This window comes from Candidatus Omnitrophota bacterium, from assembly GCA_028707125.1.
Lineage (GTDB): Bacteria > Omnitrophota > Gorgyraeia > Gygaellales > JAQTUX01 > JAQTUX01.
In genome coordinates, this window is sequence record JAQTUX010000001.1 from 484,149 (window position 1) to 541,125 (window position 56,977).

Below are 56,977 nucleotides of genomic sequence, written 5' to 3' on the forward strand. Positions count from 1 at the left end.
CTTATAGCACAGGTGTTTCAGAAGGCACAATCTCCTTTAATCTATCCAGAGATGCCAATGTTACGATAAATATTTATGATTCTGAAGGTAATCTGGCGCGCAATCTGCTGAATAATCAGCCCTGCGCGCAGGGCAGCAATTCTTTTATCTGGAACGGCAGAAATAACGAAGGTAATTTTGCGTCTGAAGGGTTTTATCGGGTAGCAATTCAGGCGGAAAAAGACGGCAATTATTCGGAAGGTTATACCTTGCATACGGAGATTTTCTATTGATATGGGGTGGACGGGATGAAAAAAACGAGTATGTATATTCTGTTTTTCATAGCCGCATTCTCTTTTAATCTTTTAGCAAAAGAGGCGTATCAAAACCAGTTGATTTTGGAATTAAACTTTCCAAAAGAAAGCACTGCTAAAATGGAGGCGCCGCGACCAAAGGCAGAGGCCCTGTCCATTTCCGGCGAAATCCTTGTTAACATCAGCCCTGTTCCTGAGAAAATAGAACAGGACAGGTATTTGGTGGAGTATTTCTTAGATGAGCAGTTAATATATCGAACCACCGGTTTTGACAGGCGCACTTTTGCCTGTATTCTGGATACTGCCCAATATGAAAACGGCACGCATAAGCTGATCATTAATTTCTGGGATAAATCCGGCCCTTCAGCCATCGGCATAAGAGAGCTTATCATTAACAACGAGGAAACAAATGAATAACCGCCTCCTGAAGATCCTCTCGGTATTCACGCTTTTCTTCTTTGTTTCCAATATCTTCATACCCCCTGTAGCCCTTGCCGAGCTTCCCTGCTGGAACGATGCCTCGCTTGCTTCCGGAGAGGGCGGGGTAGATGATGCAGCCACCGCAGGCGGCAAGCCCGCTGGCATAAACCAGAAGAACAGGACAGAGGCAGCAGATCCTGTTGATGTCTCAAACGGCAATTTCTTCTACCAGAACCAGGATTTATCCATCCCTTCACGAGGACTCTCCTTAGAGATAAAGCGCTTCTACAACAGTTTAGACACCTACGAAGGCCCCTTTGGCATAGGCACAAGCCACAGCTATAATATATTCTTGTTGGAGATTTCAGAAGCAAGCCAGACATACGTTCTAAGGCGTAACGCCAACGGCTCAAAGGACAGATTCCTGCGGAATGCCGACGGTTCCCATACACCTTCAGCTGGCTGCTATGACACCTTAACCAAAGACACAACCGGCTACCTGATACAGGACAAGTATGGCTTCATCTATCGCTTTGGTTTAGATGGTCGCCTTAACTCAATCACTGACCGAAACAACAACACAATCTCCTTAGAGTATGACTCACAATCATCTGTATTAAGCAGAGTCAGCGACAGCTTAAGCCGCTTTATTGAATTCGCTTATAACCCCCAGCGCAAGATAAGCCAGGTAAGCGACTCTACCGGCCGCCTGATCTCATATGAATACGATTCAGACGGCAATCTAATCTATGTAACCACTCCTGCCACAGGGGATTATCCTTCAGGACTGACTACCACATACGCCTACGACGATAAGCACAGGTTAACCTCCATAACAAACGCCAGGGATAGGCGATATATATCCCTGGAGTATGATGAAAATAGCCGCGTAAAGGATCTTACCTATGGAGCAGGCGTATATCGCTTTAGCTATAAGAGCGCTCTTACAACCCTTATTGACCCCAGGGGCTTTACGACAGAATACGAGCTTAATACAGATGGCACAGTCCAGAGCCAGAAGCAATACGCCGGCAGCTCATCTTATCAAACCAGATACGAATACAACCAGAACCGCGAGCGCACCAGGATAACCTATCCTGAGGGCAACTGGGTTAAATACACCTATGATAATAAGGGCAGCATTCTGGAAATCAGGCGCAAGAAAGCCAACGCCTCTGACAGTGATGACCCTGCAAATGACATAGTAGCTGCCTTTAGCTATGAGCCGCAGTTTAACTTCGTCAAGACCGCAACAGACCCTAAGGGCAACGTTACTACCTATGATTATGACTCAAAAGGAAATCTCATCAAAATAATCTATCCGGCTGTTAACGGCGTAAAACCCGAAGTTAAATTCGCCTATAGTGCTTACGGCCCGCCAACCAGCGTAACAGACCCTAACGGTAATGTAACTACCTATGATTACGACCCTGATACTGGATACTTAGTCAAAACAACCGCTGCTCAAGGCGTTCTTAACCTTATCACCCGGTTTACCTACGACACAACCGGTAACATCAAAACCGTAACCGACCCCAAAGGCAGCACCACGACATTTGAATACGACAGCCACAACAACCTGATTAAGACCACATCCGCTTCACCATTTAACTATGAGACCCTCTATAAATACGATGAGAACGATAACCTGATTGAGCTCCACAGACAGACCGGCGACCCTGATAATCCCTGGCAGACAACCTCCTACACCTATGATATCCTTGACCGGCTGGACTCTGTCAAAGACGCCATAGGCAATACCTCTAACTTTATCTATGACTTAAACGGCAACCGCCGCTCGCTTGCAGATGCGGAAGGTAATACTACTACTTATGAATACGATGAACGCAATCTACTCTGGAGGGTAACCGACGCAGAGAATAATGTTACAGAATACTCCTACGATACAAACGGCAACCTCAAGCAAATCACTGACGCAAAAGGCAATGCTACCGTCTACACCTACGACAGCTTTGATCGGCTCATCTCTACCACCTACGCTGACGACTCAATAGAGGAATACACCTATGACGCCAATTCCAACCTCATCACCAAAAAAGACCCCAAAGGCCAGGTCATCACCTACGCCTATGACTCCATTAACCAGCTGGACTTAAAGACCTATCCTGATAAATCAAGCGTTGACTATGTTTATGACATCGGCTCCCGGCTTGTTGATGTCATTGACAAAATCGGCACCATACACTATGACTATGATGCGGCCAGCCGAATTACCAGCGTAACCTATCCCGGCAATAAATCCGTCTCTTACGAATACGACGCCAATTCCAACCGCAGCAAGCTAACCTACCCCGATAATACCTATCTTACCTATATATATGATGAACTCAACCGCCTGACCAATGTAGTTGCCCCATTGATGGGGCAAGGCAGTGCCGTCGCCTCCTACACCTATGACGCCCTCTCCAGACGCACCCGGCTTGACTACCTCAACAATACCTACTCGCTCTATGACTATGACCCAGCCAGCCGCCTGACAACGCTTACCAATGTCTCTAACTCTATACCTAACCCCTACTCCTACACCTATGATAACGCGGGCAACAGGACGTCATTGCGAGGAGCCGAAGGCGACGAAGCAACCTACACCTATGACAAGACCTACCAGCTCACAGCCGTCAACTACCCTGACGGCTTTGCCTTCTTTGACACTGCCTACGACTATGATGAGATAGGCAACCGCACGACAAACTACACCTCAAACTCCCTCAACCAATATACCAAGGCAGGTACAACCAACCTCGCCTACGACAGCAACGGCAACCTCACCAATGACGGCAGCTTCACCTACGCCTATGACTACGAGAACCGGCTGGTGAGCGCCTCGTCATTGCGAGGGAGCGAAGCGACCGAAGCAATCTACGCCTACGACCCCTTCGGCAGGCGCACCTCAAAGTCATTGCGAGGAGCCGAAGGCGACGAAGCAATCTCCTACATCTACGATGGCGACCAGATCATCGCGGAATACGACGCAAGCAACAATCTCATCGCTAAATATATCTATGGTACGGGTATAGATGAACCCATTCTTATGCAAAGGGGGGAGAATGCTTATTACTACCACTTTGACGGCCTGGGAAGCGTAGTAAACCTCACCGACTCTTCCGGCTCAAAGGTTGAAAGCTACACCTACGATGCCTACGGTAATCCCATTATCCACGATCCATCATCCAATATCCTTCTTCAATCCTCCGTTGGTAATCGCTACATGTTCACAGGAAGAGAATATGATGATGAGACGGGGCTGTATTACTACAGGGCGAGGCATTATTCGCCGATGATTGGGAGATTCTTGCAGAGGGACTCTTGGCCAGGAATACCAGAAGATCCCGGTTCACTCGTTAATAAATATACCTACTGCTCCAACAATCCCATAAATTGGATAGATCCTTATGGGTGGGATAAACAGAAGAAGGATCAACCATGGTGGATTGTAGTTGGAGGTATTACAGTAGCTACACCTATTCAAGGGGATGAAGCAATCTTTTGGACAGGAGTAGGTATAGTTGCAATAGGTAGTTATGCTGTTCATCAGTTTAGTAAATATCACGCAAAAGGTCCGTTATGGAATGCTCCAGGTATGCCAGGGTGGAATTTAAGGCAATATGAAGAACGACAACCAGGAGCTTTCAAGCCACCGCCAAATTTTAAGAATTGGAAAGATAGAATTATATGGGCAGCTGGTTTACTCGCTAAATTATTTAATAATTTCAGAGGAGGCAGATGATAAAAAATAAATTACTTTTTCATATGATACCAATAGAAGATAGAACTAATAAAGGTTATAAGAATTTAGTTGAAAATATTTTAAAACATGCTTTCTATTTTATTCCAGCAGAAGATTTGGAGGGAATAGAAAAAATAATACTTTTAGATGAATGCCAAGATCGAGAGTTTAAATGGGCGGGTGGATTTTATTATGCCTATGAAGAAAAGGATGCTATTATAGAACTGTATCCTCCAAAAATAATAGATGCAAAACCATTTTTTGTTCCAACATCAAAATTCTTTAATAGTTACTCAATCACTAAGATGTTTTTGCATGAATTGGGACACCATAAATTCGGAAATGTGCAGGAACGAGAATTCAAAGCTCAAGAATACATGGTGTTATATATTAAGAAAATATATGGCAATTGGATTTATTTTTTTGATTTTTTAGCTAGACTAGATAATTTTTTACGTAAGTTTCTCAAAACCTTCAACAAAAAAGCAATGTAGTATAACGAAAAAACGCCAACGAAGCTTTACATAACTAGCAATACATAATGGGCATAACGGGGACGGTTCTCTTTATCATAACCTTAACTATCATAATCACTTACAACACCTACTTTATAAATTTTAAGATTTCTTGCAAGTAAACGCCTCATTTTTGCGTCTATTATAGTAGAAGGGCAGAAAGGGGGCGTTTTTATGCCACGAGACAGAAGGCACATACCAGAGGCAGGTTTCCTGCACGTTATATCCAGAGGCAACAACAGAAGGAAGATATTTCGGTATGAGAGAGATTTAGAGGCGTATTATTCAATTCTTCTTCAAAGCAAAGCAGAAGACAGAATCAACATCTCTCATTATTGCCTGATGAGCAATCATATACACTTGATACTGGAGGTAAACGAAGCAAGCAACCTTTCCAGGTTCATGAAGCGGGTAAACCTGAGGTACGTCTACTATTACAGAAGAAAGTATGCCTACTGCGGCCATCTCTGGCAGGACAGGTTCAAGGCAAAGACTATAGACAATGAGGAATACCTTATTCAATGCGGCAAATACATAGAGCTGAATCCTGTTAGAGCGGGCATAGTCAAGAGACCTGAAGAATATCGGTTTTCCAGTTACCTCCACTATGCTTATGGAGCTGAGGATGTATTGATACAAGATAATCCTTTCTACTCTGAATTGGGAGAGAGCCAAGAGCGAAGGCAAACAATTTACAGAGATATGATTATAGAAGAGATGATAGAGAAGGGCCTAAGACAGGAAAAAATAATTGAGCACTCAGAACTTATTGCGGTATAATAGATAACAGCAAGGAGAACCGTCCCCCCCCGCCTCACGCGCACCATCCCTTATGAAGTCGTCTGCCAGGTAGGCAGGCGCGTCCCGCGCGTATACAAATAATATTTACAGAGTATCCTGGAATTTGAACAGGGCGATATAAAGGAAGATGATGTTTGTCGTCCACGCGGCAAGAAGGGGGGGCAGCAGGCCGGATTTTCCCAGGGCGATGCTTACCGCGTCCATCACGTAATACAGGAAGGCGATGATCATGCATATGCCGATAGAGGACAGCGCCGCGCCGCGTTTCTTGATCTCCAGGGAAAACGGTATGCCCAGCAGGATTATTACTAGGCTGGTAAAGGGAAAGGAGGTCTTGTAAAATAAATCCACCTGAAGGTTCCTTATGACCGTCTTTGCCCCGCTTTTTGAGATCTTTCGTATGTAATTATTCAAACGGGCCATATTCATATGCTCCGGCCGCTGCCTTTGTTCTATAAAATCCTTGGGCGTCTCGTCAAGATACATCGCGATCTCCGCGTGGAATTCGGGGTTGCCCTTTACGATGCCGCGGCTGTCAAAATAGAATATGGTGCATTTGTAGAGGTTCCAGTATTTATCCTTCCATACGCCTTTATCCGCCAGGATCTTTGAAGTGATATTCTGGTTTTTATCCTGCTCAAGTATGGTCACGTTTTCAATGGTATTTGACTGCGTATCAAAGGACTTGATAAAAAACAGCCGGTTGCGCAGGCCGTAGATCGAAAGGTTATTTATCTCCGGCCGCGACCGCTTTTTATTCCTGTCCGCGCTTGAATACTCCATCTGCCTTTTTATCTGCTCGGTCGTTTCCCTGGCATTGGGCACGAGGCGTTCATTGGCCATGAACACAAAGGCGCTTATGACGCATCCGAAGAACACCGTTGAGCGGCAGATCTGCCAGAGGCTCAGGCCTGAGGCGCGCATAGCCACTATCTCGTGGCTGCGGTTGAGGCGGCCGAAGGTGTAGAGCACGGCAAGCAGGCAGGCGATGGGCGAGGTCTGGATAAATATCACCGGCAGGTATGAGGCGTAGTATTGCAGCAGGAGGGGCGGGTTCATGCCCTGTTTCAGTATCTCGTCCAGATGGCTGAGTATATCAATGGCTATATACAGGAGGAAGAACAGCGACTGTGTCCCTATAAACAGTGAGGCCGTTGATTTGAGGATGTAACGGTCTAATATACGCATGACTTATAGGTAAGCACGCCGCCTATGGCGCCCAGCAGCACATTAGGCGCCCACATAGCGATATTGGGGTTGAAATTGCTCTGCAGGCAGAGCGCCTCCGCTCCGATCACGAGAAGGTAGTAGGCGCCCACGATGAGGAAGGCGATGCCGAAATTCACGGACTTTTCCCGCCGCCTTGTGATTATCGCCAGCGGAGCGCCGATAAGCACAAAGACAAGGCAGGAGAACGCCATTGATAATTTTTTATTTATCTCCGTGATCAGGGGAAGGGGGTTGATGCCTTTTGTTTTCAACCTGCCGATCTCCTGCATCAGTTCTTTTATCGTCATATGCTTGGGCTTCTTCTCTACTTCCCCCGTGGCAGAGGCAAGGTTAAGCGTCATAAAATAGGTCTTGAAATTCAATTTGTAGAAGCTGTTGGGTTCGTTGGGGTCGGGTTCGTCGGATGTGCCGTCCAGCAGTTTAAGTTTGACTATATTCTTGTCGGGGATGGCTATGAATTCCCCTTCTTTGGCGACGATCGTCCTGGTGGGCTTGCCTTCCTGCGGCTCATAGATCCTTATGTTGGAGAACCTGTTGCCTTCTATCTGGTAGATGAACAGGACGTATTTTTCAAAAGAGTCAATGAATACCCCCGGCTCAAGCGCGGCAGTGGGGTTGCTTACCCCCACCCGCATCACCGCCTTTTTTGAGGCAAGCTGGGCGCGGGGGATGACCTTATCGTTGAATACGACGAGCACGAGGCTCATGATCAGGCCCAGCACAAGGATGGGCACTATCAGGCGGAATATGTTTATTCCGCTTGAGCGTATGGCTATTATTTCGTTGTCGGAAGACAGCCGGCCGAAGCACAGGAGCACGGCCGCGAGCGTGGCAATAGGCAGGGTATAGCTGAAGAGGTATGGGGTCAGGAGCAAGAACAGCTTGCTTACGCTGACGATGTCAACCCCTTTGTTGATCACCAGGTCGGCCATCTTTACCATGTTCCCCAGAAGCATCACGAACGTCAACACCAGAATGGACGCTATCAGGGGGGCGGCAAATTCTTTCAATATGTAATTTCTCAGGATCTTCATTTTAGTTCGCGAGGGTATACACGTAGATCTTTGCGCAGCCGGCCTTCTTCAATACCTCGGCCGCTTCCTGAACTGTGGCTTGAGTGGTCATGATATCGTCAAACAGCATTATGGATTTTCCTTTGACAGCTTCAGGATCGTCTAAGGCAAAGCAGCCCTTGACGTTGCCGGCCTTATGTTCCGGCTCAAGCTCTGATTGAGGCCGGGTATATTTTACGCGCCGCAATCCCTTAAATATCTCTAATCCGAATTCCTCCGCCAGTTCTTCGCAGAGGAGCATCGCCTGATCGAATTCCCTTTCTCTGAGTTTTCTGCCGTGCAGCGGTATGGGCACGATAAGGTCCACGTTCGTAAGCGGCAAATAATTTTCCCGGATATACTCGATCAACAACTTACCCAGCAGCTCCTTCAGTTTCAGCCGGCTGGAGTATTTAAACAGATGTATCAGTTTTCTGGCGCACCCTTTATATTTCAGGCAGGCATACGCCTTTTCAAAGGCGGCCCCTTTGCCGCCGGGCGCGTAGCACACGTTGTTTTTCTCTATTTTCTCCCAACATTCAAAGCAGAGCAGCCCATCTATGTTGACCTCCTTGAGCCTCCTGCCGCATACGAGGCAGACCTTGGGGTAGAGGATGTTTATCAGGCCCTCCACGGCGCCGCATAGCATAGCCAATATAATAACAACTAATATGGTTGAATTCAAGGAGAAAAAGTTGTAGAATATATTTGCAATACTCGGGTCCGGGATTGGCTGTTATTTCCGGAGGTTAAATAGTTGATGGCCGGGCCGCCATCTGATGAAACGTCAGGTGGCGGTTTTCTTTGGGGGAACGCGAACAATGGATAAATATCTTATCTTTTCAACGCGGGAAGTGGTCGGGATATTATTACCTTTGGCTGTTTTCATAGTCACTTTAATATCGGGTTTTATCATCAGGAAGGTTATCTTTTCCCGCCTGGCGCGCTGGTCTGAAAAGACCAGGACCGAGATCGACGACGTCATTATTACTTCCGCCAAAGGCCCTTTTATGATCTGGTTTTTAATGCTGGGGCTTTATTTCGCGCTTGAATCCTCAAGTATCCCCGAAGGTTCAAGTCATTTTATTAACAAACTCTTGTTGGTTCTTGGTATTCTGTCCGTCACCTTTGTCCTGTCAAATGTGACAGCGAAGTTGATCAGGATATATTCGCGTAAAGTGGAAACCGCCTTGCCCGTTACTTCGCTTACCGGGAATATCAGCCGCATAGTGATATTCGGTGTGGGGATTTTAATAATCCTGAATAGCCTGGGCATCTCCATAACGCCTATTTTAGCCACCTTAGGTGTCGGCGGCCTGGCCGTTGCCCTGGCCTTACAGGATACCCTTTCCAATCTTTTCGCAGGTTTTCATATTATCGTTACTAGGCAGATCAGGGTGGGAGATTACATAAAGTTAGACACCGGAGAAGAGGGTTACGTCATTGATATTACCTGGAGGACGACCCAGGTCAAGATGCTGCCCAATAACGTGGTATTGGTCCCCAATGAAAAGCTTACCAAGGCCATCGTAACCAACTATTATCTTCCCGATAAAGAAATGGCCGTCCTGGTTAATTTAGGGGTCCACTACAAAAGCGATCTGAAGAAGGTTGAGAAGATAACCTGTGAAGCGGCGGCGGAGGTCATGAAATCGGTAACCGGAGGCGTCCCGGAATTCCAGCCCTTTATCCGCTACGGAGGTTTCGGCGATTCCGCCATAAATCTCACCGTGATCTTGAGGGCGAAGGAATTCGTGGACCAATACCTGATCAAGCATGAGTTCATAAAGCTGCTCCATGAGCGTTTTTCCAAAGAAGGCATCGTGATCCCCTATCCCATAAGAGCGGTAAATTACGAACAGGAAAAAGAGAAATGAAGAGAGTCCTTTTATTTATCCTGCCGATCCTGATCCTTATCTCCGTCGCCTTCACTATATTCGGGATACTCCAGGTCCGCTATGAAGAAGAGAAGCTTATGGATGACCTGAAAAGAAAGGCGAGGACGGTAGCGGAAAGCGTGGAATTGTCCGCCAGGCACGCGCTTATTAACGGCGACCTGAAGTCGGCCAAGCGGTTAGTGGAAAGTTTCCAGAAAAGAGAAAGGATGCAGGGCTGCGTAATCTATGATAAGAACGGGCAGGTCCTGGTCATTACTGAACGCATCTCTGACTGGGCGCGGAAAGATAAACCTTACCTTAGAGACGTTCTGGACGGCAAGAGCGCCGTCGGGGCGATGGAAAAATTCGGCGATTATTCCGTATACGTCCATGCCCTGCCGGTCCTGGACGATGAAAATAATATATTGGGCGCGGTAGAGGTCGTTTACGATACCTCTTATCTATTCATCACTCTGGCAGACCTGTGGAGGCGGATAAGCATAACCCTGATAACCTTGATCGTGCTTATAGCCATAGCCGCTTTATTGATCCAGAGGCAGATCTTTATCCTGCCTGTGCGCCGGCTCACTCAATGGTTCACTCATTTTCAAAAAGGAGAAACGGAAAAGTTGAAGCCGTTCGAAGAAAAGGGCGAGTTTGGGCGGCTGGTAAGCGAAGTAGAGCAGGTCGCCCTGGGCCTGAGGGTGGCGCGTAAGGTGGTCAGCGAAGAAGCGCATGTCCGCCTCGCCAAAGAGGACCTGTGGACGGAGCATAAATTAAAAGACCTTATCCACGCTAAGTTGGGAGACAACGCCTTTTTTGTGGTCTCCAACCGCGAGCCGTATATGCACGTCATAGATGAGGTGACCGGCGCGCCTAAATGCATCCGGCCGGCAAGCGGCGTTGTCACCGCCATAGACCCGATACTGCGCGCCTGCGGCGGGACGTGGATCGCGCACGGAAGCGCGGAGGCGGACAGGAGGTTTGTCAACTCCAGGGATAAACTGGGGGTGCCGCCGCAAGACAACCGTTATATCCTGAAGAGGGTATGGCTTACCAAGGAAGAGGAGGAGGGCTATTATTACGGTTTTGCCAACGAGGGCTTATGGCCGCTTTGCCATGTTACTCATACCCGCCCCATATTCAGGGAGACCGACTGGCAGATGTATAAGAAGGTAAACCAGAAATTTGCCGACAGCGTTTTAGAGGAACTGCCGGCAAAGAACCCGTTTGTCTTTATCCAGGATTATCATTTCACCATGCTTGCCAGGATGATCAAGGAAAAAAGGCCCGACGCTACGATAGCGCTGTTCTGGCATATCCCCTGGCCTAACCCGGAGGTCTTCGCGATCTGCCCCTACCAGCGGGAGATCCTCAATGGGATGCTCGCCTGCGATCTGATCGGCTTCCACGTGCAGGTCCATTGCAACAACTTTCTTGACACGGCCAACCGCCTGATCGAATGCCGCGTTGACACGGAAAAATTCAGCATAGTCAGGGCCAGTAAGGAGACGTTTGTCAGGGCCTTTCCCATCAGCGTTGACGTACACATGGGCGCTAAGGCGTCTAAAGCCGAATCCAGCCAGATAGACGCGATACGCCAGGAATTTCAATTGCAGGATAAGCTGGTCGCCGTGGGCGTGGACAGGATAGATTATACTAAAGGCATAATTGAAAGGGTGCTCGCCGTTGACAGGTTTCTGGAAAAATATCCGGAATATAAAAATAAGTTCGTATTCATCCAATTGGCCGCTCCCAGCAGGACCCATATTAAGCGCTATCATGAGCTTATCGGGGAGATAGATGAATTGGTCGAAAAAAAGAACTGGAAATACTCGGAAGGGGACTGGAAGCCGATAATCTATCTAAAGAAGTATTTTTCGCAGGAAGAGGTAAGGCCGTATTATCTGCTCGCGGACCTGTGTATCGTGAGCTCTTTGCATGACGGGATGAATTTAGTCGCGAAAGAATATGTGGCGTCAAAGGCCGATCTAAGCGGCGCTTTGATCCTGAGCCGTTTTACCGGCGCCGCCCGGGAGCTCACCGATGCCGTGCAGATAAACCCCTATTCCATAGAAGAATTCGCGGACGCGATAAAGCTTTCTCTTGAGATGCCCGCGGAGGAAAAGAGGAAGCGCATGGAGAACATGCAGAGGATCATCAGCGAGAACAATGTCTATCGCTGGGCAGGCAGCATAGTTACGGAGCTGACCGCGTTGAATAAGGCATGAGTATGCCATGAAAGATATTTTGCTCTCCTGGGGGGGCGTCAAGAAGGAGATAGCCGGTAAACATCTTCTGCTGTTTTTGGATTATGACGGGACGCTTGCCCCGATCGCGCGGACGCCCGGAGAGGCGGTTCTTTCTAAAGAGGTAAAAGGATTATTACGGGGCCTGTCCACGAGCCCTTATTGCTCGCTGGGCATCATCAGCGGCAGGGCCCTGGGAAGCATAAAGAAGGCCGTGGGGATAAAAGGCATTATTTATGCCGGCAACCACGGCCTGGAGATAGAAGGGCCCGAGTTCAAATTTACAGTGCCTCTTTCGCCGCGCTTTAGGTCGGCCCTGCGCGATATCTCCGGAAAATTGCGCAAGCGGCTTTCCGGCATAAAAGGCGTTCTCATGGAGGATAAGGGCCTGACGCTGAGCATCCATTATCGTTTAGCCGGCAGAAAAGATATCCCCGCGTTTGAGAGGGCCGTTTCCGAGGTTACCCGTCCTTACGCCGCGCGCGGCAGTGTAGGGATCGATCATGGGAAGAAAGTTTATGAGATAAAACCCCCTATACAATGGGATAAAGGCAAAGCCGTCTTATGGCTTATGGCAAGGCGGCAATTTGCCTCAGGAGGCAAAGGCGTTCTTCCCGTTTATATCGGAGACGACGTAACCGATGAAGATGCCTTTAAGGCATTAAAAAGAAGGGGGCTGACGGTATTCGTGGGGGAGAGGCGCGCTTCCAGGGCCGATTACCGCCTGAAGAACACGGGAGAGGTGGCGAAGTTCCTGCGTTTAATATCAGCGTTAAAGCGTGAATAGATCATGCCCGAGTCAATAAAAGCAAAAGAGCCGTTCAGGTTTTTCACGAGATTGCACCTGTCGGAGCTGACCGGATTAAGAGCCGTCACCTTAGGCCAATTGCTGGGCTTTATCAAGGAGGTGTCTGGTTCCTGCATTTATCACCACACCCATAGATATCTGCAGCAGCACCAGTATCTTTCTCCCGAGCCGCCTAATGATTTCGCGTATTGGGTAAGCGAGGTCCTTGGCGAAGATGAGCTCGCGGAGATGCTGGTCAGCATTGATACGGTGCAATACCCGACCATCCGGCAATTGAGGGAAAAGATCGCGGCCACGATCGAGGCGTACTTAAAAGAGAGCCCTTCCGCTAAGCTGAAATTCGCGCGTTCAGGAGAAGAGTTCCATTTCATCAAGTCGGTAAGTTTTATTTTACCGACAAACTATATCGTTTATGATCTGAGCGAATTCGCGCGGGTCCTGAGGAAGATCACCATTGACTCTATCTATTTTCATATCTTTGAGGCGCGCCTGCGGCTGGAAAAGGCGGCAAACGACTTTTCATACTGGATAGAGAATTCTTTGGGCGACAAGGAATTGGCTGATAACATTTCCGGCTTTGACCCCTATACCCGCACCCTGGAAGACCTGAGGAAAACAATCGTCCGGATAATCGAAAGAAGGATACGGGATTAGATGGCAAAGATAGAAGAATATATACCTATTGTGGGGCAGTCCATCATCGACGACCTGAGGCTGCTCGGCGAACGCCTGAAAGGCAAGGTCATCCAGCATATAAACTCTACTCCTGTAGGAGGCGGGGTCGCCGAGTTGTTAAACCGCATGGTCCCGTTGTTAAAAGAGCTGGCGGTAGACGCGAGGTGGGACGTAATAAAGGGCGGCGAGCAATTCTTTAACGTGACCAAGAGGTTCCATAACGCGCTGCACGGCAGGGCCGAGGATATAACACAAAGGGATTTTGAAGTATTCCTGGAGACCAGCAGGGAAAACATCGCGAATGTCAATACCTACGGGGATATTGTCTTTGTCCACGACCCGCAGCCGATAGCCCTGATAAAAAAGAGGTCCGAGAACAAATGGCTTTGGCGCTGCCATATTGATGTGTCTAATCCCGACAAAAAGGTCTGGGAGTTTCTAATGGATTTTATTATTCAGTATGACTCGGCGGTATTTTCCGCCCCGGCCTTCTCGCAAAAACTGCCGATAAGGCAATTCTTGATCTCTCCGTCCATCGACCCTTTAAGCGATAAGAACAAAGAGCTGCCGCGGGAGGTGATAGACGGCGTTTTACAAAAATATAATATCAGTAAAAATAAGCCGATAATCACCCAGATATCCCGCTTTGACCGCCTGAAAGACCCTGTAGGTGTGATCGACGCGTATAAGCAGGTAAGAAGATATATCAATTGCCAGCTGGTTTTGGCCGGCGGCGCCGCGGAAGACGACCCGGAGGGCCTGAAGGTCCTTGAGGAAGTTAAAGAGAAGGCCAGGAATGATCCGGATATCCATATATTGCTTTTGCCTCAAAATGATATAGAGGTGAACGCGCTGCAAAGGGCCTCAGACGTCATTATCCAGAAGTCCCTGAGGGAAGGGTTCGGTTTAACGGTCGCCGAGGCCTTGTGGAAGGCAAAGCCGGTTGTGGCCTCCAATGTCGGCGGTATCCCTCTGCAAATAAAACATAAATACTCAGGGCTGCTTTGCCATTCTATTGAGGGGGCCAGTTTTGCCATAAAACAGCTCTTAAGCAGCCCTGAATACGCCGGAAAATTGGGAGAGAACGGGCGCGAACATATAAAAAACAATTTTTTAGTTACGAGGCACTTAAGAGATTATATGCTGCTGTTCCTTTCATTGTATTACCAGGAAGATGTCATTAACCTGTGTTGATTTCGGCGGTTTTGACTTTGATTGACAGAGATATATAGTAAAGGTAGAATAAGGGCTAAAGAAATACAGGCAGAGGTGATAAATATGAATAATATAGACGCCTTAAAGGCCAGGTTACTGGTTGTCTTGAAAGAAAAAAGTTTTCACAAGCAGAAGGTGAAGTTGGCCTCGGGGCTTGAGAGCGATTATTATATTGACGCCCGGGTCACTACTTTAAGCGCCGAAGGCGCCTACCTGGCGGCGAAGATAATGATAGAGATGGCTAAAGGAGAAAAGATAAAGGCGATAGGCGGCCCTACCCTCGGCGCGGACCCCCTTGCCGGCGCTATCGCCGCCGTGAGTTTTCAGGAAGGCGCTCCCATAGACACATTTATCGTAAGGAAGGCGGTTAAGGCGCACGGCAGGCAGAAACGCGTAGAAGGCGCCGCGTTAGAAAAGGGAGACGAGGTTATTTTGATAGACGATGTGGCGACCACGGGCGGCTCCCTCGTTGATGCCATAGGGGCGTTAAAAGAAATGGGCGTCAAGGTCAACAAGGTATTTTGCGTGGTTGACCGGCTGCAGGGAGCGGCAGAAAACCTGCGCAAGTCCGGCTGTGAACTTATTCCCATATTTACCTCAAAGGATTTCGGAGTATAAATGTTAAGGGGCATTTTCGCGTCAGTCCTCGCGTTTTCCCTATGCGGCTGTATCACGGAGTACAACATCGCCACGCGGCAGGAGGAGTTGATATATTACAGCACGGAGAAAGAGGGGCGGTTAGGCGCCTCAGTGGCGGCGGCGATCGAGAAGGAATACAAATTAGCGGAAGACCCTCTGGTGCAGGAACGCGTGCGGCGGATAGGAGAGCGTATCGCGGCCGTTTCCGACCGCAAAGACATAAAGTATCATTTTAAGGTCATAGATGAGGACGAAGTTAACGCCGTGTCATTGCCCGGCGGATATGTCTATTGTTTCAGCGGGCTGATCGAGAAGATAGAGACCGACGACCAGCTGGCCGCGGTGCTGGCGCATGAAGTGGCGCACATTGCCGCCAAGCACAGCATAAAGAAACTCCAGGCGGCGATGGGATATTCGCTTCTGCGCGTCGCGCTCGCGCAGGCAGGGGATGCCAATGCCGCGGCAGGCATTGACGCCGCGGTAAATCAGGCATTCCTGGGTTATTCCCGTGAGGATGAACTTCAGGCCGATACGTTAGGCGTTAAATACACCCGGCTCGCGGGATATGACCCCGACGCGGCGCTGGGGGTCCTTGAGATACTGGAGAAAGAAGGCAGGAAAAGGCCCGCCGGAAGCAAGTCCTACTTTCGCACCCATCCCTATATCCCCGACCGCATAAGAGTGGTCAGGCAGGGGCTGGGCGAAGACATGAGTTTTACGGACTATATCAACATCGAGCAGGAAGTGAAATGAAAAACAATAAGGCGTTCACTCTCGCGGAATTGATATTAGCCGCCGCGATAACGGCGTTTGCCTTCAGCGCCATACTTCTGGGCATATTGACTTATTCGCTGATAGGCAAGAAGGCGCGGCAGATCACTATCGCCACCGGCCATGCCGAATACGTCCTGGAGGAGATAAAGGATTCCACGATCTCTGCTATACAATCAACCGACTGGGCGCAGTGGGCCCGGGATGAAGGGCTGGATGATTTAGATAGAGGGGATGATCTTGAGGCAATAACCGTATCCACGTCAGGGACGAATCCCCTCCTTGTTCAGGTTACTGTCAGTTGGGATGAAGACGGGGCATCCAGAAGCATAGATTTTTACACAAAGGTCGCGGAATGAGAGTGGGGAATAAAAAAAACGGTTTTACGCTGGTAGAGGCCATGATAGTGGTCTTGATATTTTCTTTTATTGTCGCCGCCATATCCGGCGTCCTGCTGGCAGGTAATCAATCGCTGAAGGCAAATTACGCCTCATTCATAGTCCAGCAGCAGGGGCGCGGCTCCCTGTTGAAGATCGCGAGGGAATTGAGGAAGGCCTCAGGGGTGTCGCTTGTTTCTCAAGGGGCGGATTCTATCACCTATCAGGCAAAGGATGCGTTGGGCGCTTCCTATGAAGCCGCTATCTATCTTAACGAGGAAAGCGGCAAGATCATGAAGAGCGTAGGCGGTGTTGATACCGCGACCATAGCGGGGGAAATATCAGGCCTGGCTTTTTATACGCAAGGCAACACCGTGAAAATAGAGGTTACGTCCCAAAAGACAGTCCTGGGCAGGACGCATACCTTTACTCTCGCGGGCAGGGCGCGGGTGAGGAACCTATGAGAATAGTCGGCGATAAAAAAGGCGCCGTGCTTATATTCTGCTATTTTGTAATAGCCATGCTGGCTATAGCGGGCGCCGGGATCTTCGGCTTTGGCATCGTCGAGTTAAGGTCCGCTTCCGTATACCGCGATTCTACCAAGGCATTCTGGCTGGCAGAGGGGGGCCTGCAAGAGGCATTTTATCAGTTAAGACAGGATATCAACTGGGCGCCTGAACCGGTATCCTTCGGCGGCTTCACGGATGGTTCGGCATCGGTAACGGTTGAAAACCTGGGCAGTAAACTCAACATTGTTTCGGTGGGCAATTATGCTTCGCCTCAGGCCACGTTCAATCGCGCGGTCTCGGCTGACGCCTATTTGATCCCTTCTCCCGCCGAGAACACCATTTCTTCCGGAGGCGACCTTGGCCTGTGGGGCGTATTTTCCGATTTAAGGGTGCACGACAAGACGAGGATAAGCGGAGAATTTGAAGAAAGCGGCCCCGGGGCGCAGAGCTGGTTTGAAGACAAGCAGGAGGGCGTAAACTCCGATCACACCACGCTTAAGATACCGGATATGAACGATAACGGAACCGCCGATGAATTTGACGATTTCGTGCTTTTTGCCAGGGACGCGGTCGCGTCAGAGGACCCGGACGATGTGGTGTATATCCAGTCAAATAACGCGGTGCTTGTCTTCCCCGACGAGGACCTTGTCGGCAAGAAGATCGTATATGTGGAGGGTTCAACTCCGGGGAGCGGAGATATAAGTATAATATTTGACGGCACCTGGCAGGACGGCGAGGACCTGACATTTATTTCAACCGGGGACATAACCTATCTGGAGCCGCTGCAGTTCCAGTCAGAGGCGCGCCTGAGCACCATGTCCTGGGAGGATTATTCAGAGACGGCGATATTTATCAGCGCGCATGAAAGCGTGAACTACTCGCACGGGCAGAGCAATTTTGTCGATATATTTGAATGGGGCTCAACCACGGGCAACGTTATCTCCAACGGCGGCATCTCATTCACTGAGGTGTTGACTTACAAGGAGTTTTATTTCAGCGACAGGTTTATGAACGGAGATTTCCCTCCGGGTTTTTACGGCCTGATCGCGGCCGGACAGCTGGGAGACGGCCTGTCTGACTGGAGGGAAGAGTAGATGATGAAGGCCGGGAAATCCCATATCGTATTTTTGATCGCCGCGGCCGGGCTGGCGCTCATCATTTTCTATTTTATATCGTCCATTACGGAGAAAGCACAACTTGAGAATATAGAACCCGTTCCGTCGGAGGCGCGGAAGATAGAGGCGCCGAGGCGAACGCTTATTCCTTCGCGGCCGGAGGACTATGGAATGATAGCGCTTTCTCCCGTTAACAGCCCGCGGGACCAGGGGCAGTGGGATGGGCTGATGATGAGCAAGGTGTCGGAGCTTAGAAGCGGATTGAAAGAGGGCCAGGTTGGAGCGATAAAGAAAGCTGTCGCCGAAGACCCCAGGAGGTCGCGGGAGAAGTTAAAGCTGGTTGATTCAAAGATCGAAGAGATGAAAGTGGTCTTATCATCGGACCCGAATAACGAGCAGGCGGCAGAGCGCCTGCGGAACCTGATGGCTTTAAAAAGTATCCACAAGGCAATGAAGGAAAACTTCGGCGCGGAAAAGGAGAGGTGAAGATGGCGAAATTGTTAACGGTAGCGGCGGTGTTGTTCGGTTTGTTGGGCTGCGCTTCAGTCAGGAAGGAAACCAGGGACGCGCAGATCCAGCAGCTTCAAACGCAGGTCAGCGATCTAAGCGGTGAGCTTCAGAAAAAGGACGAAGAGATCGGTTATTTAGAGCGGCAGCTGGCAGCGGCCCAGACCCAAAGGGAAGAGATTACCTCCGCGCGGGAACGCGCGCCAAAAAAATCGCTGGACAGCAAAAAGAGGACCCGTAAGAACATTCAGCTCGCCCTGAAGAAGGCCGGCTATTATAAGGGCGAGATTGACGGCAAACTGGGGAAGGCGACAAAAAAGGCTGTCAGGGATTTTCAAAAGGCCAATGGTTTGAGCGCGGATGGGATAGTAGGAAAGGCGACCTGGGCCAAGTTAAGCGGGCATTTGTAATAAACAGCGGCTTGGAGGAAAACAGACATGTTGAAGACAATGAGATCCCCGAGGTTTCTGGCGTGTTCCCTGATGATGATCGTATTCTTCTGCGCGAGCAATGCTTTTACCTATGCTAAAGATAGAGAGGGAAAGCGCGAAAAAGAATCAAAGGAACTGCAAAAACGTTTTGAATGGTGGCCTACCGACGCCAAACCCGCTCCCGTAAAAGACCCCGCGATGGGAGGATACTGGTGGATGCCGACAGAGCCGGGGACTGCCCGCCCCTGGGGCAACCGTGGCTACATTTATGTCTATAAAATAATCTTTGACTATAAGGAGGAAGAGCTCCCGCCGCCCAAGCCGCAGGAGCCGAGGGCGGCCCTGCTTATAAAGAAGATCATCAAGAACGTAAAGATCTATTTTGATTACGATAAGTCCGAATTGCGCGACGACGCGGTGGATATACTGGAAAACGCCGTCAGGGTATTGGGAAGGAACCCCGATGCCAGCGTCCTCATAACCGGCAACTGCGATCTCCGCGGCTCGGAGGCATACAATGAAAAACTGGGGCGAAGGCGGGGGGAGGCGGTAAGAAGATTTATGCTGGATAATGGTATCCCCGAAGAGAGGATACGCATAGTCAGCCGCGGCAAGCTGGACGCGATAGCGCACGTAGACGACCTCGTGGGCATGCAGAAAGACAGGAACGCGCAGTTCACCATCGCCGAGGTGAAAGAGGTGATGATCCCCTATGGCGGCGAGGGAGAACAGGCCGCCGCGGAAGCGGAAGATATCTCGCAGGCGCAGGAGATAGAAGACGGCAAATACCTTATTGAAAAAGAGCAGGAAGTGACGTCTGAGGTGAGGATCTCCACAAAGGAATACAGGGTCAAGAAAGGCGATACGCTTTCAAGCATAGCCAAGGAGCAGCTGGGCAAGGCGCACCGCTGGAAATATCTTTACGAATTGAATAAAGACAGGATCAAAGACCCCAATAAGCTCAAGGCAGGGCAGGAGATTGTCATTCCAGTAGAATAAATAGTGCGGAAGGAGAGATTTACCCGACCATCGTGCCACATAGGTCGGGATCCCGCCGAGAATTAGACAAGTAGCGGGAGAACTCTCACAGAGCTATGGTGTCCTTCATCTGAGGAATGCCCAAAAGGCCGTTTGTCAATTAACCTACTCGATTCAATCCTACTACAACCATACAAATCAATCAAGAGAATAGTCCCCGCGGGCTAGGCCGCTCGCTTCTTGCTAATGCAATGCGTGTTCGGCTCGGCTTGGGGCTGGCGGCGGGCGGCGGCGCCAGCCCCAAGCGTCCTAGCTTTCAATCCTTTTAAAACCTACCTATGCTCGGCCACTATGCCGCATTCACCAAATAAAAAACTCGGCGGTGCGGCATGCCGAGCTTCTTGGTGGAAAACTTAGTATTCTCCTTACCAGAACTAATACTAACTATACTTGCGTCTTGAGATTAAAAGAGTTACAATGAAAACATGGAAAATTATGTAAAGGAAATGTATTTGGATATTGTTAAGTCAAAAATTGCTGCCTATAAAATCCTTAATTTTGGTGATAAGTTTTCTTTAAAAGCACCTTCTAAAATTAACTGTAAAGATTTTAAAGAGCTTATTGCAAAGCTTGAAAATGAGACTTTACAAGATGGTGCAATAGTCACTTTAGATGGTTATTTTTCAAATTATGCCCAAATGTATTTCCCATTGACATATATGCCTTCAATCCCGTCTGTGGCTAAAATAGAGGAAATTGAAGAAGCACATCAAATCACGGAGGATATTATTATTCCTCGAGTAAAAGGAAACTTGCAGTTTTCGTTCAAGAGTTTTCAATTACCAATAGAAAATATTCCGGTTTTAAATATTGAAAATAGACAGTGGAAAATTGGATTCTTGTATCCTAAGGAATTTTCGGGTTTTAATTTTGAAGAAGATAAAACACCTGAGAAGAATAAATTAAGAGAGCTACGCTTAAAAATCCCCTCTTCCGCAACACCGGTTTTGGTTCTTTATGACAATTCTGTTTATTCTCAATTTACGGAAAGCGACGTAATAATTACCGCACAAGTTGCCGTCTTGGACAAAGCGCTTGTTGATGAATTCGGATGTTGTTTAGGGGACTTACAGTATTTATTACAAAGGAATTCATTTTTTAGAAAAAAGGAAGATACTAATGCCTTATGTTTAATCCTTAACAAATTCACTGGCGGGATAAAAAATAGTGTAAAACGAGAAGTCGAGGGGACTTTGTTATTGGAAGCATATTTTAGAAAGGAGATGCATGTAACTGAACAAGGTTTATCAAAAGCCTTACCCAATGCTCCTGGTGGCTTGCGTATAGCTAATTACCCGCCTTATGCACAAGCAGGATATGGGGCAAGTATACCTACCAATAAAGTTAATTTTGTTTTACGCCAACCGTTAACCTTCTCAATCTTAACTAATTCGTCAGTTAATAAAGAAGTTTTGTTAAAAGACATTGAGTTAATGCGCATACATTTTATGCTATTTATTCGTAATATATGCGCAATAAAAGCGAGCGAGCGTAAAATTAGTCTTTCTCCTCCCGATATATTTTTCTTATCTTCAATATATGAAAAGAGTTTATTCGGAATAGATAATTTCTTGAAAGCTGCAGGCGGAATTGAAGGAGTTAAAGGATTGGCAGGCTTTAATGAAACTAGAAACTGGCTTTGGGACTTCTGTTCTTAAGAGAGACAAAAGAATAAGTGATATATTTTTAGTTTTGTTCTCCATTTAGTTACGTGCAGGGAACTAAAGGTTTTTCCCGGTGTACCAACATCTATTTCTATGATTTCCAGACTATCTTTTTCAAAATCGTCAAAATCCGTCACGCACTTTTGAGCTCTATTGATTGTACCTACAAAGTCCTGATCTTTGAAAAAGGTTACCAAAAAAGCAAATTTCTGCTTGTCTGTCAAATTACCCAACAATTGTTTTTCTTTTGATTTGTAGTATTCTTCGCCTTTCCAGACTAAACACTCACTAATAGCCTTTTCCTTATCAATCGCAATATGAATATCTGTTTTTCCTTCTCCGTGCTTGCTTTCTCGAGTTGCAGCTTCGCCAATTTGGGGAATATTTTGTAATTGCACTAACATAATATCTCTTAAATGTTCTTCACCCTGACTTCTGCAAGTGCCTCTTATTTCTTCAAGACGATTGCCCACGTTAAGCAAAGACTTAAAAACAAGTGTTTCGAAATCTTCTATTGGCGCTTCTTCATCTACATTATTCTTATCTAAGGGTGATCTTTGCGCTAGTAGCTGATTCTGATAATCAAGACGTAGTTCCTTAATCTCTTGATTACTCTTCAATTTTCTATAATCTTCTTGAAGCAATTTTTCTGCGATTTGCATCTCTTTTTGAAGACTTGACAATTTTGGTAATTCTTTAACTGCTTGTCTAAAAACTTCTACTGATAGATCAAATTGACCCCTGTCTCTCAATAACCAACCTTTTCCTCTATAAGCCATTTCTTTTGTATTTGCATTTCCCTTAGCTATAATGTCATCAAATATAGATAAGGCCCTTTGATCTAATTCTTGTTTTTTTGCAGCATTTTCTGGCAGATCTCCTAATAATTTATAATATTCCGCTTCAAAAAGATTATTAAGTAATTTCGCATCAAAGGGGAGAAACTCTAGACACATTCTTGCTTGAGACTTCTTAGCTTCAATTTTTATATACGCGGCTAAATGAAGTAGAGATTTTCTTCGATAAATATCTTTCTTAGATTCATCGGATTCATTTTCGATAAGAATTTGATACAATTTGTGACACGCAAGATCATAAACTTCAATATGGCTTGTAAGCAATAAATTATTTGCTGCTATTCCTATAGCTTCGATATTTTTTGGAAAGGACAAGTGGGATGAAATAGCCAAGAAAGCTAAACCTGAGTATAAGTTGCCTTCTAAGAAATACCCGCCGGCTTGAAAAGCTTTAGAAGCTCTAAATTGAAGGTAAACTAGTCTTTTACTATTGTTACTTACTAAACCATAACTAATAGCTTGTACCAAAAACAACTCCCCCAAAGACTTATAATAGAGCCTCTTTGCTTTAGTTGATTTCAATATACGAAGTGCATCCTTATAAAGAATAATTCTTTCTTTAAAAGAAACGTTTTGAGCATTTGCAAGTATTAACTTTGATAGAGCTTCGCAAATTTGAGATTTTTCAATGGCTGTCGGTTCTTTTTTGAATAATTCTGCTGCCTTAAGAAAAAGGGCTGATTTTTCTTTTGGGTCACCTGAATGTCTTGCTTTTAGTTCTTCAATTGTTCCCTTGAGTTCATAAAGCAAGAATTTATCAGCAGTCTTTTCGGTTTCTCCACATGCTTCTTCTAAATATTGAATTCGTTTATTGAAATCATTCTGAAAATACGAGGCGGCCCTCAGATAAGCAGATTTAACCTTCGCTAAACATTCAGGATTATCTGCTTTCTCGGCATGTTCACAAGCTTTTTTAAGCGCTGGAAGACATTCGGGAGAAAAAGAGCTATAATAATATAAAGAAGAATACAGGTAATGAAAACTCATGTACAAATTGAACTTTTTCTCGTCTCCTGCCTTACTATATTCTTCTGCACACTCCTTAAATAATTCACCCATCTTTTTTGTATCATGTTTCTTAGCTTCTGTAGTAATCTGTACTAACGCCTCGCACCGTTTTGCCTTTGCAATATGAATATCTTTCTGTGCTTGCAGATAATAATCACCATTTTTAGCAATTTCTTCTGGACTAAGCGATTTTACTTTAGATAATTCATATGCTTCTTGTTCATAAAGCTTAGCTTTTTTGTGCTTATTTTTTTCTTCTCCTGCTAAATAAGCTAAATAAGCTGCCTTCATTGCACGATAAAAGTTCTTGTCACCACTTTCCTTGAAAGCCTCTAAGCATTTAGCAAAATTTTCTTTTTTATTTTCTGGGGCATCGGCAGCAACTTTTGATAAGTAATACATGCCAAGCATTTGAAATCCGCTTTTTTTATCTCCAGCAGTTATATATAATTCATGGGCCTTGAAAAAATGAGGAATTCTCTCTAGGAAAGAAATTTCATCTTTTTGTGCCAATTCTTGTTCTGCTTGCGCTTCTTTTAATAATTGCTCTTTAGTCATCTAAAAGGTAGTTTGTGAACTTTCGTTTTCATTGTAACTCTTTTAATTTCAAGACGCAAGTATAGTTAGTATTAGTTCTGGTAAGGAGAATACTAAGTTTTCCACCAAGAAGCTCGGCATGCCGCACCGCCGAGCTTTTTTATTTGTTCATTGCGGCATGGTGGACGAGCCTGGATAGTTTTTTAGAAGGTTAAGCGAGGACACTGCGGCTGGGGCTGCCCCCACCCAGCCCCAGCCGCAAACCGAGCTGAACACGCATAGCATTAGTAAGAAGCGAGCGGCCTAGCGAGCGCCAAGCGAAGGCCTGCCCCAAGCCGAGCCGAACACGCATTGCATTAGCAAGAAGCGAGCGGCCTAGCCCGCGGGGACTATTCTCTTGATTGATTTGTATGGTTGTAGTAGGATTGAATCGAGTAGGTTAATTGACAAACGGCCTTTTGGGCATTCCTCAGAAGCAGTGAGGAGGGAGTTTCCCGACCATCGTGTCACATAGGTCGGGATCCCGCCGAGTTACTATATAGCAGCGGGAGAACCCGAAAATAGTGCGGAAGGAGAGATTTGAACTCTCACAGGGTTACCCCCACAACGCCCTGAACGTTGCGTGTCTGCCATTCCACCACTTCCGCGTTTTCTTCCTGAACTATCCCGCATATTTTACCCCTTTTGTCCGTAATGTCAAAACAAAATGAATTGTAAGTTCCCTGTCCGGTTGGTATAATTAGGCCATGTTTATCGCCTCGTTCAATAGCGTGTTTGCGGCGTGTTTTCAGGTATTTGTGCTGGGCTTCCTGGGATATATCTGCTTTAAGCGCCGGCTTGTGGATGATAACGGGCTTAATTTCATCAGCAAGTTGACAATAGAAGTGACCCTGCCGCTGCTCATATTTACCAGCATACTGCGTAATTTCAGTTTTTCCGCGTTTAATCTTTGGTGGCTCCTGCCTTTGATAGGCGTGGCAGTCAGCGTATGCGGTTTTTTTGTCTCTCTGCCTTTCTCTCCGTTTTTTAAGGCGGGGCAGGAGAGAAGGCAGTATATGGCGCTGATAGGGTTTCAGAACGCCGGATACCTTATGATCATGTTTATCTCCTCATATTTTTCCGGCGCGGACAAAGAAAACATGCTGATACTTCTGTTTTTGTTTCTTCTGGGTTTTAATCTGCTTGTGTGGTCGTTCGGCGTCAGCTTTCTCACCGGCCGGAGCTTAAGGAGTTTTGAGCTGGGCAGTCTGTTCAGCCCTCCGGTTATTGCGGCGCTCTCAGGCCTTCTGGCGGTGCTGCTGGGTTTAAACAGGTATCTTCCCGGCCCGCTGATCCAGCCGTTTAAGATGTTAGGCGACTGCACCTCGCCGCTGGCGCTGTTTATGATTGGAGGTAATCTGGCGCGGGTGAGACCGAAGGACTTAAACCCCAAGCTCATATCGCTGGCCTCCCTGGGAAAGCTGGTTATCCTGCCGTTTATCGCCCTGATACTCGTGGTAAATCTCAATCTTCCCCGCTTGTTGGGCTTGTTGATCCTGCTTGAGGCGGCTATGCCTCCGGCCGTATCCTCGTCGGTAATACTCAGGCATTATAAAAAAGAGGATATATTCGTCAGCCAGGGCATCTTCTTCGGCCACATATTAAGCGTCCTGACCGTGCCGCTTTTTTTGAGTTTGTATTTTATGCTTAGTGTGGTAAAATAATCTCCCCTATGGGTAAGGTCATAGCCACGAACAAAAAGGCATTAAGGGACTATTTTGTCGTCGAGACGCTTGAGGCGGGTATCGAGCTGAAGGGCTCCGAGGTAAAATCCGTGAGGGCGGCCAACGCCGACCTCAACGACGGCTATGCCAGGATCGAGGGCGGGGAAGCCGTTCTTTATAATATGTACATAGCGCCTTATGTGGAGGCCTCTTATATGAACGTGGACCCTTTGAGGCCGAGGAGGCTTTTGCTTAAGAAGGCGCAGATAACGAAGTTGATGCAGCAGGCCTCGCAAAAGGGCTGCACGCTTATACCGCTTAGATTATATTTTTCAGACAGGGGCTTTGCCAAGATAGAGCTTGCCGTATGCAAAGGCAAGAGGATGTTTGATAAGCGCCAGGCAATAAAGGAAAGGGAGGTTGGCCTGGCGATCAAACGCACTTTGCGCGCGAGGCGATAATATGTTAGAATTGGGTAAGGAAAGGAGGGGGTGATCTGGTCTCGACCTGAGACGAGCCGGGTAAGAGCAGCATGCCGCGGACGCAGGGTAGGCCGCGTTAACAATCCTTGCACATATAAACGCTAACGAACAGTTGACGTTTAACGGGCTGATGAGCACAATGGAAGTGGTTCCTTCCACTTTTGTTGCGCCTCAGTTCGCGCTAAGCCTCGTTCGTTAATTAACGAACGAGCCTCTACTTAGCCCTGTCTGGGGGCTGGGATAGAGCGGTTACAGACTGGCTCCAATAGTTTGCCTTTGTAGTTGGGGCGAGATCTTAAAAGGCTGCTGTTCCGGCGATTCTGTTTATCGAAGCGGCGGAAAGTAAGCATAAAAGATAAACTAAGCATGTAGCGGCTTTTATCGGGCTGCTTGGGGACGCGGGTTCGATCGGTAAAGGTCGACTCCCGAAGCAATTCGGGATGAAAAATCTGGCTTACATCAGGGAAACCCTAACGTAGAGACGAGGGCAACCCTGAGGGGTGATGAGCCCTGCAGAGACTGCCTCTTTTAAGAGGCGATAGGAGGCGATACCGTTGGAAGAAGTCGAGAAAGCGTATATCGCGGGAATCGTTGATGGCGAAGGGACTGTAACCTTGATGAAGCACCATAAAAATGAGACGCATATCCCTTTTGTTGGGATTGCTAATAATAATTTGGGGCTTCTGAAGTGGATTAAGTCTCTGGTGGGCGGCAATATTTGTTCGAAGAAGAAAAGATTGCCGCATCACAATGATTCCTATGTCTTAAACATAAGACAGGATAGGGCTTTACGTTTTCTCGGCGAAATAGGCGAATACCTGATCGTAAAGAAACCACAGGCAGAATTGATACTGCAGAAGTATAAGTCTGTCACGCATCGTAACGGAAGATATACTCCTGCGTTGCTGCAAAAAAAGATGCAGTTGGTTGCCGAGATCAGAAGGCTTAACCAGCGGTAAATATATGCCTCTTATAATATGCCAGGCTCCGTCAGGGATTTAGGCGGATGAAGAGATAGTCCACGCTATTTGGAAAACAAATAGATAAGTGTCCCGCCACCTCCACCAACTTTTTCCGACAAGGAAAAAGTTGGTGGATACTTAACGAGCGTAGCGCTGCGACAAGCAGCGCAGCGAGTTAAGTATCTTAAACGAGTGTAGTGCCTAACAAGAAAGCTTAATGCATAATATCTTTAGAAATCGCGTATTCCTTTACTGCTGCCTGTTGCTTGCGGGCAGTTATTTGTTGACCGGCTGCGCCACTGTCCCTTCACGCATTGAAGGTATGCCGCGTTATTCCCTTAACGGCACATCCTATCTTCCGCTCATATCCGTATGCGAGAAGATGGGCGTAAAGTGGGAATATGATACGCTCACGCGCCAGATCTCCCTTTATAAAAACAACCATACAGTTAAAATGGCGGTGGGCAGCAGCTGGATCCAGATAGACGGTTCTCCCCGGCGCATTGAAATGCCTGTGCGGGCCTACAGGGGCATCGTGGTCATACCGCAGGGCCTGAGGACTTCCCTGTTCAGCTCGCTGTTTGAGGGGCCTGCTGCCCCGGCCAGGGCAAGGAGGATCAAAAGGATAGTGCTGGATGCCGGCCACGGCGGCAAGGACCCCGGGGCGATAGGAAGAGGGGGGTTAAGGGAGAAAGACGTGAACTTTGATATCGTAAAGCGCTTGAAAAAGCGCCTTGAGTCCGAAGGCTTTGAAGTCATATTGACAAGGGCAAGTGATATCTTTATTACACTGGGCGAGCGCTCCCGTATCGCCAACAGGTCGGGCGCGGACCTGTTCATAAGCATTCACAGTAACGCCAACCGTTCAAAGTATGTCAACGGTTTTGAAGTGTATTATCTTACCTCTACGGTGGACGATTCTAACCGGGCTTATACCACTGCCATGAATACCGCCTCTTCTCCCATGGACGGCGACATAGCTGTCCCGTCGGAGTCGCTCAGGGCCACGCTCTGGGACCTCTATTTTACCCAGAACCGCTCTGATTCAATAGGCCTGGCAAAGAGCATAACCAGGGAAGCGAACAAGTATATGGGGCTTAAGATACTGGGCGTAAAGGGCGCGAAGTTTTTTGTCCTGAAGGGCGCGCGCATGCCGGCGGTGCTGGTTGAGGTGGGTTTCCTCTCCAATAGTAAAGAGGAGCGTTTGCTCAGGAACGGATATTACAGGCAGCAGATCGCCGACAGCATTGCCGGCGGCATAATGAATTATGCTGATTCGGGATATTACCGGGGAGGGGCGTAGGCTTGAGGCAGGCGATCGGGGTATTTGATTCAGGGGTAGGCGGGCTTACCGTAGCCAGGGAATTGATCCATCAGCTTCCCTGCGAGGACATTGTCTATTTCGGCGACACCGCCCGCGTGCCTTACGGCATAAAATCCAAAGAAACGGTAATAAGGTTTTCCGTTGAGAACACGCTGTTTTTGCTTAAACACGACGTAAAGCTTATCTGCGTTGCCTGTAATACCGCCTCCAGCGTAGCGCTGCCGGTGATCAAGGCGCATTTTAAGGTGCCGGTGGTAGGCGTCATATCTCCGGGAGTGAGAGAGGCGGTTTACGCCACGCAGAATAAACGCGTCGGCGTCATCGGCACGCGCGGCACCATAAGGAGCAGGTCATACGAATATGAAATAAAGCAGCTTGACCCTCAAGTCAAGGTGACCGCTGTTGCCTGCCCTTTATTTGTCCCTTTTGTGGAAGAGGGCTGGCTTTCCGGCGAAGTTGTGCTTAGTGTGGCCCGCGCGTATCTTAAGCCCTTGAAGGATGCCCGCGTAGACACGGTCATACTGGGCTGCACGCATTATCCCTTGCTTAAAGGCATCATTAAGGAAGTGCTGGGCAGGGAAGTCACTTTGATAGATTCCGCCAAACAAGTCGCCATAGAAGTTAAAAAGATATTGATCCAGGACGGCCTGTTAAATAAAGGCCGGGGCGGCAGGCATAATTTTTTCGTGAGCGATAACCCGGAATGGTTCAGCGGACTGGCAGAGACATTTCTGGGCAGGAAGATCAATAATGTGGAAATGGTGAGGGTATAGTAATGCCGTTTGAATTAAGGATTGAAGACAGCTTCAGTTCGGCGCACAACCTCAAGGGATATCGCGGCAGGTGCGAGGACCTGCACGGCCACAACTGGAAGGTTGAGATCCGTGTTGCCGCCGATAAACTGGATAACGTGGGCCTGGCCATTGACTTCAGGTCGCTGAAGAAGATACTTAAGGATACCCTCGACGGGCTCGACCATAAATACCTCAACAGGATCCCCTATTTCAGGAAGCATAACCCCAGCTCAGAGAACATAGCCAGGTATATTTATGAAGAGCTTTTCGCGCGCCTGCGGCGTAAAGGCGTCCTGCTGAAACAGGCGCGGGTCTGGGAGAGCGAGAACGCCTCTGCGATCTATTCTCCATGAAGAAGGCGATAGTCCTGCTTTCGGGCGGGCTTGATTCTGCCACAACTCTTTTTATAGCCGGGGCAAGGGGTTTTAGCCCTCAAGCGCTGATCTTTGATTACGGCCAGAGGCACAGGCGCGAGATCGGATCCGCGAAGAAGATCTGCCGCCTCGCTAAATGCCCATATACAATAATGAAGATCAGCATGCCCTGGAAGGGCTCGGCTCTGCTGGATAGGAAAATACGGATAAGGAAAACAGGGGTTTGCCCGGGGATCCCCGCCACATACGTCCCTTCCAGAAACCTGATCTTTTTGAGTTTCGCCGCCTCATACGCGGAGGCATCCGGCGCGGATGCGGTATTCATCGGCGCCAACGAGATAGATTTTTCCGGTTACCCGGATTGCAGGAAGAGTTTTTTCAGGGCGCTTGAGCGGGTATTCAGGGCCGGGACAAAAAAAGGGGTTGAAGGCAAGCCCTTAAAGATAATCGCGCCTTTAATAAATAAAAGCAAGGCCGAGATCATAAAGATCGGGACGCGGCTGGGCGTGCCTTATGAGTTTACTTCTTCCTGTTACATCGGCAAGGCCGGTCCCTGCGGGAAATGCGACAGCTGCCGCTTGCGGGCAAAGGGTTTCAGAGAGGCAGGGGCCAAGGATCCATTATTGAGATGATCGCGAAAATAGCGGAGATTTTTGAGAGCATTCAGGGAGAGGGGCTGTATCAGGGCAAGCGGCAGATATTTGTGCGTTTTTTCGGCTGTGGCCTTAACTGCCGCTTTTGCGATACAGCGCCGGCTTCTTTTAAGGAATTTTCCGCCTCTGCTCTGGCTGTTGAAGTGTCCGGCTTTGAAGGCAGGTTTCACAGCGTATCGCTTACCGGAGGCGAGCCGCTTGAACAGACGCCTTTCCTGAAGGAACTCTTGAAGCATCTCAAGCCGCTGGGCCATAATATTTTTCTGGAAACAAACGGCATATTATACGAGGAGCTGCGCGGAATGATCGACGATATAGATATTGTCTCAATGGATTTTAAGCTGCCGTCTTCTACCGGCTGCCGGCCGGTGTGGCAGGAGCACAGCAGGTTTCTTGAAATAGCGCGGAAAAAAAACGCCTACGTCAAAGCGGTTATCTGCCGCGATACAGAGGGGCAGGACCTGAACAAGGCGGTAGATATCATCGCGGAGATAGACAGGGACATACCGCTTGTGCTTCAGGAGAATTTCTACGAGGCGGGCTTAGAGGACAAGATATCGAGATACAGGGAGATCGCTGCCAGCCGCCTATCCAACGTAACAAGCGGGATACAGGCGCACAAACTGCTGGGGGTCAGGTAATGAAATCATCCTACGAAAACCTGCAGAGAGGCGTAAGAAAAATGAAGACGCCTACCATAGAGGCCTGGGAGAACCAGTATCCCGACAGGAAATACGAGATAGAGATAAAAGAGCCGGAATTCACCTGCATCTGCCCCAAGACCGGCCTGCCTGATTTTGCCGCCATAACCATCAGGTATTCGCCGGTCAAATACTGCGTAGAGTTGAAGTCATTCAAATATTACGTATATTCTTTTCGCAATGTGGGGATATTTCATGAACATGTCATTAACAGGATGCTGGATGATTTTATCAGGGCGGTAAAGCCGCGCTGGGCAGAGATAGAAGGGGTGTTTAATCCGCGCGGCGGCATCACCACGATAGTGCGCAGGAGTTACGGAAAGAAGGCATGATCACAGAAAATAAAATTATCAACACAGTCGCGGGCCTGTGCGTCAAGGCAAACACGCGTTTAAGGCCGGACGTATTGAGGGCGTTGAAGGCGGCATTGAGGCGGGAGAAAAATAAGGGGGCAAAGTACGCGCTCCGCGTCCTGATAGAAAACGCCTCTATCGCGCGCGGGGAGGGCATCGCCTTATGCCAGGATACCGGGATGCCGGTCGTATTCGTAGAGACAGGCAGCAGGGCGGCGTTAAGCGGCAATATAAAGAATGCCATAATTAGGGGTGTGGAAAAGGGATACAGGCAAGGTTTCCTGCGCGGTTCAATAATAGCCGATCCCTTGACGAGAAAGGCGCCCGCGCGTCCTTCTCCGGCGGTAATACATTTTGATTACGTAAACGGCGCGTCGCTTAAGATCACGGTCTTGCCTAAGGGGTTTGGTTCGGAGAATAAGAGCAGTTTAAGGATGTTCAAACCCACAGCCGGCATTGAGGAGATAGAAGAATACATAGTGGACAGGGTAAAAGACGCGGGGCCTGATGCCTGCCCTCCTTACATAGTCGGTATCGGAATAGGCGGGACCGCGGATTACGCCTGTCTCCTGGCAAAAAAGGCGCTGCTTCGCCCTCTGGACAAGAGGCACAGCAGCTACCTTATCGCCGGCATTGAGAAAGACCTATTGAAGCGCATCAACAAACTGGGAATAGGGGCGGCAGGCCTGGGAGGCAGCAGCACCTGCCTGGCGGCGGCGATAGAAGAATTTCCTACCCACATCTCCGGCCTCGCGGTTGCCGTGAATATTTGCTGCCATGCCCTGCGCTCTGCCTCAGCAATAATAAGATGAAGAGAATATTTTTGCCATTAAGCGACGTAGATCTGTCCGGCCTCAAAGCCGGAGACGCCGTGTTTTTAAACGGTATCGTATACACTGCCCGCGACCAGGCGCACAAGCGGCTGGTCAAGCTGCTTAAGTCAGGCAGGCGCCTGCCGTTTGAGATAAGGGGGGCGGCTTTGTATTATTGCGGGCCTACGCCGGCTAAGCCGGGAAAGATCATAGGTTCTTGCGGTCCGACCACAAGTTCGCGCATGGACGCGTTCACGCCCGCCTTACTGAAGGCAGGGCTTAAGGCCATGATCGGCAAGGGCAGGCGTTCCAAAGAAGTGATCGGCGCGATCAAAAAATATAAAGCGGTGTATTTCACGGCAATAGGCGGCGCCGGAGCGTTTTTAAGCAGGCGCGTAACAGCTTCCGCTTTAACGGCATTTGAGGAATTGGGGCCTGAGGCAGTGCGCTGCCTTCGGCTGAAGGATTTTCCCGCGATAGTGGCGGTTGACCCCGGAGGAAGGAGCGTAAAAGGATGGTAAGAGCTGACGGAAGGGCCAACGATAAAATACGAAAGGTGAAGATAACACGGAATTTCAATAAATACGCGGAGGGCTCCTGCCTGATAGAGATCGGGCAGACCAGGGTCATCTGCACGGCGACAGTAGAAGAGGCAGTGCCGCAATTTTTACGGGGCAGAGGGGTGGGCTGGGTTACCGCCGAATACGGCATGCTGCCGCGCTCCTGCAAGACGCGGGTATCAAGGGACAAGAATTCAGGCAGGACCCATGAGATAAAACGGCTTGTCGGCCGCTCCTTAAGGTCGGCGGTTGATATGGATGAGATGGGCGAGAGGACGATCTGGATCGACTGCGACGTTATACAGGCGGACGGAGGCACGCGCACCGCCTCTATCACCGGAAGCTACGTCGCCCTTGTTGATGCCCTCAATTGGCTGAAGAAGCAGGGCGCTTTTAACAAACTGCCCGTAACCGGCTTTGTCGCGGCAATAAGCGTGGGCATGCTTGAAGAGCATGTTATCCTGGACCTGACTTACGAAGAGGACTCCAGGGCGGACGTTGATATGAACGTGGTGATGAACGGAAAGGGAGAATTCATAGAGATACAGGGCACATCAGAGCGCGAGACATTCAACAGGCAGCAGATGGATAAGATGCTGAAGCTGGCGCAGTCAGGCATTGAAGAGCTTATAGGCGCCCAAAGGGAATTACTTAAGGATGTGTTGTGATCCTGAAGGCGCGGAACTCGTAGCCGCCACTAAAAATAAAAAGAAGTTGGAAGAGATCAGGGAACTGCTTAAGGATCTTGATCTGAAGATTACCTCCCTGTCGGACTACCCCGCGGCACCGCGCATAATTGAGAACGGCAGGACATTCAAAGCCAACGCGGTAAAGAAGGCGGTCAAGATCGCCCGTTTTACGGGGAAGCTGACGCTGGGAGAGGATTCCGGGCTTGAGGTTGAGGCATTAGGCAATCAGCCCGGCGTGCGCTCCTCAAGGTTTTCCGGCAAGAACAAAAGCGACAACCAGAATAATTTAAAACTGCTTAAACTCCTTGAAGGCGTGCCGCTCTCTAAAAGGAAGGCCAGATACCGCTCGAGCGTTGCCCTTGCCGGCGCCAAAGGGCTTATAGGAGTGGTTGAAGGAAGCTGTTCCGGATTGATCGGATTTACGCCGAGGGGCAGTTACGGCTTCGGCTATGACCCGCTGTTTCTTATCCCCAGGTTCAAAAAGACCTTCGCGCAATTAGGCCCTCTCGTCAAACACAAAATGAGCCACCGTTTCCGCGCGCTAAAGAAGGCAAGGGCGCTTATCGCGGCGTCTATTTGCCGAAGATCAGGTCGGTAATATTCTTGATATTTTTAATGGGGTCCATAACCGCGGACTTCAAGCTGTATTTCGGCTCTTTGACCGTGCCGCTTATCTTGATGGTTATGCCCGGGCCGCCGAATATGGCGGTGGTGATCTTGCGTATGTCGCCGGTTTCCTTGAGCAGGCCCTCGCTCATTATCGCCTCAAGGGTGAAGTCAAGGCTGCTGTCAAATCCTATGGAGCCCTTTCCCTGCAGATGAAGTGAGTCGCTGGATAGCGCCAGGTCTTCGGTGCGGACAAAGCCGTCCCGCAGTATAAAAGAAGCGCCCCCTTCGCTGAAGACGATATTCTGGAACGCGGGGACAAATATGAAGTTTCCCAGCCCTTTGAGCAGGTTCAGCTCCCATATCTTGCCTTCTATTATTGATACGATGCCGTCTCCCTGCAGTTGAGCCATATCAGCGCCCCTGCCGTTTAAACTGAGCGAGGCGTTGAGCGTTCCCGCGTAGTCCTTGCCTTTGAGTTTGGGAAAATCATTTTCCAGAAGCGAGATATCCGCCCTGGTTATGCCCGCGTTCAGGCTGTGCACAGGCGTTTCCGCGGCAAAATTTACCGCGCCTTCCAGGTTAAGCGCGCCGGCGTACAGCGAGGAATTAGCGTTGACCTTTAACAGGCGGTTGCTTTGGCTGATGTTTGAAGATAAGGTATTTAATGAAACCCCGTATAATGATATTCGGGGTGAACTGATCCCGGCGTCCACCTGCCAGTTTTTATAGTCAGCCGCCTGTCCTTTCAGCGTGCCTTCAATTTTAAGCAGGCCCACGGGTTTTATCCGGCCGATCGCGTCTTTTACCTGTTGGGGAAGCGGGGCAGAGCCGAGGTTCTCCAGGTTGATCTCCGCGGCCAGGCCCATGTCCAAAAACGGGCTGCTTGTGTCGGCGGTCGTGATCACGCCGCTCGCGTTGAGAATTGAATCAAAGTAGCTCGCGTTAAAGGAGTTGACCGTGATCTGTTTGCCGATGATCTCCAGCTTGCTCTTTATCGCCAACTCATTATTATTTAAGGTAAAATCAATGAGCGGCCTGGCAAAGTCAGTCAGCGCGCCTTCGGAAGTAAACCGCATCTCCTCATAGGTAAAACCCGCCTGTTTCCAACTCAATGTATCTTTGGAAAATTCCACCACCGCGTTCACGTTCTTCAGCGGTTCGGGCAGCGCCTTTAAACCGCATTCCGCCTCAGAGATGGCCAGCCGGCCGTCGTATTTAAGCGGCATATCTCCGCTTAGCGCTCCGCTCACATTCGCGGAAAACGCGATCTTGCCGGTCACATCAAGCGGTATCTCTCCGGCAGCATCTTTCAGCGCCTTAAGCAGCGTGCCCGCGTCGGTGTCTGCCGAGGCAGTCAATTCAATATAGGGAGGAAAGCCCAGTTTTGCTTTGCCGTTTATTAAGAAGGGGATCTCCTTTACCCGCAGAACGATGTTTTCATATGCAACAAGGTTCCGGTCAAAGGTAAGCGCGCCTTTGATGCTCTGGATCTCGCCTATCCGCGGTATGCCGGATACCCTGGTATCTTCCAGCGCGATGCTGCCCTTGTACGATGTTGCCCCGCCTTTTAGCGGCAGGGAGATATCGGGCTTGAGCAGCCAGTTTGCCGTAACTTCGATCTCGTTGTATTTTACGCGCGCGTCCTTAAGCGGGATCTCCGCCGTTATATTAAGCTTATCCTGAGAGAATTTCAGCGACGCCTTTATCAGCGGCGATACGCCGGATATCTCGGCGGGGATTATGCGGAAGTATTCTTTGATCTCAGAAAGCGGCAGGTCGCTGAGCGTGATATCGGCGTTACCCTGTTTTTTGGCGATAAGGAACTGCCCTTTTAAATTCAGCTTACTTGTTACCTGTCCCCGCGCCATTGCCGCCGACAGCCGCAGGTCTATTTTAGCCGGCAGATCAAGCGACGCCTTAAGGTTTATCTCGTTGATCTCTTTTTTGTATTCAGGGTCAAACCGCTTATCCCGGAACACAACCTCGCCGTCCGCTATGTTAATGCCGCCGATCATCAGGGAAAACGCGGGCTTATCCGTTTTTGCCGGCTTGAGGAACCGCGTAATATTCAGCTGTCCGGCCTGGTCAATGGCCGCGCTCAGCCGCGGCTTGTTGATCTTAATGGAGGGGATTATGATCTTCTTCTGTTTGAAAATAGGCAGGACCAATAAGTTGAAAGAGATGTCCTCGCAGGAAAATACCTCTTCGTTGGCGCCCTTTTCAGAGAGCCCTATGTTCTTTATCACAAAGCCGCGGATGATGTTGTATTCCAGGGAGCCCACGCGCGCGGACAGGGTAGTGGCGTCTTCAATGCCGGATATGAGAAGTGCCCTGAGCTTGACCGGCAGATAGAATTTATTCAGGTAGAAAAGCGAGCCGACAACCAGCAGTATAAAAGCGGCAAGATAAATAAGGACGCGTTTCTTTTTGGCCATGGGACTATTATATACTATTTTTCCTACATATCAATCAGTGTGATATAATATATCTCAATGTCCATATCCGCCATAGATTCCATACGCTGCAGGTTCAATTATCCCTACCGCGCGCTCCGCAATAAGCTCCTGGGAAGGAGCGACCCGCTTATAGTGATCCTGGTCGTAAATAATGAATGCAACCTGAAATGCAGGTATTGCTTCGGCCAATACTGCGCGAGAAAGGCCGGCAGTGATTTCAACACCGCGCAGATAATCAGCATCGTTGATGAGCTGCACGCTTTGGGCACGCGCGTGCTGACGGTGCACGGAGGCGAGACGCTGTTAAGGGACGACATCGGCGAGATCGTTGACTACATAAAGAAAAAGGGGATGTATATCCACCTTGTGACCAACGGCCTGCTGCTTAAACAGAAGATCGGCCTGATAAGAAAAGTGGACAGCTTGTGCATCAGTTTTGACGGCAGGCAGGAGGGGCATGAGGCCAACCGGGGCGCGGGCACATTCAAGCCCACGCTTGAGGCGATAAAACTGGCCAAGAGAGAAGGGTTCCGCCTGCGTATCCACGCCACCATCACCAAATACACAAAGGACGATATTGAATACCTTGCCAAGCTGGCAAGGGAAATAGGGTTCTTCCAGTATTTCAGCATCCTCTATCAATGCGGCGGGGTGACCCGGGAATTTCAGGAGCTTATGTTGAGCGATGAGGAGACAAAAGACGCGATCCGGCAGATCATACACTGGAAGAAAAAGGGCTATCCCATTTTTACTTCTTACCGCGTGCTTGAGAACGCCTTAAACTGGCCTTATCCCTACATCAAGCCGCATCTCAGGCCGGAGGAGATACCCGCGCGCTTTAAGCCCATTGACTGTTTTTACGGCAAAAGCAAATTCATAATAGACGCGGACGGCCGCGTCTATCCCTGTTTCGCGCTTATGGATGAATTCAAGCCCCTCAACATAAAGGAAGTGGGGCTGAAGAGGGCGATAGAGCACGTAAGAGACGCGAAGCGCTGCTCCAGCTGCATGTATTTTACCAATAATGACCACAACCTTCTACTGGGCCTTTCAATCAGGCAGCTCCTCAATCAATGCAAGTTACAATTCAAGGAACTGATCGGAAGATATTAAGGCGCCATGCATAGTTTCGCGGCATTATTTTATCCGGCTTTTATTCTGGGGGTATGCCTGCTGCCGTTCTATCTGTTCAGGCGCAGCTGGAAGGAAACCGGCATTATCGCCTGCGTCGTGATCTATTTCTTTATCCTGAATAAGGACTTGCTCGGCGGCAGGCAGGTGTTTTACCACGACACGCGTTTCACCTACGAATACCTTCTGATGATCTTTAAGCAATGGCTGGACAGCGGCGCCGCGGTCGGCTGGAATCCCTATATGAACGCGGGAGAGCCGCTGTATCTGTTCTCCAATTATTTTCTCTGGGCGCCCTGGGTATTATTTTGCTGGATAAATAAATTTACCGGCATCAACGCCCACGCCCTGTTCAATATGTTCTGGTTGTTTTTGTTCGTCAATTTCTGCGTCGGCGGCCTGCTGTTCTTTCTGGCCTTATACGACAATTTCAAGGCAGCGCTGTTCTCTTTCATCGCCTTGATGCTCGGCGGGATGTTCATCGTAAACCTGGGCCAGCCCATGGGGTTGGCCACGATGTATTACCTGCCCTATATACTTTTCTGCCTCGCCTTATCCGTTAAGAGAAAAGATATTTACGGCTTTGTTCTCGCCGTTGCCTTCTCGGGGATAGCCCTGAATCATTACCTGCCTCACTATGTCTTTTTGGCGGCCGGCATCTGCGTCTTTTTCTTTCTCGCGTTTAATTTCAGGTTGCTGCCCGCGGCGCTGCGTTTATTGGGCTCAGGATATAGATTTATGCTTTTAGCTCTGGCAGTCGCTTTGCTGGCGGCATCGCCTGCCATGTTCCTGGCCGGGGAGATGCGGAATTACGTGTCTCCCAGCCGCGGCGGCGCCCTGGCCGGAGCCGCGCTTGAGCCCGGCCGCAGCGGCTACCAGCCCGGCGTTAAAGCGTCGCTGTCCGATTATCGGATATTGCTTAAGCAGGATCTTCCTTCCGACGCGAATATACACCACGCCTTTTATTTCGGCATTGTGCCGCTTTTGCTTATGCCGCTGGCTATATTCGGGCGGCGCAACAGACGCGCCTGGGCTATCCTCGCTAGCGCTGCCTTGCTCATATTCCTGGGCAGCGGCAATGATTTCTGGGGATACCGCCTGTTGATAAAATATGTCCCGGGATTTAATATGATCAGGCATTCTTTCGGGCTGGCCCAATTTGCCGCCTTTTTCCTGATATGCCTGTCGGGTTTCGGGCTCAAGGAATTACTGCGGGATAACGGCAGAAAACAGCTGTTCTTCTGGCTGGCAGTCATTGTTTTATTAACGGATTTAAGTTTATTTTATGTCCGCCATAACAAGAGCAACGCCTCGCAGGCGTTGCGGGTCACTCCGGCGAATATAGTTTATCCCCGGGAAAGGTCTCTTTATCCTTCTCAGGCCTACCCATTGCCTCCGGATATCTCGCCTTTAATTTACAAGAAGGCGGCATTAAAAAATCCCTTTCTCAATTTCACGCTCTTCAGGGATAAGCGTCTTAACGATATACTTAATCGCTTTCTGCCGGAAAACGGCTATGAGCTGGCATTGGGCGTGGGCGGGCCGCTGATCTATTTTACTCAAGACAGAGGCGCTTTGCTTTCGGAGGAATTTTACAATATGGGCGATAATGGGGCCGCGGGGCAAGGGGCGGTTGACTATATACAAACCAATAAACCCAATGAGCTGGAGGTCCTGGTCAAGGCGCCCGCGCCCGGGTTACTTGTGCGGCTGGAGAGTTTTCACCCCGGCTGGCAGGCATTTATAGACGGAGAAAAGACGCGCGTCCATAGGGCCAATTATACCTTTCAGGCAATAGAGGTGCCTGAGGGGCGTCACAGGGTTGTGTTCAGGTTTGCCACGGCCTACCCGGTATTGTTATATATTCATATCCTTTGCGTATTCTTGACCTGGGCGGCGTTCAACATTTATCTTTTTTCTGGTCCGCGCCTTGCTGCCGCAGGTTGAGGTTGAAAAGCGCGTTTTGGCGTGTTATAATTGAATGCTTGAAATATATAGGTACCGCGGGTAATAAATATTAGCGGGCGGTACCGTTCTTCCGATATGCAATAGAGAAAAGAACGGGGCGTGGCTCAGTTTGGCTAGAGCGTGTGGTTTGGGACCACAAGGTCACAGGTTCGAATCCTGTCGCCCCGACTGGATAAATGTCCCTGTAGCTCAGTTGGATAGAGCATCTGCCTTCTAAGCAGAGGGTCGCCTGTTCGAATCAGGCCAGGGACGCTGAGATGTAAACCCGATAGGGTATTTATATATGATCAATAAGAAAAAACTGTTGCCGGAGGTCCTGCTGATCGCGCTGGGCGCCTGCTCTGTTTTGGTCCTCGCGGTATATGTTTTTGTTTCCCTTAATTACAGGGCGATGGTCGCCTCCGGACTGAAGGGCCTGACCTCCAAGGATATCTCGGTCGGCTCAAGCGAGCTCAGGTTTCCCTTGACGGTCACGCTCAACGACTTGAAGGTAGAGGACCTGTTTGAGGCAAAGGAATTCAGGGTCGGCATCAGCGTGATCGGGTTGATCTTCGGGGACTTGGTGTTCTCTGAGGTCTACCTGGGCGGGCCGAAGCTCACGATGGAACTCAATAAGCCGCTGATAGATTCAGAGCCGCAGCTGCCGGGCGATGGCATAGAGGCAGCGGCTATTGATGTAAGCAAGATACCGCTTCCTCCGGCAGCGCCTTCGGTTTCTGAGGCGCGCGCTGTTGCCGAAGATGAGACGCCCACCAGAGGGTTTGTCATAAAGCGCCTGCGCGTTAAAGACGGCAGCATTGATATTGTTGACAGGAATGCCGGGCCGGAAGGCCTGCTCATATATCTTAACGCCGTGAACGCGGATATAGAGAATTTTTATTTCGCGCCTGAGCCGGTCATCACCAACTTTAATATCAGCGCGCGCATGCCCTGGCAGGGCGGCGGCAAAGAGGGGAGTTTCAACTTCGCCGGATGGATGAACCTGTTCCAGAGGGATATGCAGGCAGACCTGAATATCAACGGCATAGACGGGGTTTACCTGAGCCCTTATTATTCGGAATGGGTTGACGTTGAGGGCGCGCGCATAAACGAGGCGTACCTGAATTTTTCCAGCAACCTGAGCGCGGCGAATAACAACCTGACCGCCAGGTGCCATCTTGAGCTGACGGATATAAAATTTAATCCCCGCCCCGAGGGAGAAGAATTCAATAAGGCGGAGAAGATCACCTCGGCAGTGCTGGATATATTCCGCGAGATGGATAAGGGCAAGGTGGAGCTGAATTTTACCCTGAACACCACTATGGACAAGCCGGGCTTCGGCATCAACACCATACGCCAGGCAGTGGATGAGAAGATAGCCCGGAGAGGCAATAAGCTTGGGCCGGAAGACCTCCTGGCTTTGCCCATTAAGTTCTTGAGCAACGCGCTGAAGGGCACGATCAAAAGCACAGCCGAGATATCCCGCGCCTTGGTCGGCGGTACCATTGAGATCGGCAGGGAGATGAAGAAGTCCGTTGAAGGCGCCTTCAGCAAGGACGAGACAGAGTTGAAGGACATAGAATCAGGAGAAACACAGGAACCGGAGAATAAAAGCAGCGATTTGAATTGATAGATAATGGTGGGTGTAGCTCAGTCTGGTTCAGAGCACTTGACTGTGGCTCAAGTGGCCGCGGGTTCAAATCCCGTCACCCACCCCTTTGATTGTAACTTATTGAGATGAAATGAGTTACGAAATATCCCCGACGGGTCATCTCCGTCGGGGATATTTTATCTGGCGACACCCCTAGGAGTCAGGAAAAGAAGGATTTATGAAGAAATGATTTGACAGTTGTTCTAAAAATGAGTACAATTGTTCTCAAGGTGAGAACGCCATGTTAAAAGATCTGATAGGTTCAAAGACCCGCCAAACCATACTAAAGGCTTTTGTTGAATCTCCCGATAGCGAATATTACACCCGCCAGTTGGCCAAGCTATACAAAATCTCGGTAGGAACGCTTCACAGGGAGCTAAAAAGACTTAGCGCTTCGAGCATTCTTAAAGAGCGCAAAGTCGGCAATATAAAGCTATTTTCCCTGAATAAACAAAATCCTCTTTATGAGGAGATCAAGAATATTATATATAAAACCCAGGGTGTGGTAAGTTTCGTAAGAGACGCAATATCCGGCATAAAAGGCATTAAAGTCGCTTTCATATACGGGTCCTTCGCAAAAGGAGACGAAAGACAGGATAGCGATGTAGATATATTTTTGATGGGGAATAGCATTGATGAAGATAAATTGATACATGCGATAAAAGATGTAGAAAAAAAACTATTTAAAGAAATAAATTATACGCGGTATACGGAAAATGAATACAGAAAAGAGAAGAAAAAGAAGAATTCCTTTATATTAGAAGTCATAAGGGGCAAGAAAACATTTATTAAGGGGGGCGAAGGTGACCTCTAACGGTTTCTTAAGCGAATATATAGAAAAGAAGCTGATTAAGCCGGAGAAAATAGGGACCGACCAGATAGAAAAAGTAATAAAAGCTGCGGAGAAAAGCCTGACAGTCGCAGAGAGGTTGCTTTCAATAGATGAAGAGACCGCCTATGAGAAAGCTTACGCCGCAATGCTCCATGCCGCCAGGGCGTTTGTATTTATGAAAGGATATAGGCCAACGACAAATTTTCAGCATAAGACAGTCGTTGCTTTTACGGCGCACTTTTTAGGCGATAAATATAAAGCTCTAACCGAAAAGTTTGACTATATGAGGAAGAACAGAAACAATTTTATTTACGAACCATGGAAATTTCACGTCTCTATGACTGACGTTAAGAGCGCGTTAAAATCAGCCCATCAGTTTATTGATGTTATCAAAGAAGAAATAAAAAAAGAAAATCCCCAAGGTAATTTTAAGTTTTAAATATCTCGACCTTTTTTCCCTGATTCTTGATTGCAGGAAAAAAGTCCTGGGCCGCCAAAGGCGGACCAGGACTTAGCACTTCTTTAATCCCTCCCCATATGCCTTGGCACGTTTACATCATTGAATGCAGCGACGGCAAGCTCTACACCGGTATCACCAATAACCTGGAACGCAGGATCAAAGCTCACAATAGCGGCAACGGCTGCAGGTTCACGAAATACCGCCGTCCGGTTCAACTTGTCCATTCCGAAGAATGTCCTGCCAAACCCGATGCCTTGAAGAGGGAAGCGCGCATCAAGCGCCTGACAAGGGTGGAGAAAATAGAGCTGATTCAAGCCGCTACATAGTTTAGTGGGTCCTGTCTCTTTTTCCGCTCGGTAGCTAATGAACCTACCCCTTTTCTCGCTCAGTGCGATTTTGCCTAAATCTAACGAGGGCCGGCAAAGGTCTCTCGCAGCTCGGTGCTGCGAACTCGCCCTTTTTGCTTTAACAAAAAGGGCTCAGACAGTCCTCGCACTTTGGGCCTTATAGGCCACAAAGTTCCCTCGCTGCTCGAGCTGCTTTGCCTAAAATCGCAATTCGCTCGAAAAGGGTAGGTTCATTTTACAAGAAGAAGAGCAACAGTGTCACCGTAACCACGATTCCTGCCATAAATAGGTCTTCGTAATAGCGAATATATCTCATAGGAATATGATACTTATAGTCATCATATATGTCAATAGAGAATGCTACTTATAGTATCGTAGACAATAAGTAGCAATGATGCCATAATAAAAGTAATGGAAAGCAAAATACTAAGGCAATTTGGGGATAGGGTCAAAAAGCTAAGAAAGGCCAAGGGTTGGTCTCAAGAAGACCTTGCTAAGAGGGCGGGACTGCACAGGACTTACATTGGCAGTATTGAGAGAAGCGAAAGGAATGTAAGCTTGCTTAATGTAGAGAGAATTGCAAAGGCACTAAATGTTGCAACTCAACACCTTTTAAAATAATGTCAGAAACAATAGATTACAAGATAATATTATCAAGATTTCCATGGATTGTTGAGAAAAATCAGAATGTTATACTAAGTCCTGATTGCGATGGGTTTTTATGCGGATTATTAATGTCTAGTTTTCTAGGATGGAAAATAGTTGGTTTCTACGATGGCAAGATTCTTATATTAAAAAAGGGCCTAAAGACAAGGGACTGTGTATTTCTAGATATGGAGATCTTTAGGAAAGACATTAGAAGTGTAGGGCATCATATGCTTATGTTCGATGTTCGTAATCTACCGTCTAATTGGGATAATTTTAATAATTGTATCCAGCCAAACAATATAAGAGGATTTGATTTTCGTAGCAGTTTTAACCTGAAATACCCGCTTGGTACGATCCATTTTCTTATAGGGATTTTAGCTCAAAGTGTAAAGATAGATATTCAGGAAAAAGCAATTTGCCCCATGCTTTTTGTAGATGGCACATTTAAGAACTTATTCAATTTCCCGGAAAATTGTTTAAGTTGGCTCCATTTTTTAAAAGCAGATTGTTTAGAGAACCCGCTACATAAAATATTTTATAATAATTATTATTCTGTGAATGAATTAATGGTTGCGTTGAAGGATTTATTCCAGAAATTAAGAGAGATTAATCACGGTAAGAGAGGCGGGGATAAGCTTAAAATATCTAACTCAAGGGGCGATATTCAAAGTTTTCAATATAAAGGAAAATTTTACGCTTTGGAAGATGATAAGAAAGTAAAGATAGAAAATTTGTTGAAGTTATTATCCGGATTAACAGGATGGAAGTATGATTCTAACGATTGGCAATGGAATGATATGAATTCATTTATTTTCTCAAAGTCCTCAATAATGCCGCGTAAAAAAAACTACTATCCTTTGATGGACAGCAATCCTTTATCTTATGCTATCACAGGTACCCTGTCGCTAGAATACACCCTGGAAAAACCAAATAATCTGCCTTAGGATGTAATGTTAACAAGTTCGAATTCTTTTTGACCAACATTCGCCTCTTGTTTTGTTCGTTTTTCTGCCAGTTTACAATAATCTTCAGAGATATCAAAACCTATGTATTTTCTGCCTAGCTTTATAGCAGCGATAGCAGTTGTTCCGCTGCCCATGTATGGATCTAAAACTATACCCCCTGGTGGGCAAAAGCAGCGAATAAAGTCGACAGGTAGCTTATCGGGAAAGGTAGCAGGATGCTGATGTTTTAACCGTGTGCCGTCTCCACAAGTCACATAATCCCAAATTGTACCTCTACATTTTACAGGATTGATTGTTACTTTCTTTGATTTCAATGTATGTCCATTCGTCAAGCGAGTAGCACATCCGGTCATCGTTTTCCCGCCATGCTTACTCGGTATCTTAAGAGGGGTTTTATTGAAATATTGCGGTCTTGAACCTTTAAGAAAGATTGGTATATATTCATGATCAACCCTAAATCTTTTTGTCCACCAAGCGCCTTCGCCACCGTGCTTTCTGTAAATAACCGTCTCAAATAATTTAAACCCGACATTTTCACACCAATCAATTACGGTTTTAAATGTAGTTAATGTCTTGCCGAAGTTTTTAGTTTGGTCTTGTATAACCATCGCGGTAATCCCGCCTTCTTTTAATACCCTATAAATCTCTTTCCCAGTAGCATGAAGATCATAAGTAAACCCATTATATGCTCTTATGCCATCATACGGAGGAGAGGTAACGACTAAATCAATTGAATTATCCGGTAATTTTCTCAATCCCTCCACACAGTCCATGCATTGAACAGTGTTTAGCCATTTCTTCAAATAATCATCTGTCTTAACGGAGTCCTTGATTTTTTTATTACCTAATACATTCGTGATTGTAGAGTTATCTGTGCTAGCCGGACTTTTAATAATATCGACAACTATTCCTTGGATAGTAAGATGATCGGGGGCTACTAAAATAGGTTCCATGTTAGAATTTGCTGGTTCTAGCCGTATTCTATTTCTTTCTTTATAGAATTTTTTTAGCGTGACTTCTTTATTTTCCAACAGCGCAACAATTCTTTCGCCATTCTGAGCCGTACTTTGTTGTTTTATTACCACTATATCACCATCATCAATATTTTCTTCTATCATGCTTTTGCCAGCTACTTTTAATGCAAAATAATTGTCACTTGCTTTTATTTTATCTTGAGGAACAGCTATACTTTCTCTATCTTCTACTGCTTCAATTGGTGTACCTGCAGCTATTCTGCCTAAAAGTGGTATTCGGATCAAATTTTGTTTGGCAAAAACATCCAATGCTCGAGGATGGTTTTCCTCTTTTCTTAAATACCCCATATTTTGTAGCGTTTGGACATGATAGTGGGCCGTTGAGACAGAAGAAAGGCGAAGGTGTTTTTTGATTTCTTCTAGGGAAGGCGCGTAATCGTGCTTATCCTTGTAGCTTTTTATGAAATCTAGTACCTGTTTTTGACGTTTAGTAAGCATTTTAATAACCCTTGACTTTCGATTCATTTTCGATTATAATATATTCATTAGAAAAGTCAAGAGAAAATTTGTAAGAGTGGTATTTTAAGAGGATAGAAAATATGCCAGAAAACAAAGAAAATTCCGAAGGAAATCTTAAAGAATCTTCGGATTCATCCCAAGATACTAGTAAACCGAGCGAAGGTAATAATTCAAATAAATAGAGAGAAAAATTAAAGAGAGGTTTCTACTTTGTGCCATCTCCCTCCCCTAAAAATTGCGGCAGTTTTCTGAAAAGCTAGCGCTGGGAGAGAGTATCTAAAACAGTCAGTTTTTAATTTATTTCTTAGGGAGTTAAGGTGTAATAACTACCATTTCTAATGATTTACCCAGTAATGAGGAGGATATTAAGTGAATACGTGTAATCAAAAATTTAACTTGAAGAATATATTTGTGAGAACTAAGCAAAAGATCTCAAAATTTAAAGACCTTATTTCTAATAACTTAAATTATTTGGCTAACGCGATTTTAGTAATTCTTCTGCTAACATTGTTCTATATCTTTTGCCTTAAGAGCGTTATTCTTGAAAGTAAAGTATTATTAGCTACTTTGTGGGCGCTACTTTTATACACATGGAAAACCTGGCAATTAAAAGATATTACTTTTAAACATGTTAGTTATACTTTAAGACCCGTGGTGGTATTAGATATTATTAATATTGAAAATAGTGACTTGACAATAGATTATCAAGGTCTTGGGAAAGTTTTATCGGTATGCGCAGAACTCCGCAATATTGGAGAAGGTATCGCAACAAACATTTTTGTAGGATATAGTATTTTTGTTAAAAATTCTCAAGGTAAAGAGATTCAAATTACTGCGAACAATAGAGGTCGTTCGCTAGGAAGCAAGGAAAAAAGATGTGTTGAATTGACTGTCATAGAAGACGGCTTAGATTTAAATGAGATAGCTCTCAAATTAAAAAGTGGTCAGACCGAAAATAGAACAATAACGATCTATTATAAAGACCTTGAAGGTAACAGATACTTTACAGAGATGCAACAAAATTTTCATGGCGCAGGATGGACATTTCTTTACACTAAAGAAGGTTCTGGGATGGAAAATTCCTAGATAGATAATAGTTTATAAAAAGAAAACAATTGGCAATGTTCGAAGAAAATATTTTTAAAAAAATCTTAGAAACTTGGTCATCCGATCAACACCATCCTTACAGGGATAGAAGGAAAAAGCCACTTCCTTCAATTACCGATTTAAAGATAATGATTGAAACCTTATTTCTGGCAAGTCTAAAAAGAGAGGAAGGTGGATGGTTAACTTTTGCTACCGTGTTATTAGCGAAGGATAAATTAGAACAGGAGCTTAAAACATCTGAGCGCAAACAGCTTATTCTTAATTTTGATAAAAGTATACCTTTCATAGAATCGTCCATAACAAAATTAGCTTCTGCATTTGACCCAAAAATCTCTGCGCTAATTGTTGGTCCTCGAGAGGGCAATAGTAATGAGTATGAGATATGGGGAGTAATGTTCTTTAGACCAAGCCACAATCGATTTAATGAAATTTCTGCTGGTATGCCAGAATTTAGTTATTTTCGTCCAGATTTAATGATGGTTACCGTTGTTTCACCTGGCTCATTAATCATAAGCCGGGGAGATAGCCGAATAGGACATTTGACCGCAGGAACATTTGTTGCAGCAACCCCGACCCCATTTACTTCGCATGCGATGGGGAATTATATAATTGAGTGCATTAAGGGAGATGAAGGATACAAAAAATACCAGAATTCATACTGGCATATCTTTAGAGACTCCATTGAGTATTTGCTTTCCGAAGTTTCGGTTCGTGGGCACGGAGGAACATTAATAATTGTTCCTGGGCACATGAAAAAAGAATGCAGTAAAGGATATGTTGAGAAATATCCATTTGATCGCAATCTTGAAATAGAAAAAATAATTTTAAAACTGCTAAACCTCCCCGTGAGACACAGTGTACCTTTTGATATTTTGCTTTATAGATTACTTTCAGAACGTCTATCTTTTCTTGCTCAATTGTCATCTGTTGATGGCGCTTTAATTATTACGAGTAATTTTAATCCGATTTCTTTCGGGGCTACCCTTAACTCAGGAGAATGGAATGGTAAGGTTATTATAGGTTCAGATGGCTTTAACTCCGGAGGAAAAGAATTAAATACAGCTAATTTTGGAACAAGACATAGCTCAGCTTTAAATTTTGTCGGTAATTTCTATGGTGTAGTTGGTTTTGTAATTTCGCAAGACGGACCAATTAGGGGGTTTATTAGAAAAGACGACAATACGATTCTTTGTTGGCCTGATTGTGGTATTTCTATGTTTATATAAAAAATATGTTAGCTTCTAATTTTTTTCAAATTACTTTCCTCCCTCTAAAATGTTCGCCAGTTTTTTGATGGCACAGGAAAGTATAAAACACTTTCCTGTGCCACTGCGAAAATCGCTTAGAGTTAACTACTAAAGGCGATTTTCTTGAAAGATAGCGCTCACCCCACGCTTATAGGAATTGCGCGGGTGTCCCGTTTCCTGCGGGAAGGCGGGGCGCGGGGCAGTTTCTAAAGGTTTCTCGGGCAAAATTTTGCCGCTAACACTCTTGACAGATATCAATATTGTTGTATAATTTACATCAATTGATGTAAATATAGCAACAAAGGAGCTGATTTTATGTCAGTATTACTTAATACAAGATTAAGAAAAAAATTGCTGGCTTACTCATTTACTCATATTGATGAGAATTATTATGTGCGTGAGCTTTCTAGTCTTATTGACGAAGATCCGGGCAATCTATCAAGGGAGCTAAGGAAATTGGAGGAAGAGGGGCTATACACTTCATTCGCTAAAGGAAACGTAAAATTATATTCTGTTAATAAAGATTACCCCTTGTTCAAAGAGATTAAGAAAATAGTTTTTAAAACTGAAGGGGTTGAGGGCAGCCTTAAGGAAATAGTCTTAAAATATAGAGGTATTACTTCAGCTTTTATTTACGGTTCGTATGCAAAAAACAGGGAAACAAGCGCATCCGATATAGATTTAGTTGCCGTGGGAAAATTTAACCGCGACCGTTTCACAGATGATATACGCAACTTAGAAGCAAAACTGAATAGAGAAATTAACTTTACCGTCTATACTGAGGACGAGTTTAAAAATGAGAGAAAAAAAGACGGTGGTTTTCTTAATCTAGTCCTTAAGAATAAATTCGTAATTTTGAAAGGCAAGCCCAATGCTAGATAAAGCTATATCTAGACTAGAGAAGGAAGGAAAAGTAAGAAAGCAGCAGGGAGCGGGGACGGTTCTCTTTGAAATTAATCTTTGATACATAATAAGTTGTGACATCTCCATTATTAGCCCAGCATTCAGCTGGGTTTTTTTGTTGCTGCTACGCTGGGTGAGGGGTATAATGATTTAATCGGCATAGGATAGTAAGGGGATACCTTAGGAGAAAGCAGGAGACGAAATGAGGAGAATAACCTATCTATTAGTTTTAATAATGTTGATGGCTGGATGCGCGACTTTAGAAGAGGCAAATTTGATGACTCCCCAGCCAGTAACTTCCGAATATTTCGTTACTGAAGGAGCCGGATTCTTATTGACTGAAGGCGAAGCTGGATATTCGTATGTTTTGTTGTTAGCCGCGAGAAAACCTTTTGAAGACGGCGCTTTTTTAGAGGTATATTGTGAAAATCCCAAGAATAGAAGAGATCCCCTAATTGTAACAAAGGATCTAACACCGGAAGACAAAAAGGTAACGATAGAATCTGCCAAGGCGCAGGGATTCTTGCCCTATCATAACTATGAGGCTGTTGTGTATATTTATAAGGATTCATCAAAGAGAGAATTGCTTGGAAGCCACAGACAATTGGTCCGTGCATACTAAGGTAAATACCGGGGGTGGTTCTCTCGCGCGGGAAAAAATCTAACTAAGGGGCAGAAACGGGTTCTGGATGAGGCAAAGGCCGAATCGCGCAATGCCTTCAACAGGGTTTCCAAGGACCAAAAGGACAGATACAACTAGATTCGCAGGATAAATATTTCCCAGCTTTTCGGCTGGGATTTTTTGTTTGATCGTAAAGATGAAAACGTTTTCATATTATTTTGTGGCCGGCTTGTTTTTAGCCCGTTTATCGGATATACTTTATTGATAAGGATTCTTAATATAGGGAGAAACGATGTTGAGAAAAATAAGGTGGGGATTTTTTATATTTGCTGTTTGCGCCGTATGTCTTGGCCGGGCAGAACTTTACGCGGAAGGCAAAAGGCCTGCTGTGCCGGGGAGGATTATTGTCCAGCGCAGGAGTGCCAGATCAGGAGTCGTCCCCAAGGCATTGTCAGCCGGCAGGCAGGCGCCTTCTCCCTGGCAGGGTATCCTGGCCCGTTCCGATGTGACCGCGAAAAGACTGTTTAATGCCTATCTTCCCGGTACAGGCTCAAGCAAGAAGGCCGTATCCCAGAAGGCCTATATCCAAAGCATAAAATCCTCATATCCCCTCAGGGCGAAGCGCGCGCCTGATGATGTTTCTCTGCCGGATCTCTCAGAGGTCTATATACTTGAGTTTAGCCGGGACGAAAACCTCTCCGACGTGCTGGATATGCTCAGGGGCGATCCGGACGTGGAGTATGCCCAGCCGGATTACATAATCCCGGTTGAGGACGCCTCTTCAGCAGACGACATAAATTATTTTGATAAACAATGGGGGTTGGAGAAAATACAGGCATATGATGCCTGGGGGCTGTCAAGGGGAGAAGGCGTTATTGTGGCCGTGGTGGACTCGGGAGTGGATATTTATCATAGTGATTTAGCGGCAAACATATGGACCAACCATAATGAGATACCTGACAACGGCATGGACGACGATTTTAACGGCTGTATCGATGACGCGCACGGCTGTCATTATTATACGGAAAGCGCATTTTATCCTGTGGGGGAAGGCGATGTATCCGATCTTGTGGGACACGGCACGCATGTTGCAGGCATCATAGCCGCCTCCGGGCCAAGGGTAATGGGTGTGGCTCCTTCAGCCCAGATCATGCCGCTTAGGGTCGACGGCAATAAGTACGATGAGAGATTGACGGGCATTTCCAGTTCTGCAACCGCCCTCGCGATATATTACGCAGTCGCAAACGGGGCCGATGTTATCAATAACAGCTGGGGCGTGAATTTCTATGACCCGGAGAACCCGATTATACGCGGGATCATTCAGTTTGCCCATGGTATGGGAGTCGTTGTTGTGTTTTCTTCGGGGAACGATTCGCTTAATGTCAACCATCATTTTCCCAACGCCATGAAGGAGACCATCACGGTGGGTAATTGTAATAAAGAAGATAGGGTTAATTATCGCTCCAACTACGGAGCGCTGGTGGATATATGCGCTCCCGGCACGGACGTAATCTCCACAGTGCCGGTTATGCAATGGACGATGCCGCAGGAAGGCATAGACCCATCCTACGCCTATAAAAGCGGCACATCAATGGCAGCGCCCCATGTCTCGGGGGCAGCGGCGCTGCTGCTGGCAAGTGATCCTGATTTGAGCAATGAGGATATAAGGCAGATCATGCGCTTTTCAGCGGATGACGTTGAGGCCAAGGGCTTTGATATGCCTACCGGATTCGGCCGCCTCAATGCCTACCGGGCCCTTCAGGTTGACAACGTACTGGATGCCCGCATTACAGGTCCCGCGGTGCCGTTTGGCATCTCTCCCGAAGAAAGCCCCATTGTTGAGATCAGCGGCTTTGCCGGCGGTGATGGATTCAAACACTATCGGCTTTTTTATGCTTATGAGGATGCGGCAATGGACAGGTGGAACGCCATAACCGACGCCATATATAACGAAGTAGAGGGGGGCCTGCTTTGCAGGTGGAATACCGGCGGACTCGCGCCGGGTTATTACGTAGTCCGCCTTGTGGTTACCTCTGAAGACGGCAGGCTTTACGAAGATGTTATCCCTGTTTCAAAGGAGCGCTACGGCCGGATAGAGCGCCTGACCTCAGGCAGCAGGCGCCATGTCAATCCTGACATTTCCGGCAGATATATCGTATGGGAGAGGCAGGAGATGTCCCCTGACGGCAACATAAGCGTTGGTACCGAGATAATACTGTATGATAAGGAAACAGGAGAGTTTAGGGCTATCGATCCGTCGCCCGCTGATTATCTCACGCATCTGCAGGTAAGCGGCAAATACGTGGTCTGGCGGGGCAATGTATCCTGGCCTCCGGAGAATGACGGCGGCATACACATATATGACATTGATACACAGAAGCGTGAAGTCATCCAGGCTCCGACGAATGATCTAAAGTTGCAGGGCGGCGCGATATTCTATAAACTTACAAGCGAAGACGGGCGTACGAGCCGCATCTACGCGTATGATATCGCCTCGGGAGAGAACAAGGCCATCATAGAGGATGATTTCTTATACGCCTCAAGCATATCAGGCGCCATGTTTGTCGTGGACGGCACTATGCTTGTGCGCGTAGGCAGCGATGATGACTATCGGCACTTTTTCTCATTCTATGACCTGGATAAGCGCCAGGAGCGGCGCATAAGATTGGATAGATTGATCACCGAGAAGGATAACGGCTATGTGGAGCGTATGGCCGCGTCCGGCGGAAGGGTCATCTGGAGCTACCGTTACGGCAGCTCGCTTACGCCGCCGGGAGCGTTCAAGGATATATATCTATATGATATTAACACGGAGAGGAACCTGCGCCTGACCGCTGAAGGCAACAGGTATTCCAACTTTTCCTACAACACGCCCATTTCACAGGATTACGCGGTATGGTCGGAGGATTCTTCCGGATATGAGAATATCTATCTATACGATATAGCCAACAGGCAGAAACACCAGATCACATTCAATTATTTCAATCAGGAGATGCCGGTTGTCTCCGGAAATACCATTGCCTGGCAGGACGAGCGCAACGGCGGATGGGACATTTACTCTCTGGACCTGCCGCAGCCGCCTGTAAATACGGTACCTGAGATCGTCTTTCTCACCGAACGTTATCACGCGTTCTATTGGCGCGGCCGCGATAAAGAGGACAAATATAAAGTGCAGTATTATTATCGCGTTGACGGCGGAGAATGGAACGGCCCTATATCCTATCCCAGAGTAAGCAAGCGGGATCTGGTAAGGCAATACAGCCTCCAGGAAGGCACGCACGCGTTTGAGGTCAAGGCCGTTGACCAGCAGGGCGGCGAGTCAGAGGTAAAGTCATTAAGATTTCTGGCGGGCGCTTCCCGTTAATCACCACTCCACAAAATATTCCCGTATTAAACTTCTGTTTTCCGTGTTGCCTCATCAATATAGGACGGTTCTATTTGAAATTAATCTTTGATACATAATAAGTGCCGGGATTTTTTATTCAAGAAAATAGTTGGGTATTCGGGACTGATCGCGGTATAATAAATAACAAGAGGGAGGATCGTTGGCGAAAACCGGAGTTAGCAGCAGAACGAAAGGAGGCCTGACAAATGGATAGGAGATTGTTAATACTTATTCTTAGTATAGGTGTATTATTAAGCGGCTGCCTGACCCCGGAAGGCCAAAACATCTCATATAGTCTTCGAAGACCCGGTTTGGATGCCCGCTCTTCCTATTCAACCGATGTCAGCTCCGCGCAACAGCCCGGAGTATCCGTATTTGATATAAGGTTTGTCGATATCGCGCACGCTATGGCCTATTTGCCTTTTGCCGTTCTTTTGGCCATTCTATTCCGTCTCGTCCTGACATCATTTAATGCCTACGCGGTCATGCGGGGAGAGGCGGGTAGTAAAAGGAAGAAGTCCGGCAAAAGATATTCTTTTAAAAGATCTTATTGGGAGTCGTTCTGGGGGTTCAAAGATGATAGGAATGTAGATAATTATTGGCTTCCCGCTTTGATCGGGCTGGCGGAGTTAATAGTTTATCCCTTCTTAATAATAACTAACCACTTGGTATTGATCGGGGTCTGGCTTGTCCTTAAAGTAATGGCTTATTGGGGAAAACAGCAAGGATCACGCATTCTTTATTATCGCTTTATATTGGCCAATATGTTGGTATTAGCCGCCGCGTATATTTCTTCGGTTGTATTTCTGACTGTTAAATAAACCGAGTGTAACGGCGCTTGGGATATAAAAAAGCCGGTAAAAAAGCATTACAATTTCAGATAGTTAAATGAAGCAGCAGGAATGGCATAAAAGGAGAGCTAAAATGAACAGTTGTATGAGGTGCGGGGAGAAACTGGCGCACAATTATCTGGTAAGGACGTTTACGGTCATAAAAGAAAAAAGGGAACGAGTGATAGTGTGTTTAAAATGCAGGGAGATCTTGAATAAAAAGGAAAAATAGGACCGGGAAGGAAGGTAGGGGTGGCTGATGAAGAAGGTTGATTGCCTGAAATGCAAAGGGAAGAGCGCTTGCTGTGATTTTGGGGCGTGGGTAGATCTGGAAGATGCTAAAAAACTGATATCCCTCGGATTAAAAGGGGACTTTTATCATTTTGAGAAGGATGAAAATTTTCCTTCCGGATATAGAGTAGGAACGAGCTGTGAAAACAATCGCTGTTCTTTCCTTACTCCGGAAGGCCTGTGCGCCATTCACAAGATCGATTATAATCTGAAGCCATCCTACTGCAAAGAATTCCCCTACGAAAACGGAAAAGTATCTCCGTTCGCGGAAGATCTATGCCCGGTGTTCAGGCCAAAAAGAAAATCTAAGAAAAAAACCTGACAGGCCAAAATGGATATTTTTGTGGGTAATCTGTCCTTTGACGCCGCTCAGGGCGACATACATAAGCTCTTTGAAGGTTTCGGGAATGTGGCTTCCGTGTCGATCGTGACGCGCGATGAGAAAAAGGCGCCTAAGTCAAGAGGGTTTGGTTTTGTCCGGATGCCCGATGAGCAGCAGGCGCTGGCCGCGATAGCCGCTCTTAACGGCAGGGAATTCATGGGCAGGGTCATTAATGTAGAAGCGTCGCGCGCTAAAACAGAGGCCCATGGGCAGCACCTCGCCTTAAAGGATAGGCGAGCGCGCCCTTCTGGGCAGCCGGGGGCATACAAGGGCGGCAGGCGCGCGCGCAGCTATATGAAACGGCTGGGGTTATCCGGAACGCGGGAAGAGGCTAAGCCGCGGAAAATACATCACGACAATCCGATGCGGTGGCGCAAAAGGAAGGGCCGCTAAACAAAAACGCGCATCGTTGAAATTTTGTGGTATAATTACAGGCAAATGAAAATTAAAGGATGGGGTAAGATACAAGGAGGATATGTTGGCGAGAGATAATTATTCATATAAAAAGTACCAGAAAGAATTGGCCAGGAAAAAGAAGGCGGAGGCAAAGAAGCAAAGAAAGCTGGAGAAGAAGGCGATGAAGGACGCGCCTGAGCCCGGGCAGCAACCCGATGGCCAGCCCGCTTTAGAGTAAAGAAATACTTGCAATATCGCTAAAAACCCCCTATAATTATAAAACAATGCTAAATCATTAGCATAAATAAAAGACACCCCGCGCTTATGTATGTACCTGGCGCTTATTGGAATCGCGCCAGTGTTCCCTCGCGGGAAAATCGCGCGGGTGTTGTCTTTGTGGACAAGGAGGAAACATGGGGTATCAAGGTGGTGGCGGTGGATTCGGCGGGCCGCGGGAGATGCACAAGGCAATTTGTTCGGAGTGCAAGAAAGAGTGCGAAGTTCCGTTTAAACCCAGGGATGATCGTCCGATATACTGCAAGGATTGTTATTCAAAGCGCAAGAACGAAGGCCGTTAGAAAGAAGGGGTAAGGAAGAAGGGCTCTCTTAGTGCAACTTAAGAGGGCCCTTTTTCTCTCTTTGGAAACAAGCGGACAAAATAAATATTGACAGGCGGGCAAAACAGATATAAATTAGAATCTATCCGAATTTATAACGTAATACAGCTAAAAGGTATGAGACAAAGACGTCCGCATGCAGGTTCCAGGGATGTCTTTTTTGTTATTTGTCCAAGTGCTGTTTAAGTGCCTGGAAAATAGGCACTGACAGCATAAAAAAGAGGCGGTATGAAGATAACAAGCAGGGAAGTCCTGGCAGACAGTCAAGGGGTAAGCATCGTAAAGCTCGTCATTCAATCGCCGGCTATCGCCGCGAAGGCAAAGGCAGGGCAATTCGTCGTTCTTATGGTGAAGGAAGAGGGAGAGAGGATACCCTTGACTATTGTAGAGGCAGACCCCGGGAAAGGCACCGTAACACTCATTGTGCAGGAAGCGGGGTTGACTACAAAGTTGTTGGCCGGGGCCAAGGCAGGGGATTCTCTCTATTCGATCGTGGGCCCGTTGGGGCATCCCACTGTGATCAAGAACTATGGGAAGGCCATCCTTGTCGGCGGCGGCGTGGGCATAGCCGAGATCTACCCTGTAGCTAAGGCGCTGAAAGGCGCCGGCAACCATGTGACGGTGATAATCGGTTCGCGCGCGAAAGGACTGTTGATCCTTGAGCGCGAGTTAAAGGCGGCCGCTGATGATTGCATTGTAATGACCGACGATGGCTCCTATGGCCGCAAAGGATTTGTGACAGAAGCGCTCAAAGAGCTCCTTGAGAGGTCAAAATATGGCCTGGTCTATGCCGTGGGCCCCATACCGATGATGAAGGCCGTTTCCGGGGTGACAAGGCCTTTTGGGGTCTTTACCTTGGCCTCGCTTAACGCTCTGATGGTTGACGGCACGGGCATGTGCGGCTGCTGCAGGGTG

Annotated in this window: 58 protein-coding genes, 4 tRNA genes and 1 other RNA gene (2 of these 63 only partly in view); 56 read left to right on the plus strand and 7 right to left on the minus strand. The window is 47.3% G+C overall.

Features of this window, described 5'->3' with window-relative positions; translation table 11 throughout:
* The 5 genes from PHR44_02185 to PHR44_02205 form a co-directional block, all read left to right on the plus strand.
* Positions 1-272 carry the 3' portion of a FlgD immunoglobulin-like domain containing protein gene (locus PHR44_02185; protein MDD4909481.1) on the plus strand. The gene continues 3,469 nt to the left of window position 1, outside the view, so the window shows 272 of its 3,741 coding nt (coding positions 3,470-3,741); the start codon falls outside the window, past its left edge; its stop codon occupies positions 270-272.
* A gap of 15 nt (positions 273-287) precedes the next feature.
* Positions 288-710 carry a hypothetical protein gene (locus PHR44_02190; protein ID MDD4909482.1) on the plus strand — a complete coding sequence of 141 codons (423 nt, stop codon included), beginning with the start codon at positions 288-290 and terminating at the stop codon, positions 708-710.
* The gene (locus PHR44_02195) at positions 703-4,461 is read left to right on the plus strand and encodes a DUF6531 domain-containing protein (protein MDD4909483.1); all 3,759 of its coding nucleotides are present in this window, start codon (positions 703-705) and stop codon (positions 4,459-4,461) included. The genes PHR44_02190 and PHR44_02195 overlap by 8 nt, the downstream gene beginning before the upstream one ends.
* Positions 4,458-4,955: a hypothetical protein gene (locus PHR44_02200; protein ID MDD4909484.1), complete on the plus strand. Its 498-nt coding sequence runs from the start codon at positions 4,458-4,460 to the stop codon at positions 4,953-4,955. The genes PHR44_02195 and PHR44_02200 overlap by 4 nt, the downstream gene beginning before the upstream one ends.
* A gap of 195 nt (positions 4,956-5,150) precedes the next feature.
* Positions 5,151-5,756, plus strand: coding sequence for a transposase (locus PHR44_02205; protein ID MDD4909485.1), 606 nt, complete (start codon positions 5,151-5,153; stop codon positions 5,754-5,756).
* Positions 5,757-5,861: 105 nt separating this feature from the next.
* Here PHR44_02205 and lptG read toward each other — a convergent pair whose 3' ends face one another.
* Genes lptG through PHR44_02220 form a run of 3 tightly spaced genes read right to left on the minus strand, consistent with a single transcriptional unit; the run spans position 5,862 to position 8,708 of the window.
* Entirely contained in the window at positions 5,862-6,965 is a 1,104-nt protein-coding gene (lptG, locus tag PHR44_02210) for an LPS export ABC transporter permease LptG (GenBank protein MDD4909486.1), read from the minus strand.
* Positions 6,953-8,041 carry an LptF/LptG family permease gene (locus tag PHR44_02215; GenBank protein ID MDD4909487.1) on the minus strand — a complete coding sequence of 363 codons (1,089 nt, stop codon included), beginning with the start codon at positions 8,039-8,041 and terminating at the stop codon, positions 6,953-6,955. Before PHR44_02215 ends, lptG begins: the two co-directional genes overlap by 13 nt.
* A 1-nt stretch (position 8,042) precedes the next feature.
* Positions 8,043-8,708 carry a double zinc ribbon domain-containing protein gene (locus tag PHR44_02220; protein ID MDD4909488.1) on the minus strand — a complete coding sequence of 222 codons (666 nt, stop codon included), beginning with the start codon at positions 8,706-8,708 and terminating at the stop codon, positions 8,043-8,045.
* Positions 8,709-8,880: 172 nt separating this feature from the next.
* Between PHR44_02220 and PHR44_02225 the strand changes: the two genes are divergently transcribed.
* From PHR44_02225 to PHR44_02290, 14 genes are all read left to right on the plus strand, one after another.
* Positions 8,881-9,936 carry a mechanosensitive ion channel family protein gene (locus PHR44_02225; GenBank protein MDD4909489.1) on the plus strand — a complete coding sequence of 352 codons (1,056 nt, stop codon included), beginning with the start codon at positions 8,881-8,883 and terminating at the stop codon, positions 9,934-9,936.
* Positions 9,933-12,167 carry a trehalose-6-phosphate synthase gene (locus PHR44_02230; protein ID MDD4909490.1) on the plus strand — a complete coding sequence of 745 codons (2,235 nt, stop codon included), beginning with the start codon at positions 9,933-9,935 and terminating at the stop codon, positions 12,165-12,167. The genes PHR44_02225 and PHR44_02230 overlap by 4 nt, the downstream gene beginning before the upstream one ends.
* Before the next feature lie 7 nt (positions 12,168-12,174).
* On the plus strand, positions 12,175-12,972 hold the full coding sequence (otsB, locus tag PHR44_02235; GenBank protein MDD4909491.1) for a trehalose-phosphatase: 798 nt from the start codon (positions 12,175-12,177) through the stop codon (positions 12,970-12,972).
* Positions 12,973-12,975: 3 nt separating this feature from the next.
* Positions 12,976-13,647, plus strand: a complete 672-nt coding sequence (locus PHR44_02240) for a DUF5752 family protein (GenBank protein MDD4909492.1) — start codon at positions 12,976-12,978, stop codon at positions 13,645-13,647.
* Positions 13,648-14,862: a glycosyltransferase gene (locus tag PHR44_02245; protein MDD4909493.1), complete on the plus strand. Its 1,215-nt coding sequence runs from the start codon at positions 13,648-13,650 to the stop codon at positions 14,860-14,862.
* 84 nt (positions 14,863-14,946) lie between these two features.
* A complete protein-coding gene (gene pyrE, locus PHR44_02250; GenBank protein ID MDD4909494.1) occupies positions 14,947-15,501 on the plus strand; it encodes an orotate phosphoribosyltransferase in 555 nt (184 codons plus the stop codon).
* Positions 15,502-16,275, plus strand: a complete 774-nt coding sequence (locus tag PHR44_02255) for a M48 family metallopeptidase (protein ID MDD4909495.1) — start codon at positions 15,502-15,504, stop codon at positions 16,273-16,275.
* Positions 16,272-16,652: a type II secretion system protein gene (locus PHR44_02260; protein ID MDD4909496.1), complete on the plus strand. Its 381-nt coding sequence runs from the start codon at positions 16,272-16,274 to the stop codon at positions 16,650-16,652. Before PHR44_02255 ends, PHR44_02260 begins: the two co-directional genes overlap by 4 nt.
* Positions 16,649-17,134, plus strand: a complete 486-nt coding sequence (locus PHR44_02265; protein MDD4909497.1) for a prepilin-type N-terminal cleavage/methylation domain-containing protein — start codon at positions 16,649-16,651, stop codon at positions 17,132-17,134. Before PHR44_02260 ends, PHR44_02265 begins: the two co-directional genes overlap by 4 nt.
* Complete coding sequence (locus tag PHR44_02270; GenBank protein MDD4909498.1) at positions 17,131-18,273, plus strand: hypothetical protein; 1,143 nt, start codon at positions 17,131-17,133, stop codon at positions 18,271-18,273. The genes PHR44_02265 and PHR44_02270 overlap by 4 nt, the downstream gene beginning before the upstream one ends.
* Positions 18,274-18,780: a hypothetical protein gene (locus PHR44_02275; protein ID MDD4909499.1), complete on the plus strand. Its 507-nt coding sequence runs from the start codon at positions 18,274-18,276 to the stop codon at positions 18,778-18,780.
* A 2-nt stretch (positions 18,781-18,782) separates the two neighbouring features.
* The gene (locus tag PHR44_02280) at positions 18,783-19,211 is read left to right on the plus strand and encodes a peptidoglycan-binding domain-containing protein (protein ID MDD4909500.1); all 429 of its coding nucleotides are present in this window, start codon (positions 18,783-18,785) and stop codon (positions 19,209-19,211) included.
* Positions 19,212-19,238: 27 nt separating this feature from the next.
* Positions 19,239-20,231 carry an OmpA family protein gene (locus PHR44_02285; protein ID MDD4909501.1) on the plus strand — a complete coding sequence of 331 codons (993 nt, stop codon included), beginning with the start codon at positions 19,239-19,241 and terminating at the stop codon, positions 20,229-20,231.
* A gap of 464 nt (positions 20,232-20,695) precedes the next feature.
* Positions 20,696-21,928, plus strand: a complete 1,233-nt coding sequence (locus tag PHR44_02290) for a hypothetical protein (GenBank protein ID MDD4909502.1) — start codon at positions 20,696-20,698, stop codon at positions 21,926-21,928.
* Here the strand turns inward: PHR44_02290 and PHR44_02295 are convergent.
* Both PHR44_02295 and PHR44_02300 read right to left on the minus strand, forming a co-directional pair.
* Positions 21,925-24,357: a hypothetical protein gene (locus PHR44_02295; protein MDD4909503.1), complete on the minus strand. Its 2,433-nt coding sequence runs from the start codon at positions 24,355-24,357 to the stop codon at positions 21,925-21,927. The two genes, PHR44_02290 and PHR44_02295, sit on opposite strands and share 4 nt — an antisense overlap.
* Positions 24,358-24,900: 543 nt before the next feature.
* Positions 24,901-24,983, minus strand: a tRNA-Leu gene (locus tag PHR44_02300).
* Between the two features lie 99 nt (positions 24,984-25,082).
* On the opposite strand from PHR44_02300, the gene PHR44_02305 reads away from it, so the two are divergent.
* The 14 genes from PHR44_02305 (at position 25,083) to rdgB (ending at position 34,341) form a co-directional block, all read left to right on the plus strand.
* Positions 25,083-26,039, plus strand: coding sequence for an AEC family transporter (locus PHR44_02305; GenBank protein ID MDD4909504.1), 957 nt, complete (start codon positions 25,083-25,085; stop codon positions 26,037-26,039).
* Positions 26,040-26,047: 8 nt separating this feature from the next.
* Entirely contained in the window at positions 26,048-26,500 is a 453-nt protein-coding gene (gene smpB, locus PHR44_02310; GenBank protein MDD4909505.1) for an SsrA-binding protein SmpB, read from the plus strand.
* Between the two features lie 34 nt (positions 26,501-26,534).
* Positions 26,535-26,951: a transfer-messenger RNA gene (ssrA, locus tag PHR44_02315) on the plus strand.
* Positions 26,952-27,075: 124 nt separating this feature from the next.
* On the plus strand, positions 27,076-27,480 hold the full coding sequence (locus tag PHR44_02320) for an LAGLIDADG family homing endonuclease (GenBank protein ID MDD4909506.1): 405 nt from the start codon (positions 27,076-27,078) through the stop codon (positions 27,478-27,480).
* A 220-nt stretch (positions 27,481-27,700) separates the two neighbouring features.
* Positions 27,701-28,786, plus strand: coding sequence for an N-acetylmuramoyl-L-alanine amidase (locus tag PHR44_02325; protein MDD4909507.1), 1,086 nt, complete (start codon positions 27,701-27,703; stop codon positions 28,784-28,786).
* 2 nt (positions 28,787-28,788) lie between these two features.
* A complete protein-coding gene (gene murI, locus PHR44_02330; GenBank protein MDD4909508.1) occupies positions 28,789-29,580 on the plus strand; it encodes a glutamate racemase in 792 nt (263 codons plus the stop codon).
* Between the two features lie 2 nt (positions 29,581-29,582).
* Positions 29,583-29,954 (plus strand): 6-carboxytetrahydropterin synthase QueD, encoded by a 372-nt coding sequence (gene queD / locus PHR44_02335; protein ID MDD4909509.1) that lies wholly within the window; start codon positions 29,583-29,585, stop codon positions 29,952-29,954.
* Positions 29,951-30,607 (plus strand): 7-cyano-7-deazaguanine synthase QueC, encoded by a 657-nt coding sequence (gene queC / locus PHR44_02340; GenBank protein MDD4909510.1) that lies wholly within the window; start codon positions 29,951-29,953, stop codon positions 30,605-30,607. The genes queD and queC overlap by 4 nt, the downstream gene beginning before the upstream one ends.
* Positions 30,604-31,269 (plus strand): 7-carboxy-7-deazaguanine synthase QueE, encoded by a 666-nt coding sequence (locus PHR44_02345; GenBank protein ID MDD4909511.1) that lies wholly within the window; start codon positions 30,604-30,606, stop codon positions 31,267-31,269. The genes queC and PHR44_02345 overlap by 4 nt, the downstream gene beginning before the upstream one ends.
* On the plus strand, positions 31,269-31,661 hold the full coding sequence (gene queF, locus PHR44_02350; protein MDD4909512.1) for a preQ(1) synthase: 393 nt from the start codon (positions 31,269-31,271) through the stop codon (positions 31,659-31,661). The genes PHR44_02345 and queF overlap by 1 nt, the downstream gene beginning before the upstream one ends.
* Positions 31,658-32,494, plus strand: coding sequence for a fumarate hydratase (locus PHR44_02355; protein ID MDD4909513.1), 837 nt, complete (start codon positions 31,658-31,660; stop codon positions 32,492-32,494). Before queF ends, PHR44_02355 begins: the two co-directional genes overlap by 4 nt.
* Complete coding sequence (locus PHR44_02360) at positions 32,491-33,015, plus strand: FumA C-terminus/TtdB family hydratase beta subunit (protein ID MDD4909514.1); 525 nt, start codon at positions 32,491-32,493, stop codon at positions 33,013-33,015. The genes PHR44_02355 and PHR44_02360 overlap by 4 nt, the downstream gene beginning before the upstream one ends.
* Entirely contained in the window at positions 33,009-33,722 is a 714-nt protein-coding gene (rph, locus tag PHR44_02365) for a ribonuclease PH (protein MDD4909515.1), read from the plus strand. The genes PHR44_02360 and rph overlap by 7 nt, the downstream gene beginning before the upstream one ends.
* On the plus strand, positions 33,712-34,341 hold the full coding sequence (gene rdgB / locus PHR44_02370) for an RdgB/HAM1 family non-canonical purine NTP pyrophosphatase (GenBank protein ID MDD4909516.1): 630 nt from the start codon (positions 33,712-33,714) through the stop codon (positions 34,339-34,341). Before rph ends, rdgB begins: the two co-directional genes overlap by 11 nt.
* On the opposite strand, the gene PHR44_02375 is transcribed toward rdgB, so the two are convergent.
* On the minus strand, positions 34,316-36,787 hold the full coding sequence (locus PHR44_02375) for an AsmA family protein (GenBank protein MDD4909517.1): 2,472 nt from the start codon (positions 36,785-36,787) through the stop codon (positions 34,316-34,318). The genes rdgB and PHR44_02375 overlap by 26 nt on opposite strands.
* A 57-nt stretch (positions 36,788-36,844) precedes the next feature.
* Here PHR44_02375 and PHR44_02380 point away from each other — a divergent pair, with 57 nt between their 5' ends.
* From PHR44_02380 to PHR44_02430, 11 genes are all read left to right on the plus strand, one after another.
* Positions 36,845-37,921: a radical SAM protein gene (locus PHR44_02380; GenBank protein MDD4909518.1), complete on the plus strand. Its 1,077-nt coding sequence runs from the start codon at positions 36,845-36,847 to the stop codon at positions 37,919-37,921.
* Between the two features lie 6 nt (positions 37,922-37,927).
* Positions 37,928-39,886: a YfhO family protein gene (locus tag PHR44_02385; GenBank protein MDD4909519.1), complete on the plus strand. Its 1,959-nt coding sequence runs from the start codon at positions 37,928-37,930 to the stop codon at positions 39,884-39,886.
* A 114-nt stretch (positions 39,887-40,000) separates the two neighbouring features.
* Positions 40,001-40,075 (plus strand) — tRNA-Pro (locus tag PHR44_02390).
* Positions 40,076-40,085: 10 nt separating this feature from the next.
* Positions 40,086-40,159 (plus strand) — tRNA-Arg (locus PHR44_02395).
* A 31-nt stretch (positions 40,160-40,190) separates the two neighbouring features.
* On the plus strand, positions 40,191-41,516 hold the full coding sequence (locus PHR44_02400; protein ID MDD4909520.1) for a DUF748 domain-containing protein: 1,326 nt from the start codon (positions 40,191-40,193) through the stop codon (positions 41,514-41,516).
* Positions 41,517-41,525: 9 nt separating this feature from the next.
* Positions 41,526-41,601, plus strand: a tRNA-His gene (locus PHR44_02405).
* Between the two features lie 177 nt (positions 41,602-41,778).
* Positions 41,779-42,351, plus strand: coding sequence for a nucleotidyltransferase domain-containing protein (locus tag PHR44_02410; protein ID MDD4909521.1), 573 nt, complete (start codon positions 41,779-41,781; stop codon positions 42,349-42,351).
* Positions 42,341-42,808: a HEPN domain-containing protein gene (locus tag PHR44_02415; protein ID MDD4909522.1), complete on the plus strand. Its 468-nt coding sequence runs from the start codon at positions 42,341-42,343 to the stop codon at positions 42,806-42,808. The genes PHR44_02410 and PHR44_02415 overlap by 11 nt, the downstream gene beginning before the upstream one ends.
* A gap of 98 nt (positions 42,809-42,906) precedes the next feature.
* Positions 42,907-43,155, plus strand: coding sequence for a GIY-YIG nuclease family protein (locus PHR44_02420; GenBank protein ID MDD4909523.1), 249 nt, complete (start codon positions 42,907-42,909; stop codon positions 43,153-43,155).
* A 432-nt stretch (positions 43,156-43,587) separates the two neighbouring features.
* Complete coding sequence (locus tag PHR44_02425; protein MDD4909524.1) at positions 43,588-43,797, plus strand: helix-turn-helix transcriptional regulator; 210 nt, start codon at positions 43,588-43,590, stop codon at positions 43,795-43,797.
* On the plus strand, positions 43,797-44,768 hold the full coding sequence (locus tag PHR44_02430; protein MDD4909525.1) for a hypothetical protein: 972 nt from the start codon (positions 43,797-43,799) through the stop codon (positions 44,766-44,768). Before PHR44_02425 ends, PHR44_02430 begins: the two co-directional genes overlap by 1 nt.
* On the opposite strand, the gene lexA is transcribed toward PHR44_02430, so the two are convergent.
* The gene (gene lexA / locus PHR44_02435) at positions 44,765-46,261 is read right to left on the minus strand and encodes a transcriptional repressor LexA (protein ID MDD4909526.1); all 1,497 of its coding nucleotides are present in this window, start codon (positions 46,259-46,261) and stop codon (positions 44,765-44,767) included. The genes PHR44_02430 and lexA overlap by 4 nt on opposite strands.
* Before the next feature lie 432 nt (positions 46,262-46,693).
* Between lexA and PHR44_02440 the strand changes: the two genes are divergently transcribed.
* The 12 genes from PHR44_02440 to PHR44_02495 form a co-directional block, all read left to right on the plus strand.
* Positions 46,694-47,368 (plus strand): hypothetical protein, encoded by a 675-nt coding sequence (locus PHR44_02440; GenBank protein MDD4909527.1) that lies wholly within the window; start codon positions 46,694-46,696, stop codon positions 47,366-47,368.
* A 35-nt stretch (positions 47,369-47,403) separates the two neighbouring features.
* Positions 47,404-48,615: a hypothetical protein gene (locus tag PHR44_02445; GenBank protein ID MDD4909528.1), complete on the plus strand. Its 1,212-nt coding sequence runs from the start codon at positions 47,404-47,406 to the stop codon at positions 48,613-48,615.
* Between the two features lie 336 nt (positions 48,616-48,951).
* On the plus strand, positions 48,952-49,518 hold the full coding sequence (locus PHR44_02450; GenBank protein ID MDD4909529.1) for a nucleotidyltransferase domain-containing protein: 567 nt from the start codon (positions 48,952-48,954) through the stop codon (positions 49,516-49,518).
* Positions 49,519-49,741: 223 nt separating this feature from the next.
* On the plus strand, positions 49,742-50,161 hold the full coding sequence (locus PHR44_02455; protein ID MDD4909530.1) for a hypothetical protein: 420 nt from the start codon (positions 49,742-49,744) through the stop codon (positions 50,159-50,161).
* 292 nt (positions 50,162-50,453) lie between these two features.
* Complete coding sequence (locus PHR44_02460) at positions 50,454-53,525, plus strand: S8 family serine peptidase (GenBank protein ID MDD4909531.1); 3,072 nt, start codon at positions 50,454-50,456, stop codon at positions 53,523-53,525.
* Between the two features lie 227 nt (positions 53,526-53,752).
* Positions 53,753-54,367, plus strand: a complete 615-nt coding sequence (locus PHR44_02465) for a hypothetical protein (GenBank protein MDD4909532.1) — start codon at positions 53,753-53,755, stop codon at positions 54,365-54,367.
* A gap of 67 nt (positions 54,368-54,434) precedes the next feature.
* Positions 54,435-54,608 carry a hypothetical protein gene (locus PHR44_02470; protein ID MDD4909533.1) on the plus strand — a complete coding sequence of 58 codons (174 nt, stop codon included), beginning with the start codon at positions 54,435-54,437 and terminating at the stop codon, positions 54,606-54,608.
* Positions 54,609-54,635: 27 nt separating this feature from the next.
* Entirely contained in the window at positions 54,636-54,989 is a 354-nt protein-coding gene (locus PHR44_02475; protein MDD4909534.1) for a YkgJ family cysteine cluster protein, read from the plus strand.
* Positions 54,990-54,998: 9 nt separating this feature from the next.
* The gene (locus tag PHR44_02480) at positions 54,999-55,442 is read left to right on the plus strand and encodes an RNA-binding protein (GenBank protein ID MDD4909535.1); all 444 of its coding nucleotides are present in this window, start codon (positions 54,999-55,001) and stop codon (positions 55,440-55,442) included.
* Positions 55,443-55,524: 82 nt separating this feature from the next.
* Positions 55,525-55,683: a hypothetical protein gene (locus tag PHR44_02485; GenBank protein ID MDD4909536.1), complete on the plus strand. Its 159-nt coding sequence runs from the start codon at positions 55,525-55,527 to the stop codon at positions 55,681-55,683.
* 175 nt (positions 55,684-55,858) lie between these two features.
* Positions 55,859-56,023 (plus strand): DNA-directed RNA polymerase, encoded by a 165-nt coding sequence (locus tag PHR44_02490; GenBank protein ID MDD4909537.1) that lies wholly within the window; start codon positions 55,859-55,861, stop codon positions 56,021-56,023.
* A gap of 267 nt (positions 56,024-56,290) precedes the next feature.
* Positions 56,291-56,977, plus strand: partial view of a sulfide/dihydroorotate dehydrogenase-like FAD/NAD-binding protein gene (locus PHR44_02495; GenBank protein MDD4909538.1) — the 5' portion only. The gene runs 144 nt beyond the window's last position; 687 of the gene's 831 nt are visible here — the first part of the coding sequence; it begins with the start codon at positions 56,291-56,293; its stop codon lies off the right edge, out of view.

Excerpts from the sequence above, each read along its gene's own strand:
- PHR44_02190 (MDD4909482.1), top strand. The coding sequence starts at position 288 with ATGAAAAAAACGAGTATGTATATTCTGTTTTTCATAGCCGCATTCTCT.
- PHR44_02195 (MDD4909483.1), top strand. The coding sequence starts at position 703 with ATGAATAACCGCCTCCTGAAGATCCTCTCGGTATTCACGCTTTTCTTC.
- PHR44_02200 (MDD4909484.1), top strand. The coding sequence starts at position 4,458 with ATGATAAAAAATAAATTACTTTTTCATATGATACCAATAGAAGATAGA.
- PHR44_02205 (MDD4909485.1), top strand. The coding sequence starts at position 5,151 with ATGCCACGAGACAGAAGGCACATACCAGAGGCAGGTTTCCTGCACGTT.
- lptG (MDD4909486.1), bottom strand. The coding sequence starts at position 6,965 with ATGCGTATATTAGACCGTTACATCCTCAAATCAACGGCCTCACTGTTT.
- PHR44_02215 (MDD4909487.1), bottom strand. The coding sequence starts at position 8,041 with ATGAAGATCCTGAGAAATTACATATTGAAAGAATTTGCCGCCCCCCTG.
- PHR44_02220 (MDD4909488.1), bottom strand. The coding sequence starts at position 8,708 with ATGCTATGCGGCGCCGTGGAGGGCCTGATAAACATCCTCTACCCCAAG.
- PHR44_02225 (MDD4909489.1), top strand. The coding sequence starts at position 8,881 with ATGGATAAATATCTTATCTTTTCAACGCGGGAAGTGGTCGGGATATTA.
- PHR44_02230 (MDD4909490.1), top strand. The coding sequence starts at position 9,933 with ATGAAGAGAGTCCTTTTATTTATCCTGCCGATCCTGATCCTTATCTCC.
- otsB (MDD4909491.1), top strand. The coding sequence starts at position 12,175 with ATGAAAGATATTTTGCTCTCCTGGGGGGGCGTCAAGAAGGAGATAGCC.
- PHR44_02240 (MDD4909492.1), top strand. The coding sequence starts at position 12,976 with ATGCCCGAGTCAATAAAAGCAAAAGAGCCGTTCAGGTTTTTCACGAGA.
- PHR44_02245 (MDD4909493.1), top strand. The coding sequence starts at position 13,648 with ATGGCAAAGATAGAAGAATATATACCTATTGTGGGGCAGTCCATCATC.
- pyrE (MDD4909494.1), top strand. The coding sequence starts at position 14,947 with ATGAATAATATAGACGCCTTAAAGGCCAGGTTACTGGTTGTCTTGAAA.
- PHR44_02255 (MDD4909495.1), top strand. The coding sequence starts at position 15,502 with ATGTTAAGGGGCATTTTCGCGTCAGTCCTCGCGTTTTCCCTATGCGGC.
- PHR44_02260 (MDD4909496.1), top strand. The coding sequence starts at position 16,272 with ATGAAAAACAATAAGGCGTTCACTCTCGCGGAATTGATATTAGCCGCC.
- PHR44_02265 (MDD4909497.1), top strand. The coding sequence starts at position 16,649 with ATGAGAGTGGGGAATAAAAAAAACGGTTTTACGCTGGTAGAGGCCATG.
- PHR44_02270 (MDD4909498.1), top strand. The coding sequence starts at position 17,131 with ATGAGAATAGTCGGCGATAAAAAAGGCGCCGTGCTTATATTCTGCTAT.
- PHR44_02275 (MDD4909499.1), top strand. The coding sequence starts at position 18,274 with ATGATGAAGGCCGGGAAATCCCATATCGTATTTTTGATCGCCGCGGCC.
- PHR44_02280 (MDD4909500.1), top strand. The coding sequence starts at position 18,783 with ATGGCGAAATTGTTAACGGTAGCGGCGGTGTTGTTCGGTTTGTTGGGC.
- PHR44_02285 (MDD4909501.1), top strand. The coding sequence starts at position 19,239 with ATGTTGAAGACAATGAGATCCCCGAGGTTTCTGGCGTGTTCCCTGATG.
- PHR44_02290 (MDD4909502.1), top strand. The coding sequence starts at position 20,696 with ATGGAAAATTATGTAAAGGAAATGTATTTGGATATTGTTAAGTCAAAA.
- PHR44_02295 (MDD4909503.1), bottom strand. The coding sequence starts at position 24,357 with ATGACTAAAGAGCAATTATTAAAAGAAGCGCAAGCAGAACAAGAATTG.
- PHR44_02305 (MDD4909504.1), top strand. The coding sequence starts at position 25,083 with ATGTTTATCGCCTCGTTCAATAGCGTGTTTGCGGCGTGTTTTCAGGTA.
- smpB (MDD4909505.1), top strand. The coding sequence starts at position 26,048 with ATGGGTAAGGTCATAGCCACGAACAAAAAGGCATTAAGGGACTATTTT.
- PHR44_02325 (MDD4909507.1), top strand. The coding sequence starts at position 27,701 with ATGCATAATATCTTTAGAAATCGCGTATTCCTTTACTGCTGCCTGTTG.
- queD (MDD4909509.1), top strand. The coding sequence starts at position 29,583 with ATGCCGTTTGAATTAAGGATTGAAGACAGCTTCAGTTCGGCGCACAAC.
- queC (MDD4909510.1), top strand. The coding sequence starts at position 29,951 with ATGAAGAAGGCGATAGTCCTGCTTTCGGGCGGGCTTGATTCTGCCACA.
- PHR44_02345 (MDD4909511.1), top strand. The coding sequence starts at position 30,604 with ATGATCGCGAAAATAGCGGAGATTTTTGAGAGCATTCAGGGAGAGGGG.
- queF (MDD4909512.1), top strand. The coding sequence starts at position 31,269 with ATGAAATCATCCTACGAAAACCTGCAGAGAGGCGTAAGAAAAATGAAG.
- PHR44_02355 (MDD4909513.1), top strand. The coding sequence starts at position 31,658 with ATGATCACAGAAAATAAAATTATCAACACAGTCGCGGGCCTGTGCGTC.
- PHR44_02360 (MDD4909514.1), top strand. The coding sequence starts at position 32,491 with ATGAAGAGAATATTTTTGCCATTAAGCGACGTAGATCTGTCCGGCCTC.
- rph (MDD4909515.1), top strand. The coding sequence starts at position 33,009 with ATGGTAAGAGCTGACGGAAGGGCCAACGATAAAATACGAAAGGTGAAG.
- rdgB (MDD4909516.1), top strand. The coding sequence starts at position 33,712 with ATGTGTTGTGATCCTGAAGGCGCGGAACTCGTAGCCGCCACTAAAAAT.
- PHR44_02375 (MDD4909517.1), bottom strand. The coding sequence starts at position 36,787 with ATGGCCAAAAAGAAACGCGTCCTTATTTATCTTGCCGCTTTTATACTG.
- PHR44_02380 (MDD4909518.1), top strand. The coding sequence starts at position 36,845 with ATGTCCATATCCGCCATAGATTCCATACGCTGCAGGTTCAATTATCCC.
- PHR44_02385 (MDD4909519.1), top strand. The coding sequence starts at position 37,928 with ATGCATAGTTTCGCGGCATTATTTTATCCGGCTTTTATTCTGGGGGTA.
- PHR44_02400 (MDD4909520.1), top strand. The coding sequence starts at position 40,191 with ATGATCAATAAGAAAAAACTGTTGCCGGAGGTCCTGCTGATCGCGCTG.
- PHR44_02410 (MDD4909521.1), top strand. The coding sequence starts at position 41,779 with ATGTTAAAAGATCTGATAGGTTCAAAGACCCGCCAAACCATACTAAAG.
- PHR44_02420 (MDD4909523.1), top strand. The coding sequence starts at position 42,907 with ATGCCTTGGCACGTTTACATCATTGAATGCAGCGACGGCAAGCTCTAC.
- PHR44_02425 (MDD4909524.1), top strand. The coding sequence starts at position 43,588 with ATGGAAAGCAAAATACTAAGGCAATTTGGGGATAGGGTCAAAAAGCTA.
- PHR44_02430 (MDD4909525.1), top strand. The coding sequence starts at position 43,797 with ATGTCAGAAACAATAGATTACAAGATAATATTATCAAGATTTCCATGG.
- lexA (MDD4909526.1), bottom strand. The coding sequence starts at position 46,261 with ATGCTTACTAAACGTCAAAAACAGGTACTAGATTTCATAAAAAGCTAC.
- PHR44_02445 (MDD4909528.1), top strand. The coding sequence starts at position 47,404 with ATGTTCGAAGAAAATATTTTTAAAAAAATCTTAGAAACTTGGTCATCC.
- PHR44_02450 (MDD4909529.1), top strand. The coding sequence starts at position 48,952 with ATGTCAGTATTACTTAATACAAGATTAAGAAAAAAATTGCTGGCTTAC.
- PHR44_02455 (MDD4909530.1), top strand. The coding sequence starts at position 49,742 with ATGAGGAGAATAACCTATCTATTAGTTTTAATAATGTTGATGGCTGGA.
- PHR44_02460 (MDD4909531.1), top strand. The coding sequence starts at position 50,454 with ATGTTGAGAAAAATAAGGTGGGGATTTTTTATATTTGCTGTTTGCGCC.
- PHR44_02465 (MDD4909532.1), top strand. The coding sequence starts at position 53,753 with ATGGATAGGAGATTGTTAATACTTATTCTTAGTATAGGTGTATTATTA.
- PHR44_02470 (MDD4909533.1), top strand. The coding sequence starts at position 54,435 with ATGAAGCAGCAGGAATGGCATAAAAGGAGAGCTAAAATGAACAGTTGT.
- PHR44_02475 (MDD4909534.1), top strand. The coding sequence starts at position 54,636 with ATGAAGAAGGTTGATTGCCTGAAATGCAAAGGGAAGAGCGCTTGCTGT.
- PHR44_02480 (MDD4909535.1), top strand. The coding sequence starts at position 54,999 with ATGGATATTTTTGTGGGTAATCTGTCCTTTGACGCCGCTCAGGGCGAC.
- PHR44_02485 (MDD4909536.1), top strand. The coding sequence starts at position 55,525 with ATGTTGGCGAGAGATAATTATTCATATAAAAAGTACCAGAAAGAATTG.
- PHR44_02490 (MDD4909537.1), top strand. The coding sequence starts at position 55,859 with ATGGGGTATCAAGGTGGTGGCGGTGGATTCGGCGGGCCGCGGGAGATG.